The 56,838-nt window shown below is 65.9% G+C and carries 51 protein-coding genes, 1 tRNA gene and 1 pseudogene (2 of these 53 only partly in view); 18 read left to right on the top strand and 35 right to left on the bottom strand.

Annotated features, from left to right (window positions below):
• Positions 1-706 carry the 5' portion of an Obg family GTPase CgtA gene (gene cgtA, locus KBZ19_RS12480; RefSeq protein ID WP_255101135.1) on the bottom strand. The gene continues 314 nt to the left of window position 1, outside the view, so only the first 706 of its 1,020 coding nucleotides appear in the window; the start codon lies at positions 704-706; its stop codon lies beyond the left edge, outside the window.
• Between the two features lie 64 nt (positions 707-770).
• Here cgtA and KBZ19_RS12475 point away from each other — a divergent pair, with 64 nt between their 5' ends.
• Positions 771-2,030 carry an ABC transporter ATP-binding protein gene (locus KBZ19_RS12475; RefSeq protein WP_094512773.1) on the top strand — a complete coding sequence of 420 codons (1,260 nt, stop codon included), beginning with the start codon at positions 771-773 and terminating at the stop codon, positions 2,028-2,030.
• Positions 2,031-2,181: 151 nt separating this feature from the next.
• On the opposite strand, the gene KBZ19_RS12470 is transcribed toward KBZ19_RS12475, so the two are convergent.
• The 5 genes from KBZ19_RS12470 to KBZ19_RS12450 all read right to left on the bottom strand — a co-directional run bounded on the left by KBZ19_RS12470 (position 2,182) and on the right by KBZ19_RS12450 (position 7,417).
• Entirely contained in the window at positions 2,182-4,578 is a 2,397-nt protein-coding gene (locus tag KBZ19_RS12470; protein ID WP_255101134.1) for an endonuclease MutS2, read from the bottom strand.
• Positions 4,575-5,057: a VOC family protein gene (locus KBZ19_RS12465; protein WP_094512771.1), complete on the bottom strand. Its 483-nt coding sequence runs from the start codon at positions 5,055-5,057 to the stop codon at positions 4,575-4,577. The genes KBZ19_RS12470 and KBZ19_RS12465 overlap by 4 nt, the downstream gene beginning before the upstream one ends.
• A gap of 61 nt (positions 5,058-5,118) precedes the next feature.
• Entirely contained in the window at positions 5,119-5,382 is a 264-nt protein-coding gene (locus KBZ19_RS12460) for a hypothetical protein (RefSeq protein ID WP_255101133.1), read from the bottom strand.
• Positions 5,364-6,365 carry a porphobilinogen synthase gene (gene hemB, locus KBZ19_RS12455; RefSeq protein ID WP_255101132.1) on the bottom strand — a complete coding sequence of 334 codons (1,002 nt, stop codon included), beginning with the start codon at positions 6,363-6,365 and terminating at the stop codon, positions 5,364-5,366. Before hemB ends, KBZ19_RS12460 begins: the two co-directional genes overlap by 19 nt.
• Before the next feature lie 71 nt (positions 6,366-6,436).
• The gene (locus KBZ19_RS12450; protein WP_094512768.1) at positions 6,437-7,417 is read right to left on the bottom strand and encodes a DnaJ C-terminal domain-containing protein; all 981 of its coding nucleotides are present in this window, start codon (positions 7,415-7,417) and stop codon (positions 6,437-6,439) included.
• Between the two features lie 149 nt (positions 7,418-7,566).
• Here KBZ19_RS12450 and KBZ19_RS12445 point away from each other — a divergent pair, with 149 nt between their 5' ends.
• On the top strand, positions 7,567-8,013 hold the full coding sequence (locus tag KBZ19_RS12445; RefSeq protein ID WP_233132951.1) for a hypothetical protein: 447 nt from the start codon (positions 7,567-7,569) through the stop codon (positions 8,011-8,013).
• Here the strand turns inward: KBZ19_RS12445 and KBZ19_RS12440 are convergent.
• Together KBZ19_RS12440 and KBZ19_RS12435 are read right to left on the bottom strand one after the other, a co-directional pair.
• Positions 7,991-8,686, bottom strand: coding sequence for a GAP family protein (locus KBZ19_RS12440; protein ID WP_094512767.1), 696 nt, complete (start codon positions 8,684-8,686; stop codon positions 7,991-7,993). The two genes, KBZ19_RS12445 and KBZ19_RS12440, sit on opposite strands and share 23 nt — an antisense overlap.
• Before the next feature lie 5 nt (positions 8,687-8,691).
• On the bottom strand, positions 8,692-9,225 hold the full coding sequence (locus KBZ19_RS12435; protein WP_255101131.1) for a hypothetical protein: 534 nt from the start codon (positions 9,223-9,225) through the stop codon (positions 8,692-8,694).
• A 111-nt stretch (positions 9,226-9,336) separates the two neighbouring features.
• Here KBZ19_RS12435 and KBZ19_RS12430 point away from each other — a divergent pair, with 111 nt between their 5' ends.
• Positions 9,337-9,546, top strand: coding sequence for a hypothetical protein (locus KBZ19_RS12430; protein WP_094512765.1), 210 nt, complete (start codon positions 9,337-9,339; stop codon positions 9,544-9,546).
• 41 nt (positions 9,547-9,587) lie between these two features.
• Here the strand turns inward: KBZ19_RS12430 and KBZ19_RS15135 are convergent, their stop codons facing one another.
• Positions 9,588-10,355 carry a M23 family metallopeptidase gene (locus KBZ19_RS15135; RefSeq protein WP_255101130.1) on the bottom strand — a complete coding sequence of 256 codons (768 nt, stop codon included), beginning with the start codon at positions 10,353-10,355 and terminating at the stop codon, positions 9,588-9,590.
• A gap of 864 nt (positions 10,356-11,219) precedes the next feature.
• Here KBZ19_RS15135 and KBZ19_RS12420 point away from each other — a divergent pair.
• Positions 11,220-12,434 carry a site-specific integrase gene (locus KBZ19_RS12420; RefSeq protein ID WP_255101129.1) on the top strand — a complete coding sequence of 405 codons (1,215 nt, stop codon included), beginning with the start codon at positions 11,220-11,222 and terminating at the stop codon, positions 12,432-12,434.
• A 141-nt stretch (positions 12,435-12,575) separates the two neighbouring features.
• Here the strand turns inward: KBZ19_RS12420 and KBZ19_RS12415 are convergent, their stop codons facing one another.
• From KBZ19_RS12415 to KBZ19_RS12405, 3 genes are all read right to left on the bottom strand, one after another.
• Positions 12,576-13,982, bottom strand: coding sequence for a DUF4041 domain-containing protein (locus tag KBZ19_RS12415; protein WP_255101128.1), 1,407 nt, complete (start codon positions 13,980-13,982; stop codon positions 12,576-12,578).
• 1,090 nt (positions 13,983-15,072) lie between these two features.
• The gene (locus KBZ19_RS12410; RefSeq protein ID WP_255101127.1) at positions 15,073-17,853 is read right to left on the bottom strand and encodes a VapE domain-containing protein; all 2,781 of its coding nucleotides are present in this window, start codon (positions 17,851-17,853) and stop codon (positions 15,073-15,075) included.
• A 369-nt stretch (positions 17,854-18,222) separates the two neighbouring features.
• Entirely contained in the window at positions 18,223-18,735 is a 513-nt protein-coding gene (locus KBZ19_RS12405) for a hypothetical protein (RefSeq protein ID WP_255101126.1), read from the bottom strand.
• 455 nt (positions 18,736-19,190) lie between these two features.
• Here KBZ19_RS12405 and KBZ19_RS12395 point away from each other — a divergent pair, with 455 nt between their 5' ends.
• Positions 19,191-20,366, top strand: coding sequence for a class I SAM-dependent RNA methyltransferase (locus tag KBZ19_RS12395; protein ID WP_255101125.1), 1,176 nt, complete (start codon positions 19,191-19,193; stop codon positions 20,364-20,366).
• Positions 20,367-20,414: 48 nt separating this feature from the next.
• Here the strand turns inward: KBZ19_RS12395 and KBZ19_RS12390 are convergent, their stop codons facing one another.
• Together KBZ19_RS12390 and KBZ19_RS12385 are read right to left on the bottom strand one after the other, a co-directional pair.
• The gene (locus KBZ19_RS12390) at positions 20,415-20,819 is read right to left on the bottom strand and encodes a phage holin family protein (RefSeq protein WP_255101124.1); all 405 of its coding nucleotides are present in this window, start codon (positions 20,817-20,819) and stop codon (positions 20,415-20,417) included.
• Positions 20,816-21,232 carry a glycine zipper domain-containing protein gene (locus KBZ19_RS12385; protein WP_094512761.1) on the bottom strand — a complete coding sequence of 139 codons (417 nt, stop codon included), beginning with the start codon at positions 21,230-21,232 and terminating at the stop codon, positions 20,816-20,818. The genes KBZ19_RS12390 and KBZ19_RS12385 overlap by 4 nt, the downstream gene beginning before the upstream one ends.
• Positions 21,233-21,343: 111 nt before the next feature.
• On the opposite strand from KBZ19_RS12385, the gene smc reads away from it, so the two are divergent.
• Together smc and KBZ19_RS12375 are read left to right on the top strand one after the other, a co-directional pair.
• Positions 21,344-24,928 carry a chromosome segregation protein SMC gene (smc, locus tag KBZ19_RS12380; RefSeq protein WP_255101123.1) on the top strand — a complete coding sequence of 1,195 codons (3,585 nt, stop codon included), beginning with the start codon at positions 21,344-21,346 and terminating at the stop codon, positions 24,926-24,928.
• Between the two features lie 79 nt (positions 24,929-25,007).
• Positions 25,008-26,207, top strand: coding sequence for a PRC-barrel domain-containing protein (locus tag KBZ19_RS12375; protein ID WP_255101122.1), 1,200 nt, complete (start codon positions 25,008-25,010; stop codon positions 26,205-26,207).
• 136 nt (positions 26,208-26,343) lie between these two features.
• On the opposite strand, the gene msrB is transcribed toward KBZ19_RS12375, so the two are convergent.
• The 3 genes from msrB to KBZ19_RS12360 all read right to left on the bottom strand — a co-directional run bounded on the left by msrB (position 26,344) and on the right by KBZ19_RS12360 (position 28,191).
• Positions 26,344-26,784 carry a peptide-methionine (R)-S-oxide reductase MsrB gene (gene msrB, locus KBZ19_RS12370; RefSeq protein WP_094512758.1) on the bottom strand — a complete coding sequence of 147 codons (441 nt, stop codon included), beginning with the start codon at positions 26,782-26,784 and terminating at the stop codon, positions 26,344-26,346.
• Positions 26,785-26,822: 38 nt separating this feature from the next.
• Entirely contained in the window at positions 26,823-28,094 is a 1,272-nt protein-coding gene (locus tag KBZ19_RS12365; RefSeq protein WP_094512757.1) for a glycosyl transferase, read from the bottom strand.
• Positions 28,095-28,109: 15 nt separating this feature from the next.
• A tRNA-Leu gene (locus KBZ19_RS12360) sits at positions 28,110-28,191 on the bottom strand.
• A gap of 228 nt (positions 28,192-28,419) precedes the next feature.
• Between KBZ19_RS12360 and accC the strand changes: the two genes are divergently transcribed.
• Positions 28,420-29,769 carry an acetyl-CoA carboxylase biotin carboxylase subunit gene (accC, locus tag KBZ19_RS12355; RefSeq protein ID WP_094512756.1) on the top strand — a complete coding sequence of 450 codons (1,350 nt, stop codon included), beginning with the start codon at positions 28,420-28,422 and terminating at the stop codon, positions 29,767-29,769.
• A gap of 152 nt (positions 29,770-29,921) precedes the next feature.
• On the opposite strand, the gene KBZ19_RS12350 is transcribed toward accC, so the two are convergent.
• Positions 29,922-30,251: a YggT family protein gene (locus KBZ19_RS12350; protein WP_094512755.1), complete on the bottom strand. Its 330-nt coding sequence runs from the start codon at positions 30,249-30,251 to the stop codon at positions 29,922-29,924.
• A 78-nt stretch (positions 30,252-30,329) separates the two neighbouring features.
• Between KBZ19_RS12350 and psbX the strand changes: the two genes are divergently transcribed.
• From psbX to KBZ19_RS12325, 5 genes are all read left to right on the top strand, one after another.
• Complete coding sequence (gene psbX, locus KBZ19_RS12345; RefSeq protein ID WP_094512754.1) at positions 30,330-30,452, top strand: photosystem II reaction center X protein; 123 nt, start codon at positions 30,330-30,332, stop codon at positions 30,450-30,452.
• 312 nt (positions 30,453-30,764) lie between these two features.
• The gene (locus tag KBZ19_RS12340) at positions 30,765-31,778 is read left to right on the top strand and encodes a Ycf66 family protein (protein WP_255101121.1); all 1,014 of its coding nucleotides are present in this window, start codon (positions 30,765-30,767) and stop codon (positions 31,776-31,778) included.
• 55 nt (positions 31,779-31,833) lie between these two features.
• On the top strand, positions 31,834-32,352 hold the full coding sequence (locus KBZ19_RS12335) for a Tol biopolymer transporter periplasmic protein (protein ID WP_255101120.1): 519 nt from the start codon (positions 31,834-31,836) through the stop codon (positions 32,350-32,352).
• Positions 32,349-32,834: a hypothetical protein gene (locus KBZ19_RS12330; protein WP_255101119.1), complete on the top strand. Its 486-nt coding sequence runs from the start codon at positions 32,349-32,351 to the stop codon at positions 32,832-32,834. The genes KBZ19_RS12335 and KBZ19_RS12330 overlap by 4 nt, the downstream gene beginning before the upstream one ends.
• Positions 32,835-32,925: 91 nt before the next feature.
• The gene (locus tag KBZ19_RS12325; RefSeq protein WP_255101118.1) at positions 32,926-34,458 is read left to right on the top strand and encodes a DUF2079 domain-containing protein; all 1,533 of its coding nucleotides are present in this window, start codon (positions 32,926-32,928) and stop codon (positions 34,456-34,458) included.
• A 21-nt stretch (positions 34,459-34,479) separates the two neighbouring features.
• Here the strand turns inward: KBZ19_RS12325 and KBZ19_RS12320 are convergent, their stop codons facing one another.
• From KBZ19_RS12320 to KBZ19_RS12310, 3 genes are read right to left on the bottom strand one after another with little or no spacing between them, the layout of a single operon-like run.
• Positions 34,480-34,707, bottom strand: a complete 228-nt coding sequence (locus tag KBZ19_RS12320; RefSeq protein ID WP_255101159.1) for a chlorophyll a/b-binding protein — start codon at positions 34,705-34,707, stop codon at positions 34,480-34,482.
• Positions 34,708-34,714: 7 nt separating this feature from the next.
• A complete protein-coding gene (locus tag KBZ19_RS12315; RefSeq protein ID WP_255101117.1) occupies positions 34,715-36,700 on the bottom strand; it encodes an ABC transporter ATP-binding protein/permease in 1,986 nt (661 codons plus the stop codon).
• 57 nt (positions 36,701-36,757) lie between these two features.
• Positions 36,758-37,117, bottom strand: a complete 360-nt coding sequence (locus KBZ19_RS12310; RefSeq protein WP_094512749.1) for a histidine triad nucleotide-binding protein — start codon at positions 37,115-37,117, stop codon at positions 36,758-36,760.
• A 56-nt stretch (positions 37,118-37,173) separates the two neighbouring features.
• On the opposite strand from KBZ19_RS12310, the gene KBZ19_RS12305 reads away from it, so the two are divergent.
• Entirely contained in the window at positions 37,174-38,769 is a 1,596-nt protein-coding gene (locus KBZ19_RS12305) for a YifB family Mg chelatase-like AAA ATPase (RefSeq protein ID WP_255101116.1), read from the top strand.
• 385 nt (positions 38,770-39,154) lie between these two features.
• Here the strand turns inward: KBZ19_RS12305 and rpsU are convergent, their stop codons facing one another.
• The 4 genes from rpsU to def form a co-directional block, all read right to left on the bottom strand.
• Entirely contained in the window at positions 39,155-39,325 is a 171-nt protein-coding gene (rpsU, locus tag KBZ19_RS12300; RefSeq protein ID WP_006172073.1) for a 30S ribosomal protein S21, read from the bottom strand.
• 56 nt (positions 39,326-39,381) lie between these two features.
• Positions 39,382-40,356, bottom strand: a complete 975-nt coding sequence (locus tag KBZ19_RS15130; RefSeq protein ID WP_315856358.1) for a DUF3747 domain-containing protein — start codon at positions 40,354-40,356, stop codon at positions 39,382-39,384.
• Between the two features lie 63 nt (positions 40,357-40,419).
• Positions 40,420-40,617: a hypothetical protein gene (locus tag KBZ19_RS12290; RefSeq protein ID WP_255101115.1), complete on the bottom strand. Its 198-nt coding sequence runs from the start codon at positions 40,615-40,617 to the stop codon at positions 40,420-40,422.
• Positions 40,618-40,623: 6 nt separating this feature from the next.
• Complete coding sequence (gene def / locus KBZ19_RS12285; RefSeq protein ID WP_094512745.1) at positions 40,624-41,229, bottom strand: peptide deformylase; 606 nt, start codon at positions 41,227-41,229, stop codon at positions 40,624-40,626.
• A 76-nt stretch (positions 41,230-41,305) separates the two neighbouring features.
• Here def and KBZ19_RS12280 point away from each other — a divergent pair, with 76 nt between their 5' ends.
• Both KBZ19_RS12280 and KBZ19_RS12275 read left to right on the top strand, forming a co-directional pair.
• Positions 41,306-43,303, top strand: a complete 1,998-nt coding sequence (locus KBZ19_RS12280; protein ID WP_255101114.1) for a prolyl oligopeptidase family serine peptidase — start codon at positions 41,306-41,308, stop codon at positions 43,301-43,303.
• Complete coding sequence (locus tag KBZ19_RS12275) at positions 43,300-44,724, top strand: sodium/glutamate symporter (RefSeq protein ID WP_255101113.1); 1,425 nt, start codon at positions 43,300-43,302, stop codon at positions 44,722-44,724. The genes KBZ19_RS12280 and KBZ19_RS12275 overlap by 4 nt, the downstream gene beginning before the upstream one ends.
• Positions 44,725-45,590: 866 nt before the next feature.
• On the opposite strand, the gene purB is transcribed toward KBZ19_RS12275, so the two are convergent.
• Entirely contained in the window at positions 45,591-46,892 is a 1,302-nt protein-coding gene (gene purB, locus KBZ19_RS12270; RefSeq protein WP_255101112.1) for an adenylosuccinate lyase, read from the bottom strand.
• 176 nt (positions 46,893-47,068) lie between these two features.
• On the opposite strand from purB, the pseudogene KBZ19_RS12265 reads away from it, so the two are divergent.
• Positions 47,069-47,813 (top strand): annotated as a pseudogene (locus tag KBZ19_RS12265) (TlyA family RNA methyltransferase); the annotation flags it as partial.
• A gap of 590 nt (positions 47,814-48,403) precedes the next feature.
• On the opposite strand, the gene KBZ19_RS12260 reads toward KBZ19_RS12265, so the two are convergent.
• Positions 48,404-48,742 (bottom strand): P-II family nitrogen regulator, encoded by a 339-nt coding sequence (locus KBZ19_RS12260; protein WP_094512742.1) that lies wholly within the window; start codon positions 48,740-48,742, stop codon positions 48,404-48,406.
• Positions 48,743-49,096: 354 nt separating this feature from the next.
• Entirely contained in the window at positions 49,097-49,318 is a 222-nt protein-coding gene (locus KBZ19_RS12255) for a DUF4278 domain-containing protein (RefSeq protein WP_094512741.1), read from the bottom strand.
• Positions 49,319-49,668: 350 nt separating this feature from the next.
• Here KBZ19_RS12255 and queF point away from each other — a divergent pair, with 350 nt between their 5' ends.
• Positions 49,669-50,073, top strand: a complete 405-nt coding sequence (queF, locus tag KBZ19_RS12250) for a preQ(1) synthase (RefSeq protein WP_255101158.1) — start codon at positions 49,669-49,671, stop codon at positions 50,071-50,073.
• A 77-nt stretch (positions 50,074-50,150) separates the two neighbouring features.
• Here queF and KBZ19_RS12245 read toward each other — a convergent pair whose 3' ends face one another.
• The 7 genes from KBZ19_RS12245 to KBZ19_RS12215 form a co-directional block, all read right to left on the bottom strand.
• The gene (locus KBZ19_RS12245) at positions 50,151-51,515 is read right to left on the bottom strand and encodes a cytochrome c biogenesis protein ResB (protein WP_094512740.1); all 1,365 of its coding nucleotides are present in this window, start codon (positions 51,513-51,515) and stop codon (positions 50,151-50,153) included.
• Positions 51,512-52,234 (bottom strand): cytochrome c biogenesis CcdA family protein, encoded by a 723-nt coding sequence (locus tag KBZ19_RS12240; protein WP_255101157.1) that lies wholly within the window; start codon positions 52,232-52,234, stop codon positions 51,512-51,514. The genes KBZ19_RS12245 and KBZ19_RS12240 overlap by 4 nt, the downstream gene beginning before the upstream one ends.
• A 48-nt stretch (positions 52,235-52,282) precedes the next feature.
• Positions 52,283-53,521, bottom strand: a complete 1,239-nt coding sequence (locus tag KBZ19_RS12235; protein ID WP_369803022.1) for an FtsW/RodA/SpoVE family cell cycle protein — start codon at positions 53,519-53,521, stop codon at positions 52,283-52,285.
• Between the two features lie 154 nt (positions 53,522-53,675).
• Positions 53,676-53,876: a phycobilisome linker polypeptide gene (locus KBZ19_RS12230; protein ID WP_094512737.1), complete on the bottom strand. Its 201-nt coding sequence runs from the start codon at positions 53,874-53,876 to the stop codon at positions 53,676-53,678.
• 33 nt (positions 53,877-53,909) lie between these two features.
• Positions 53,910-54,398, bottom strand: a complete 489-nt coding sequence (gene apcB / locus KBZ19_RS12225; RefSeq protein WP_094512736.1) for an allophycocyanin subunit beta — start codon at positions 54,396-54,398, stop codon at positions 53,910-53,912.
• 42 nt (positions 54,399-54,440) lie between these two features.
• Positions 54,441-54,926: an allophycocyanin gene (locus tag KBZ19_RS12220; RefSeq protein ID WP_094512735.1), complete on the bottom strand. Its 486-nt coding sequence runs from the start codon at positions 54,924-54,926 to the stop codon at positions 54,441-54,443.
• Positions 54,927-55,427: 501 nt separating this feature from the next.
• Positions 55,428-56,838, bottom strand: partial view of a phycobilisome rod-core linker polypeptide gene (locus KBZ19_RS12215; RefSeq protein WP_255101111.1) — the 3' end only. It continues 1,607 nt past the right edge of the window; the window shows 1,411 of its 3,018 coding nt (coding positions 1,608-3,018); its start codon lies off the right edge, out of view; its stop codon occupies positions 55,428-55,430.

The following is a 56,838-nucleotide window of genomic DNA, read 5'->3' as shown; positions in this document are numbered from 1 at the left end:
CAATGTGGCGGAGAAAGTCGTGGCCCAGCCCCGCGCCCTGGGCGGCGCCGGCGATCAGACCGGGGATGTCGGCGAACACCGTGCCATCCCCACTGGGTTTGCGCACCACACCGAGATTCGGGATCAAGGTGGTGAAGGGGTAATCGGCGATCTTCGGCTTGGCGGCCGACAGCACACTGATGAGGGTGCTCTTACCGGCATTCGGCAGGCCGATGATGCCGACCTCCGCCAGCAGCTTGAGTTCGAGCTGCAGTTGCCGCTCTTCCCCGTCCTTGCCTTCGGTGAACTTCTCGGGGGCCCGGTTGCGATTGCTCAGGTAGTGGGCGTTGCCCAGCCCGCCGCGGCCTCCAGCCGCCACCCGCAAGCGATCCCCTGGCTCGATCAGATCGCCGAGCAGGGCTTCGGTGTCAGGGTCGCGCACCTCGGTGCCGCAGGGCACCCGCACCACGAGATCCTCCCCGCCGGCGCCGGAGCAGCGGTTCGGGCCGCCGCGGCGGCCTTCCGGGGCGGCAAACAGCCGCTTGTATTTGAAATCCAGCAGGGTCTGCAGGTTGGCATCGGCCTGCAGCCATACGGCCCCACCATGGCCGCCATCACCGCCGGAAGGACCACCGGCCGGCACATATTTTTCCCGACGAAACGCGACGATGCCGTCGCCGCCCCGGCCGCCCTGGACCGCTATGCGGGCTTGATCGATGAACTGCAAGGAATCCCTTAACGAAGGCCGAACCTGAGGCCAACCCTAGGATCGGCCGGTCAGAGGCTCCGTCTTGGCAGAGGTTCGCTTCCAGCAGGTCAGCAAAACATTTCCACCACGGCGGGGCAGCCAGCCTGTGGAGGTGCTTCGCCAGCTCGACCTCGACGTGCCCGATGGTGAATTCCTGGTGCTGGTGGGTCCCTCCGGCTGCGGCAAAAGCACTCTGTTGCGCATCCTGGCGGGCCTGGAAACCCCCACCGATGGTGAAGTGCTGGTGGGCGGGAGGCCCGTGAGTGGCCTGCGCCCGGCCCAGCGGGACGTGGCGATGGTGTTTCAGAGCTACGCGCTCTACCCGCACCTGAGCGTGGCCGACAACATCGGCTTCGGGCTGCGGCGCAGCCGTCCCCGCAGCGTGGCCCAGCAGCTGCAGGACAGCCTGCATCGCTGCAGCCGCGGGCTGCCCGCCCCCCTGCGCCTGCCCTCGAAGCGTGAGCAGCGCATCGAGGCACGCATCGCCGGGGTGGCCGAGGAGTTGGGCCTCACGCCCCTGCTCGACCGGCGTCCCAAGGAGTTGTCCGGCGGCCAGAAGCAGCGGGTGGCCCTGGGGCGGGCGATCGCCCGGGAGCCCGCCGTGTTCCTGATGGATGAGCCGCTCAGCAACCTCGACGCCAAGTTGCGCACGGGCACCCGCGCCCAGATCGTGGCGCTTCAGAAGCGGCTGGGCACCACCACGCTCTACGTGACACACGACCAGGTGGAGGCGATGACGATGGGGCATCGCATCGCCGTGCTCAACCAAGGCCGGCTGCAGCAGCTGGGCACGCCGATGGAGCTCTACACCTGGCCTTCGAATCTGTTCGTGGCCCAGTTCATCGGCAGCCCACCGATGAATCTGCTGCCGGTGCAGGCCGCAGGTGGCGATCAGATTCAGCTCGATGCCCGTCGCTTCCTGGTGGAAGGCCCGATGGCCGCCGCCCTGGCCTCCCATGCCGCCCGTGGAGTTTCCACGCCCCTTACAGGCGGGCTCCGGCCGGAGCATCTGAAGCTGGCACCGGCCACCAACCGGAATCTGCCGGGCGACGTCACCCATGTGGAGGCGCTCGGCAATGAACTGCTGATCAGCGCCCGGCTTCTGGAGGGCGGCCATCTGGTGCAGCTGCGGGCCGACCCCTCCCAGCGGGTGGTGCCGGGGCAGCGGATCCACATCGACGTGGACCCCAGCGGCTGGCGGCTGTTCGATGCCGCCGGGGAGGCACTGGCACTGCCACCGACCACCACCGCCGGCCCCGAGCGCACGGGGCCGGAACCTCAACTGCCCGTGCTCGATCTCTGAGCCCAGCAGGGCGGAGGTGCATAAGGGGAAGACCACCTCGTTAACGGGTCAGCCATTTCAAGAGTGAAATGCCCCCGGGTCGTTCCCACCCTGCACACTCTCAGCCCCGGTCTGGCACTCACCATCACCGGTGTTGTAGTGATCTGAGGCTTCATGCCACCCAGACCACACTGCAGCCTGGGCCACCGTCACCCTGCTCCGCATCGCTCACCCGCTCCACGTAGGGCACGGTGTCCAGCCACTGGCGCAGGCCACGCTTGAGCTTGCCGCTGCCGATGCCGTGGATCACCCACACCGGCCCTTCCGCCGCGCGTAGCCGTTCCTCCACGGCTGCCTCCGCTTCGTGCACCCGCAGGCCGCGCACGTCCACGGTGTTGCGTTCGGTGCGCACCTGGGCGCTGCCGCCGCTGCGGCCGGGCTGGCGGCGCACCTGCACCACAGGCGGCTCCGGTGGCGCCGGCTTCTCGCCACTGAGGGATTCCACCCCGTCGAGCGGCACGGTGAGCCGCAGCACGCCGCAGCGCACCGTGAGCTCCTGGCCGTCGGTGGCAATCTCCAGCACTTCCGCCGCCTTGCCGAGCGAGAGCACGCGAATCCGCTCCCCCAAAGAGGGCCGCCAGCCGCGGTGCTGGCGGCGTTCCGGCTGAGGCTGATGTTCCTGCTGCAGGCGCTTGAGCCGTTGGCCCGCCTGACGCGCCTCCTCCCCATCGGTGTCGCCCTGGCGAAGACGGCGGATGATGCGGCGCACTTCCCGCTGGCCATCGCGGATCGAGTGTTCCAGCTGGCGGCGCCGCTGCTCCTGCAGTTCCGCAGACTGCTCCTGTTGGTGCTGCCAACGCTGCAGCAGTTCCTCGTGCAACAGCTCGGTGCGCACCAGCAGCACAGCCGCCTCTTCGGCAGCCTCCTGCTGGCGGCGCCGCTGATCCTCCAGGCCACGGATCACCTGGTTCAGCTCCCCTTCCCCCTTCGGCGCCAGCAGGGCGGTGGCGCCCTCGATCACGGCCGGCTCCAGGCCGAGGCGGCTGGCAATGGCCAGGGCGTTGCTGCGGCCCGGAATGCCCCACTGCAATTGATAGGTGGGCGAGAGGGTTTCGACGTCAAAGCCCACCGAGGCATTCTCGAAGCGGGCATCCTCGTACTTGAGCGCCTTCAGCTCACCGAAGTGGGTGGTGGCGATGGTGAGGCGGGCGCGGGCGGCGAGATGGCGCAGCAGGGCGATCGCCAGGGAGGTGCCCTCGGTGGGGTCGGTGCCGGCACCCACCTCATCGAGCAGCACCAGGGAGGCGCCACCGTGCGTTCCCGGCGGCGGCAGCGCTTCGAGGATGCGCGCGATGCGGCGCACGTGGCCGCTGAAGGTGGAGAGGTTCTGCTGCAGCGACTGCTCATCGCCGATGTCGGCCAGGACAGAGCCGCACCAGGGCAGCCGCGGCGTGCCGCGGCAAGGCAGGAACAAGCCGGCGCGCGCCATCAGGGCCGCCAACCCCACACTTTTGAGCGTGACTGTCTTGCCGCCGGTGTTCGGGCCGGTGATCGCCACCACCCGCAGGTCGCTGCCCACGGTGACCGTGACCGGCACCACCGCCCTGCCGCCCTCGCGCCGCTCCTGCCAGAGCAGCAGCGGATGGCAGAGATCCACGAGCTGGAAGGGGGCCTCGGCAGTGGCGGACAGCTCGGGGCGCACCCCGCCAAGGTCCTGGCCGTAGCGAGCGCGGGCCACGGCGCCATCGAGCTGCACCAGCACCGTCTGCAGGGTGTGGAGGGCATCTGTGTCCGCCGCCACCAGGCTGCTGAGCTCCGCCAGCACCTGTTGCTCGAGCTCGCGCTCCTTTCCTTCCAGCTCCCGCAGCCGGTTGCCCAGGGTGATCACCGCCTGGGGCTCGATGAATACGGTGCTGCCGGAAGCCGAACTGTCGTGCACCAGGCCGCTGAGCTGGGAGGCCGCCCCCGCCTTCACCGCCAGCACTGGCCGGCCGTTGCGTTCGGCGATCACGTTGTCCTGCAGCAGGGGCGCGCAACGCCGAATCAGCTCCTGGAGCCGCTCCCGCCGCTGCTGGCGCAGAGCCGAGAGCTGCAGCCGCAGCGCGGCCAGCGCCGGGCTGGCGCGGTCGGCCACACGCCCGCCTTCCTCGATACAGAAGCGCAGACGCTGCTCCAGCTCCGGCAGGGTGCGCAGGTTCTGCACCAGGCCGCTGGTGACGGGCCGCAGGTCCTCGTCCTCGATCTGGCGGCGCAGGCGGCGGCCGGCCGCCAGGGTGGTGGCCACCTCCAGCAGGGCCTCACCGGAGGCGGTGCCCCCCTTGCTGCAGTGCTGGAGGGTGCCACCGAGATCGGCGACGCCCTGAAAGCTCAGCCCCCCCTCCAGCACGCCATCGAGGCCCAGCAACTCCGTGGTTTCACAGAGCAGGCGCTCGCTCTCGGCGCAGCTGGCGGCGGGCAGCAGGGAGCGGCAGTGGCGGGCACCGGCGCGCGTGCTGGCGAAGCTGGCCAGGTGCTCCGCCAGGCGAGGCCACTCCAGCAGGTCAAGGGCTTCAGCCTCGATCGGGTTCAAGCCAGCCCCTGCACCTGTCCGGCTAGGGCAGCGGCTCCGGTGGCTCCGGCGCCGGCCATGGCGGCTGAGGAGCCATCAGGCAGAGCCGCAGCGATCGGCTCCTCGCCCTGGTTGGAGGGGATGCCTTCGGGAGGCTCGTAGAGCATCTCCAGCCAGTTTCCTTCCGAATCCTGGAGGTAAAAGGAAGCGGTGCCGTCGCGGTGATCATGCAGCGGGCCCACCGGATGGCCAGCGGCGCGCAGCTCGCCGTGAACAACATCCACCTCGGCGCGCTCGCTGAAGTGAAAGGCGAAGTGGGGCCCGGCGGCGGTGTAGGCCGGGCTCAGCAGGGCCACCCCGTCACCGCCGTCGGGGGCCTGCAGATAGGACCAATCGTCGGCTTCCCAGGTGAGGCGCAGGCCGAGGGCCTGATAAAACGCCTTGGCGCGGGCCATGTCCTGCACCCGCAGGGCCACGTGGCCCAGTCTTCGCACCGGCATCGACAGTGTCCTGGTCTTGAGTCCATTCTGAGCCGCCGCAGGCCCCGCGGTGAGGCGGAGCTCAGCGCCGGTCGGCCAGCAGCAGCGACACCCGGCAGACGCAGCCGATCGAGAAGCAGATGGCGGCGCTGCCCAGCAGGCCCCAGCCGGAGGCCTGAAGATTGAAATCCTCAAGGGCGAGCAGGCGCAGGGCGAGCAGCACGAGCAACAGAGCCACCAGCCAGGGGGCCAGCACCCACACCATCAATGGGGAGGGGCGCCGCCGGGCCTGACCAGTGGGGCGAGGTGCCGCCGGCTCGGAGGAGGTCACCGTTCGCTCAGCCATCGGGCCGCATCGCAGGCGTGGTAGGTGAGGATCAGATCGGCACCGGCGCGCTTGAAACAGAGCAGCGTTTCGAGCACCACGGCGCGCTCGTCGATCCAGCCGCGCTGGGCAGCCGCCTTCACCATGGCGTACTCGCCACTCACGTTGTAAGCCGCAATCGGCAGTTCCGATTCCTCGCGCAGGCGATGGATGATGTCGAGATAAGCCAGGCCCGGCTTGACCATCAGGATGTCGGCCCCTTCCTGCTCGTCCAGCAAGGCTTCGGTGAGCGCCTCGCGGCCGTTGCCCGGATCCATCTGATACGTGGACTTGTCTTTGGGGATCGGCTTGTTCCCCACCGGACGCGGGGCGGAATCGAGTGCCTCCCGGAAGGGGCCGTAGTAAGCGGAGGCGTACTTGGCGGTGTAGCTGATGATGCCGATGTGCTCAAAGCCTTCTTCATCGAGCGCCTCCCGGATCGCTCCCACCCGGCCATCCATCATGTCGCTGGGGCCGAGCAGATCGGCGCCGGCGCGGGCCTGAGCCACCGCCTGACGGCACAGCTGGGCCACGGTTTCATCGTTCAGCACCACACCTTCGCTGTTGACGATGCCGTCATGGCCATCGCAGGAATAGGGATCAAGAGCGACGTCGGTCATGATCGCCATGGCCGGGTGTTCCTGTTTCAGGCGGCGAATGGCTCGAGGAATCAGCCCACCCTCGTTGAAGCATTCAGCGCCATCTTCCGTTTTGAGGCCATCGGCCACCTTGGGGAAGAGCACCACGCAGCGGATGCCCAGATCCCAGGCGCGGCCCACTTCTTCCACGAGCCCTTCCAGGCTCCAGCGCTGGCAGCCGGGCATGGCCTCAATCGGCTCATTGCTGGCCCCTTCGTGCACGAACAGGGGGTAGATGAAATCGGCGGGGTCGAGTTGAAACTCGCGCACCATCGCTCGAAGAGCCGGGGTGCGGCGCAACCGACGGGGTCGATAGGTGAGTTCCATACGGGCAAACCTGCTGGCCGGATCCTACGGATCAGCGCTCCCCGCCTCGGAGGCCCTCCTGTGGCAGGGGTTCAGAGAATGGCGGCTTTGCACCACTCCCGCCTTGGGTCGGTGCTGCGCGCATCGCGCAGCTGCTCGAGCAGCTTTCGCTCCTGCTGGCTGTAGGTGTCAGGCAGGGCAAGGGTGAGGGTGAGCAACAGATCGCCGCGGCCATCTTTCTGGGGCCAGCCCTTGCCCTTCAAGCGCAGGCTGCGCCCCAGGGGCACACCGGGGGGTACCTGAACGGTGGCATCGCCGTCAGGGGTGATCACCCGGATATCCCCGCCAAGGGCGAGCTCGTCGAGGCTGAGTGGCAGATCGGCCCGTAGCTGATCCCCCTCCAGCTTCCAGACTGGATGCTCCTGCAGGGTGAGGTTGAGGTAGAGGTCGCCGCGCCGGCCGGTGCCGGGCTGGAGGTTGCCTTTGCCCTTGAGGCGCAGGCGGCTGCCGTTCTTCACCCCAGCGGGCACGCGCACCTGAACCCGCTCTTCGTTGACGGCCAGGGTGCGCTCGCAGCCGCGAAAGGCATCGGCAAAGGTGATGGTGATCGTGGCTTCCGCATCCAGCTGGGCGCCGCTAGCGCGGCCGGTGCCTGGAGTGAAGCCGCCGCCGAACCCGGCCGGAAAGCCTCCCGAGAAGCCGAACCCGCCCGGTGCACCCGCGAAGCCACCGGGGCCGGCGGCCCCGCCGAAGCGACCGAGCAGGTCGTTGATGAAGTCGTCGAAGTTGCCGTAGCGGCTGAAATCCACATCGACACCCGGTGCGCCGCCACCGCCCATCTGGCTCCAGTACTGGCCAAACTGTTCATACTTGCGGCGCTTGTCAGGATCGGAGAGCACCTCATAGGCCTCACTGATCTCCTTGAAGCGTGCTTCTGCCGCCGCGTCGCCGGGGTTCACATCCGGATGGTGCTGACGGGCCAGCTTGCGGAAGGAACGCTTGATGGCGTCCGCGTCGGCTCCCCGTTCAAGGCCCAGCACTTTGTAGTAGTCGCGATAGCCGTTGGCGCTCATCGAGGCAGGCTCATCGGCACGTCAGCAAGAACGTTCAGCCTCTCCAGTTTCCCAGCCGGAGCGTCGTGGTGGAAGGCCGGCGGAGGGCGGAAGCCCGAACGCCGCCGTTGGGGCTCTGCCTACGCTGCAGGTCGTGATTGGCGCTGCCGATGCCTTTGCTCGCCGTGGTGCTCGCCCTCAGTGCCCTTGGTGCCCAGCCAGGCCCGGCAGCGCTGGCAGCTGCGCCCGCTGTGGCCTCCGGCTCCAGGCCAGCAACCTCCAGCACCGGCACGCTCGGTGAAGCCCTCAAGCCCTCCAACGCCGAACAACTGGCACTGGTCGACTTTCTGATCCAGCAGGGGGCGGTGTTCTACGGCGCCTGGTGGTGCCCCTACTGCTTCGAGCAGAAGAACCTGTTCGGCACCGAGGCGGGCCGCCGCCTCCCCTACGTGGAATGCGACAAGGACGACGCGGGGCGGCAGCGCTGCAGCAGCGCCGGCGTGCGGGCCTACCCCACCTGGACCCTCAAAGGGGAGCGGCGGGAAGGCCTGCAGACCCTCGAGCAGCTCAAGGCCTGGAGCGGCTTCCGCAGCCCTACAGCCGAGCCAGCCCGTTGACGGTGAGCAGAGCGGCGAACACAAAGCAGAGCGTGGCACTCACCTGGCGCTGATGGCTGTTCAGCCAGCGCCCGAGCCGCTCCAGCAGCTGCTCACCGCGGCGGCCACTGGCCAGCACCAGACACGGCGGCAACAGGGCAGGCAGGAGGGTGAAGCCCACCAGCAATGCCGACAGGCCGGCGCGTTCAGCGGCGTCGAGCGAGGCGCGGGCAAGATCCTGCACCGCCGGAAGAAACAGCGCCAGAGAACTGAGGTTGGCCGCCATCGCCCCCAGACCGAGCCGAAACGCCGACCACGGCGCGGCGGCCCTTGCAGGTGTCGGGGGTGGTGGGGCAACCGCGAGACCAGGCTGTGCACGCAGCAGATTGGCCGCGCCCAGCGACACCAGCAACGCCGCCACGGCCAGATGCAGGGTCGCCGCCACCGGATCCGGCCCCGTGGGGCGGGGCGGCAGCAGATCGCCGACGGCCAGGCCGAGCCCAAGCCAAACGAGGGTGATCACGGCAGCGCCCAACAGGAACGCCCAGGCCCGCGCAAGCCCCAGAGCAGGTGCCAGCAACTGGCGCACCTGCAGCACCAGCACCAGCGGACTCATCGCCGCACCCACTGCCAGTGGCAGCACCGCCGCCAGCACGGCTGCTGCAGAGAGGGTTGTTGACGCAGCGGCCGCCATCGCGCTCAGGTCGCCTGACCGGCCGGTGGCTGGGGCGGGGCGGCCGGTGGGGCGGCCGGCGGCAGCAGCAGGCTGTTGAGGCCAATCAGCAGAAACGACAGCGCACCGACCCCGGCCAGGATTCGCAGCGGCAGCGGCATGCCCGTCCGCTCTGGCATTGCGTCATCGCCCGCCAGCGGAGCACGGGCAGCAACGGCGGCCAGGACGGCCGCCTTGGAGGAGTCAGCGGTGAGGCTGCCGCCTACGACGAGATCCTGCACCAGCGGATGGAAACGGGGCTCGAACCAACGGCGGAACACCCCGTAGCTGCGGTCCTGGGGCCAGAGGTGCTGCACGGGGCACCACACCGCCAGTTCCGTTTCAAAGATCACAGCGTGGGCGCGGCGCAGCAAGCCTTCCGCCTCCGCATCGGTGGCATAGGGAGGGAGCAGATACAGCCCGGCTTCACGCGCGGCTGCTCCCGGCAGCTCCAGGCCGAGCCCTACGGCCCAGTCGAGCAGGGGCTGGCGCGGCACGACGCTCACAGCGCAGCGGTTCAAGGCAGGCATGGCCCTCCCCGGGGCGGCGGGTCCCAGCGTGCCACCGGTCGGCCCCGGCTGCTGCCGCCGGCGCCCTGCCGCGCCATGCTCAGTCCACACCCTTGCGCCGCCATGGGACTCCTCACGCTGTTGATCGCCGCTCTGCTGCTGGGCGGCCTGTGGTGGACACGCATGGGCGCCCCCGCTCCACCCACAGGTGCCGCTCCGACCGGCCCTGCGGCGATGGACGGCAGCCTGCGCCGCGCCCAGGAAGCGGCACGCCAGCAAACCCAGCTGGAGACGCAACGGGAAGACGCCATCATGAAACCACTGCAGCCCTAAGGACCGGGGCTGCGGCATCCGCCTTCTGCAGCCATCGCGGTTCAGCGGCCTACAGCCGCCGCGCCAGCCAGCAGCGGCTCCGCCATCACCGGCCATGGATCCATGGCCACGGTGCGGCCGTCCCGTTGGCGCCGCAGCTCGAAGTGCAGGTGGGGCGTGGTTGCTCTGCCTGTCTGGCCTACCCGGCCGATGCGTTCACCGCTGCTCACACCCTGCCCGGGCACCACGGCCACATCCAAAAGATGCGCATAAAGCGTGAGCCAGCCATCGCCGTGATCGATCACCACCGTGAGGCCGTACCCGCTCACGTCATCCACCAGCCTGGTGGTGCCGGGCAGGGCCGCCAGCACGGCCGATTCAGCGGGCACGATCAGGTCCACACCGGCATGCATCCGCCAGCGACCACGCGACTCTGAGTAACGCCAGCCGTAAGGGTCGAGCTCGGTGGCCGGCACGGCCAGGGGATAGGCCAGCACGGGGCTGTTTCCCAGCGGCACCAGCAGTGGTGGCGGTGGGGGTGGTGGCAGCGGCAGAGTGCCGGCGGCCAGGGGCAGCGGCTCCGGGTGGGGCTGAGGGCCGGGCTGCAGCACGGCCAGCAGGTGCTCTGGCAACGCCTCGTTGGCGCCCAAGTCCGCCACCGGAGTTTCGGCAGGCACGTCCAGCGGCCGCGGCGGCAGAGCGCTCTCGTAGGCAGCCACAGCACCGCAGGTCGCCCAGGTGAGGCAACACAGCGCCAGCAGCAAGGCCAGCGCCTTGCCCCCACCGGCTTCGGCGCGCCTCCGGCCAGGCCGCTGCCGGCTGCGCCGCACGCAAGTGTCAGCTGCCCGCTTCATGTCCGCCATGCCACACAAGCCGGCTCAACGTATCGGCGCTGATCGGCTTGCCAAGGGGCCGCCGGAGCGGCAGCGAAGCTATGCGCCGATGGCCGCGGCAGCGGCCCAGAGCCCATGGCAGCCGCGGCGACCGCGAGATCGCCGCGCCGACAATGGCCCGCACCCTTACCGTGCATCTGCTCGGCTGCTGCTCAAGCCAGACGAACGTCTTCAGCACAGTCATTGGTCGGGCATGCCGACCCGGTTCAACATCGATCGAGATCAGCCCACATCAGAGTGATCCCTGTGAGGTGATCGATTGGGAGTGATCGATAGCGTGCTGCTTCGAATGTGTTGAGCAGATCTTTGCCACCCCGGCGTTTCTGTAAGTGCCGCCGCCAAGGAACTGGCGCTCATGGCGCCAAGGCCGCAGAACACAGACATGCCGGACCCCAACCCATGGGGCAGCAGCGCAGCAGGGCAAATGAACGCGATCAAGAGCGCTTTTCCTGACGTGCGTCCACCTGGCACGGGTGAACGATGATCCCAGGCCAGCTGTTCATCCTGCCGGGCCTGGCCGCACAGATCGGACGGTGATGGACACCACCGCAAGGCAGGCGTTGGGTGCAGCGATCTTCCCCTCGGAAGACCAACAGAACCGCTCAGGAAGGTCCGCTGCAGGCGCCAATGAAATGGGGGCCTTCCAGCCCCCGTGAGTCATTTGGGTGATACAGACCTCAGATCTCTGAGCAAGACTTGAGACTTCCATTGCAACAAAAGACTTCTGGGAACAACAAGGAACTCGGAGTAAGCTGAAAGGGCAATTTTGCACACACCCTGTGTGCAAATCTCTTGGTCGCCATGCCCGCCACCGCCCGCAGCAAGCCCTGGGAGATCGGCTTCCGGGGAGCCGCCAAAGTCGCCAAGGGCTGGACTGTCAGCGAGCATCGGGGTCGCATCCGCCTGCAGGTGCGCCACCCCGGCCAGCCAGCACAGGGGGTTGTGTTGCCCCTTGAGTGGTCTCCGGTATCGGTGAGTCCGGCCCTCCAGCTGATCGGGCGGATCTACAAGCTTGTGGCCAGCAACCAGCACACACTCAGAGGGGCGCTAGCCATCACCCTGGGACTGAGCGACACCATGGCTCCGACCAGCGACTGGGAAGCCATCGCCAACAGCCTGCGGGATGCCCTCCAGAACGGCAGGAACGAGATCTTGGAGCAGACCTGGCGGAGCAACTACGCGCCCTACATCGAGGAGGCGGTCCGTCTGCTCACAGGGTCCAAGCCACCTACCGATGGCCACGACCTTCTCAGGCGCACTCTGATCCGGTGGAGCGGCAAGTCACCAAGCCGTGCGGCCTGCTGCATCGCCCTGCGCAACCTCACGGATCACGCTGTCGCCCGCCATCACCAACCCAGCTGCTGGCGGATCAGCAACGCCAGCGTCAAGGAGCTGCGGGGTCGTCCAGCCGCGAAACGCACCAAAGCCACCCTGGCGGATCAGGAGCTGCTGGACCTGATCGACGCCATCGACGCCCGCAATCCCGGCTGGGCCAACGTGCTTCGGCTGCTCTCCCAGTACGGTCTGAGGCCCACGGAACTCCAGCACCTCACGGTGAAGACGGATGAGGCCGGCAGCAAACGGCTGTGGTGCAGCTATCGCAAAGCCTGCGGGGCGCAAAGAACTGAGCCCCGCTGGCTGATGGCCTGTCCGCTTAAGGATCGGCTCGACAGCCTGGTGGAGTGGAACCTGCCGGGAGCACTCGCCGCGGGCCTGCTGAAGCTTCCCACGAGCTCAGATGGCAGCGTGGCCACGCTGAATGGACATTATTTAGAGCAGTTCCTGGCCAGGCAGCCCGAATGGCGCGCCCTCAAGGAGCAGTGCGAGGCCAGGGGTGAGTGGCTGCGGCCCTATGCCTTTCGGGACAGCTACAGCCTGCGGTGCCATCGCTTTGGTGTGGAAGTAGGGGCTGTGGCGATGGCCATGGGTCACAGCCTGGCGGTGCACTCAAGTAGTTACCGCTGGGCATCAAACGCGACAACAGCCGCCGCATTTCAGGCGGCATTGAGTAAGTAGACAAGGCAATCAGCCATGGGCGCAATCCTGCCATCGGCCACGGCAACTCATCACCGTTACCATGAGAAGTGGACAGATGAGGCGGGGCTGGAGGAGGCGGTGGCAAAGTCAAACGAAACAGCAACGCCATAACGCTCAACCTCAGGAACGATCATTTCCAAATTGAAGGTATTTGCGCTTAGCCTCGCTCAACCTGAAGTCTTTTGCTTCAGCAAGCATTGTCCAACGAATTTCGGCTGCAATACCCAGTTGGCTTTTAAGCTTTTCTACCTCGGCTTGTATTTCGTCGATCGTGATACGGAAAAACTCTTTGCGCTCGTTTTCTAGGTTCAGCCGTCTGGGCTCAAAGTGTTTGTGCAGCTCGCGTTCAAGTGTTGGTGCGTCTTCTGTCCAGATGTACGCATGGCAGTCAAACGGAAATGGAACCGATGCATCGCCTAACTCCCGACGACGCACCTCAGGGTCTTCGCGGCGAGTCATCCCGATCTTAAAGACATGCTCGCCAAAGCTTCCGATGTTACTAAAGATATAGACATAGCCAGTTCGGGTTTGCTCGGCTAGGCTCTTTGCCCTCTTCTTGTCTTCTAGGGCATTAGCTAGTTCACGCTCTAGCGCCTCGATCTGCTTCCTAAATGCTGCCTTGTCGCTTTCAGCGGCGGCCTCCATCGCCTGCCGCGCTTCCCTCACCGCTTGCTCTACAGAGTCAGCCTTCTTGGCTGCATCGCGTTCTCGCTTCTCGGCTTCTTTTCGAGCCTTCTCCTCTTCTCGCTCCTGCTCGCGAATCCAAGCCTGCTCCTCCTTTACCTTTTCCTGAAACTTTGCATATTCGTAAACCAAGCCGAGCTCTTCCAGCCTGTTTGCCAAATACTTTCTGCTGATCTGGCAATCCCATGCATCCGCTATCTTATTGATCTGATCGAATGAAGATTGTATTCGCTTCTGCATAGTTATGATATTTCGGTAATTTACACGAGCGATGAACGCATCGCATTCACCATTAAACGCTCGAAGCATTAGCTGCAACACTTTTTTTAGCAGCTTTCTGCCCTGAGCCTCTGAGCCGTTGTAGTTGATGGGTCTAGTGGCGTATGCGGCAGCAGCTTTGTCTCTGGCTTCACCTGCAACTCGAAGCATTGATTTCTGAGCTTCCTTAATCTTCTCAATAGCTTCTTGATACTTCGGAAGATCTTCGAATCCATAAACAGGTCGATAATAGCCAACTTCCAACAAATGAGCATCATCTGCGATTAAGCGCAAGCCTTCGTTGACTCGCACTAGCTCCTGCTTGGCTGACTTCGCATCAGCTCGTAATGAAGCAATTCTTTGCTCTAGCTCGCTGCTCTCTTGCTTGGCAGCGCTAAGAATTTGGGTGGCCTCATCTCTTGCTTTTTCTAGGTCAGAGTCGGCGATGCGGCGGGCTGTTTTGGCATAAAGCTCGATAGAAGAGATGGGACGTAGCCTGTCCTTTAGTTTACTTACTTGGCGCTGGAGGCTTGATCCCCATACCAAGAGGGCTGCCACCAAAAGAACCAGGAAAAGCAACTCCATCGCCCAGCAGTTGAACTGCGGCAATCATCGGCGCTATTTGGCCAGGCCGGTGCCTCCCACGCCACCCACCAGGTCCGTCGATCACGTCTTCCCCCTGGTCCTGCAGAAGGGCCTCGAATGGGTGCTGGTGGCCGCGGCCTGCAGCCGGACAGTGATCTCTAGGCAGGTGCGGGCTGTCAGCGGCAGGGTTTCAACGATCGGCATTTCAGTGGTGTGGATGCGGTCCATTTCAAGCGGGATACCTGCCTGTGATCGTTCCCAACGCCGGACAGCCTTAGCCCTGCTACTTATCAGCCCTAGCCTCTGGTCCCGGCCTTGGGTAGCCGGCGCGATGCCAGCCGGTCTGGCGCATCGCCCATCGATGACGCCGGATCGTTTCCCATGCTTGCTCGACCAAGGCAGGAGGAAGTCCGCCCGAACGGCTGGGGATGGCTTGGCCAAGGGCATCATTCGCGAGCCTGTGATGGGCCGTCGCCAGGGACTCCAGCGCCATACGCCTGTCCCACGTCAACCTTTGTGGCGTCTCCAGCGCTTCACAAGCCTTATCGGCTGCAGCGGAGTGCGCGGCATAGTGCCAGCCTGCGGGTTTGCCCTGCCCGCGGTGATCGCCTGGTCTGCGCTGACTGGGATAGCGATAGCGAGCACACTTCAGGCATCGCCAGGTGTGCGGCCAGTGCGGCTGCAGGATGTGGTCTACCTCGGGAAGCCAGTTCATCAGCCTGTTCACCAGCAGGCGGGCACGACGACCACAACAAGGGCACAGCCACAACGGCATCCATCCGCCAGTGGCGCCACGGTCAAGCATCGGCATGGACTCCCGCATGGAGCGTGGCAATCGTTGCCGTTGATTGGCTGCGGCGCTGCTCTTGCTGCCGAACGTGCCGCCAGACCGCCAGAGCCACACGATCGACAGGTTCGCCGCGGGGGGCTCCTGCAGCGTGATGGAGTTCTGGCCGTGGATCAACAGGTGCCGGACCTCTCCAATGGATAACCGCCGGGGGCCGGCGTCGCGGTCGATTTCATACCAGCAGCTCATGGGTGACGCCTTAAACGGTCGGGGCTTGGGACAAAAGGGGCCTTGCGGGACGGGTCAGCAGGAAGGCGACAGGTCAGTGACCTGATCCGCTCCTGCGGCAAGTTGGCGGCCATCGGCATGGCTGACGCAAACCGTGAGACGCGGCATGGGGCCAGCCTTGCGGGACCAACCGGGTTCGCCGTTGACCAGGCAGGGGATGCGATCGGGGGTAATGCCATGGGCCAGCAGAGGCGTCACAACGTCCACCCTTGTCACAACCGCCGGATCAGAGTTTGTGACGGGGGGTTGTGACAATCCCCCCCCATTCATTGCAGCGGGTTTGGCGGAATCGTGGCTAACTGTCACAATCGTCACAACCTTTTTCTCCTCTGTCCCCGCCGCATCGTCCTCTGGCTGTCCCAAGGTTCTTTCTATTTCTGCTTTTGAAGAAGTGGGTTGTGACGGTTGTGACAGGTTCTGAGAGTCGATGCGCTGCAGAGGGTTGTGCGTGTCACAACCCCCCTGCGCATGGGTTGAGGCAGGTTGTGACGGTTGTGACGGGACTGACGAGCTCGTTTTGCTCCACAGACGTACCCGTTCACCATTGCGGCGCTGTTGTGGCCCCTTCTCAAAGCCAAGTTGGCGCAGAAGAGGGGCGATGCGTGTTTCCTCGGATCTACCGCACTGATCGAGTCGCCTCAAGCCTGCGGCATGGAGAGCCTCAGCGGTTGAGAATGGTTGTGATGGATCTACTGGGGCAATCGCATTCTTTGGATCTAAATGAGCCCCCAACGGGTTGCCATCAATCCAGGCCCGCAGCATTGCAAGCCAAGGATCCTCTGTGACGTACTGATGGTTTTGCGCCTCTGACTCGGCTGCCAGTCTTCTGTCGAGCATGGGTAGCTCTCCAGAGCGCCACGCCATGACTGCGGCTTTCCAGATAGCATCGCGGGATTGCCTAATTCCCTCGCGGTCTAGCTCTTGTTTGCCCTCGATCGGGACGACCCAATAACGCCGGTTGCCGGTGGAATCACGCAGGAACTCACGCGCATTGACAGTTCCTGCAAACACTGATCCGCGGGGCATTCTTTGAGTGGTACGCCCGTAGGGAGGCCGCACAGAGTCGATGCTAGTGGTGATCAGATTCTTGAGTCGCCCTTCTGCGCGGCCTCCGGTGATGTGCTCAATCTCTGCCAACTCGAAGATCCAGCAAGAATGAACGGCAAGCAGAAAGTCCTTGTCTGCATCAGGCACCGTGCTGTTGAACCATTCGGGACTTGCGAGAGCTTTGAAAGTCGTTGACTTGCACAGGCCTTGTTCGTCGCTTTGAAGCACTAGCGCATAATCCATCTGACAGCCAGGATTTAGGGCACGCGCGACAGCGCCGATTAGCCACTTGCGCACCATGGCGATATGCAAACGATCATTGGCGCGAAAGAATCGCGGCGCAACCTGATCTAGGTCGAACGGCGTGATGGAGTCGTTCTGTTCCAGAGAGAGCAGGTAGTGCCGCACCGGATGGAAGGACTGCAGCCGCGCGACATGACAGATCGCTTTGGTAATTGGTTCAGTGCTGATGATCCATCCTTTCTGCGACAGGAGTACATAGGCCGAATCAATATCGGCGTCGCGGATTGGGTACCAGCCCTTACTGGTGTGCACCTCCGGCAGGAGCGACATCTCATTGAACCGCAGCCGATCAGCTGGGAGCATCCCAGCCATCTCGCCCGGACTCAACTTGCTAGGAGATGGTGGGCCGCACTTCCTTTCTGCCCATCCGTCAGAGAGCGAACGGATCAGATCTAGGAAGGTGGCCGGCAGTTTCTGATCCTTGGCCTTGTTGAATTTGTTCCCGGTTCCTTTCGGCACAATGCCGGTTGTCTCAGGTCTCTTGCCCTTGTTGGTGTTGTAGGCCAGCCGCTCCTGTAGCTTCTCTGGCGGGGTACTGGGGTGGAGATCCCGTTTCAGGCCACCCTCAAACCTTCGCCAGGCTTTATGTTCATCAAATGAACTGTCCTTACGTTTGGCAGCTGTAATGTGATACGCATAGGCATCACGAGCTGACGGCTCTGGGATATGTCCATGCTGTTGAATCCATCGGTCAGTGCCGATGAGATCCTGAGCATGCTTGAGTTGGTCGTCATTCCAGGAGCCAGGCGTTCCGCCTGATTCGACGAACTGCCTTGTCTCCAGCGAGACGAACTCCAGGAGTGGCAATCGCAGGCTCAAGGGCGATGGAGTGGGCAGCTCTACCAGCACTGGGGCTTGCGTCTGCGGGGGTTCGAGCAGTGCCTCAATCAGCGGTAGTGGCGCCACCGCTGGCTCTGGAAGATCCGCGGGGCTGCGATTCTCTAACCATCTGTAGCCTCCCGTTAAGGGATGGTGTCCGATCAGGACGGATTGATGGCCTGTCCATCTGAGCTCCAATCCTTCGATCTTCCCGTCGTCGGGTGACTTGACGCCCGTACGCCGGTCCCACTTCCCTTTCAGTGCGGGCCAGTATTTCTCAGGCACGCGAAACGCCGCGGCCCTCCTCCCCTGTCTTGTCGAGGTCCAACCCCATGTTGGGGGCAGCTGCACTCCGTCCAGCAGTTCGCGCAGGAGCGGCTCTGCACTTGCCCCGTCGTGATCGAGCACCAAGAGACCTGAGACAGCACCGCAGATCATTCCGACGGCATGGCAACGGCCTGCGGCGATCTCTGCTCGGATCTGGTCCTTTGTCTGCGGGCACTCATCCCACTTCGACAAGTAGGCGTTCTTCTGCTTGCCGATTGGCGTCAATGCCAGCCAGTCGGGAAGCGCCTCCAGTTCGGTCAGGAGCACATCAGCGGGGAAGGACGAGGTTGCAGGGCTCATACCTTCACCTTCTCTCCCACCCGTGGTGGGGGATGGGCGGTGAGCCACCATTAGAAGGTCTCCCTGCTGAATGCCTCGATGGTGGAGGGGTCAACCCGACCGAAATCGGTGAAGGCCCTCTCGCACAGATCTCCGTGCCATTGGAAGGGCGCCCTTGTAGTCAGCCCTCCCCGCCGGTAGTGCATGCCCTCACGGAAAGGGTTGAAGACCGCAGCACGAAGGCGAAGCAAAGTCTTGCGGTGAACGCCTAGGCGCAAGGCCATCTCGGCAGTAGTGAGCCACTGCTGGGGACTCGGATTCATCACGGGGGACTCCGGGGATGAATCAGGTTTCCCGCGGCAGGTGTTGTGACTGAGAAGCCTTGCTAGTTCAGTGTTCTTCCAGTGCTGTGCTGACCCAGTTCGCGTGCTCGGAGTTGAGCAAGGTCTGCCTCAAACGCTCGGTGAAGGGATCGCCATACTCTTTGCGCGCCATCTTCAAGAGCCAGCGCAACGCAACCCCATTGCGTGCCTGGACGGCCTCACTTATGGCCTCTGCAGGAAACCAGCCACAAGATTCATCATCCAGGGTCTCGTCGGCGAAGGCCAGCTTTGCCTCCTCCAGGCGTACCCTCATACGCCGTACCATCTCTGGTGTTAAGGGTTTGCCAGCTTTCGTTCGACAGCCGGCGTCAAAGAGTTCTTGGCTCACCGCGCCAAGGCTCTTTCCATGCCCATCCTCCAGGATTTTTCGGTTGGCAAGAGCCCTAAGAAGCGCATGGGAATGAGACCGCTGATTTTCCTGATCGCGCGCTGGTCTTAGGCCACCGAGAACCGCTCCTCGCTGCAGGGCTTGCCGCAATCCCCTGCGGATCCGATCCCCATGCTCTTCAGGAGACCGCATGGAAGAGCCTGACCATCAGGCTCGCAGCTGAGCCGAAGCCAAGCTTGCACACGCTTTGCACACAGCTACTGAATGAGCAGGGGATGAGACGAGCAAGACCCCAGTTCCAGCAATGGGAAGGGGGCCTTCCAGCCCCCCGTGAGTCATTTGGGTGATAAGGCTGACTTACCCCATCTCCCTATAGGAGTCAGGCAGCCACAGGGGCGGTCTGACGGGAGAAACGAACGATGTTGTTCGCTGTTACGGGTTTGCTCTTACCGAGCAGGCTTCAGTCACCCTCCTCATACCCCGTCGAAACCATTGCAGCCCCTGGAGGCCCGCAGATGCGGGGATGGAGCTGAGCGGAATCGAACCGCTGTCCGAAGCACCGGTGTGAGCCACCTAGTCCGCCCGAGGACGGACCTTGTCATTGTGGCAGCAGTGAGGGCACAGGGCATGGGGGAAAGCCGGTGGGCATGACCGAACCTGTCGCTGCCGTGGCGGTGCTGCCCCAGGGCCTGGAGCAGCAGGGCGCTGAGGAGCTGGCCCAGCTCGGTGCCAGCGATGTGCGGCCCTTGCGGCGGGCGGCCAGCTTTCGGATCGAGCCGGCGGGCTTCTATCGCGTGCTGCTGGAGGCGCGCCTGCCCTTTCGCCTGCTGCGGCGCCTGGCTGTCTTTCCCTGTGCGGGCGCCGATGCGCTCTACGACGGCATCCAACGGGCAGCCGACTGGGACCGCTGGCTGCCGCCGGACGCCAGCTTCCGCGTCGATGTGACCGGCTCGGCCCCGGGCCTCAACCACAGCCACTTCACGGCCCTGCAGGTGAAGAACGCTCTTGTGGATCTGCAGCGCCAGCGCCACGGCCGCCGCTCCGGCATCGACCTGGACCATCCCGATCTCAGCCTGCAACTGCACCTGGGCGGCGGCCAGGCGCAACTGAGCGTGGAAGCCGCCGGCAGCAGCCTGCACCGCCGCGGCTGGCGGGCGGCCATGGGCCTGGCGCCGCTCAAGGAGAACCTGGCCGCCGGCCTGATCGCCTGCACGGGCTGGGATGGCCGGGTGCCGCTGGCGGATCCGCTGTGCGGTTCCGGCACCCTGCTGATCGAGGCGGCCTGTCTGGCGCTGGCGCGGGCTCCGGGGCTGCTGGATGACGCCAACGGTCAGCCCCAGCCGCGCCATTTCGCGATCGAGGGCTGGCCCGACTTCGACCCGGAGCTGTGGCGGCAGGCAGTGGCTGCTGCCGCCTGCCGCCGCCGCACCGGTCTGGCCGACGGCAGCCCGTTGGCGCCGATCGTGGGACGCGAGCAGAACGCGGACGTGCTGGGGCAGGCACGCCACAATGCCGCCGCGGCCGGTGTGGCCCCCTGGATCGACCTGCAGGCCGGTGATGTGCGGGACTTCCAGCCCCCGGAAACCCCCGGCGTGCTGGTCTGCAACCCTCCCTATGGCGAGCGCCTCGGCGCCGACGACGATCTGGAGGCGCTCTACAGCGATCTCGGCCGCCTGCTCAAGGAGCGCTGCTCCGGCTGGTCGTTGTGGCTGCTGAGCGGCAACGCCGCCCACACCGGCGCCCTGCGCATGAAGGCCAACCGGCGCGTTCCGGTGAGCAACGGCGGAATCGATTGCCGCTGGCTGAATTACACGATCCGCTGAACTCTTCCGCTGAACACCTCCGCTGATCGCGACCGCCTGGCGCGTGCCTCAGCGGCCCAGAATCGCTCGCGTGGTCTTGGTCAGGCCAGCGGTGGTCTGGGGCAGGTAGGGCCCCTTGGTGAGCTGCCCGCCGATGCGCAGGAACAGCCCGGCCAGCACCAGATCGAGGGCCATCACGGCCAGCACCGACCGGATCCAGCCCCAGGCCAGCCCCAGCTGCAGCCAGAGCACCAGGGCCAGCTGGCTGGCCACCGTGGCCAGCATCACCATGCTGATGCCCGCACCGAGCAGCAGGCCGCCGCTGATCAGGCGGCGCTTCTCCTTGTCGGCCTCCTGCAGGGCGATGCGCACGTGCAGGTCCATCACAGAAGCCACCAGGGCGGTGATGCGGCCCGCTGCCATGCGGCCCACGCCGGCGCCGTCGTCGTTGCGGCGGTGGTTGTCGCCACTCATTCGGAGCGCCGCCCGGTGGAGAGCAGCAGGCCGACCACGACCCCGACGGCCGCCGCCACGCTCACGGCCAGCAGGGGGCGCTCACGCACTGGCTTCTCAAGGCGGGGCCGCAGGCTGGTGTTCAGGTCGTCGAGCAGGTTCTCCAGCTGCTCCTCCAGGGGACCGATGCGATCGGCCAGCTGGCGGGTCTGATCGGAGGCGCCATGAAGCAGATCCAGCAGCTGGCCACGCACTCCGCTGACGGTGCGGCCGGTGTGCTCGGCGATCAGGGAGGCCACCTCGTCGAAGCTGCCGCGGGTGGCTTCTAGGGTTTCCTTAGCCACCTGGGGCCATTCCTGCTGGATGGTGGGCAGCAGGGCCTCGAACCGCTCGCGGAACCGTTCGGCGCTGAGCGTCGGGGTGTGCTGATCCATGGGGCTGCCCGGGGGTGACGCTTGCGGTTCCAGGCTAAGCAGCGCCTCGCGGGTGGGGGTTGAGATTGTGTCGGAGTCCGATAGATTCGGCCTGCTCGAAGCGCGGGCCTGTTGGTTCACATCAATCAGGTCGAGTTCAAACATTTCAAGTCGTTCGGCGGATCGCTGGCGATCAGCCTCGAACCCAATTTCACCGTGGTCACCGGGCCGAACGGTTCGGGCAAGAGCAACATCCTGGATGCAGTGCTCTTCTGCCTGGGCCTGGCTTCCAGCCGCGGCATGCGGGCCGAGCGCCTGCCGGATCTGATCAACAGCGCCGTGTTGCGCCAGGGCAAGGCCGCCGAAACGGTGGTGAGTGTGCGCTTTGATCTCGGCGACTGGCAGCCGGATGGCGCCGAAGAGGGCCTTGAAGCCCCGGCAGAGGGTCCCTGGATCCAGGCCGGCCAGCGCGAATGGACCGTGAGCCGGCGCCTGAGGGTGGCGCCAGGCGGCACCTACAGCAGCAGCTACAGCGCCGATGGCGTGCCCTGCAACCTGCAGCAACTGCAGACCCAGCTGCGGCGCCTGCGGGTGGATCCGGAGGGCAGCAACGTGGTCATGCAGGGCGATGTCACCCGCATCGTGTCGATGAGCGCACGTGAGCGGCGGGGCCTGATCGACGAACTGGCGGGCGTGGCCCTGTTCGACAGCCGCATCGAGCAGACCCGCGCCAAGCTCGACGAGGTGCAGGAGCGACAGGAACGCTGCCGCATCGTTGAGCAGGAGCTGCTGGCTAGCCGCCAGAAACTCGAGCGCGATTGCGCCAAGGCCCGCTTGTACCAGGACCTGCGCCAGCAGCACCACGACGGCCGCCTGCAGGAACAGCTGCTGCGCTTCGAGCAGGCCCAGGCGCAACGCGCCGACGTGACGCGCCGCCAAACGGCGCTCACGGCGCAGCAGGACGCCGACCGGCTGGCTATCGCTGCCGCCCAGGAGGCTCTGGAGCAGAACGCGCAGCAGCTTGAAGCCCTGCAAGCGGAAGTGAAGGCCCTCGGCGAAGACCAGCTGCTCGGCGTTCAGGCCGAACTGGCCGGCCTCGACTCCAGCAACCGGGAACTGGCCCGTCAGGGCGAGCGGAATCAGCAGGAAGCCGAGCAATTGCAGCAGCAGCGCCAGGCGCTCAGCCGCCAGCAAGGGGAACTGCGGCAGCAGCAGCACGCCCTCACGGGCGACGACGATCGCCAGGAGCTGGAGGCGGCCGAGCAGGCCTGCCACAACGCTGAAGCGGCCGTCAACCTCTCGCGGCGTCGGCTGGGCGAGGTGGCCGGGCGTTCCGGCAGCTGGCTGGACGCGCAGAAGCGACGCAGCCAGCAGCGCAGCCAGCTGCAGAGCGTGATCGCCCCGTTGCTGGAGGAGCGGCAGCAGTTGGCCGAACGGTTGCGCCAGCAGCAGGAGCGCCTGCTGGAACTGGGCGCCGAGCTGGAGGGTGGCAGCGGCGACGACCAGGAGCTGCAGCAACGGCGGGCCGGTCTGGAGACGGAAACCCTCGCGCTGCAGCGCACCCTGGCCGGGCAGCAGCAACAGGCCCAGCAGTTGGCCGAAGCCCTGGCGCTGCAGCAACGCACCCGCGCCCGGCTGGAGCAGGAACAGATCGGCCTGGAGCGTGACATCGCACGCCTGGAAAGCCGCCGCGAAACCCTGCAGGAAAGCCGGGGCACCGGCGCGCTGCGCTTGCTGCTCGAATCCGGCCTGGAGGGCATCCACGGCCCTGTCGCCCAGCTGGGCGATGTGGAGGAACGGGTACGGCTGGCGCTGGAGGTGGCGGCCGGGGCGCGCCTGGGCCAGGTGGTGGTCGACGACGATCGCATCGCCGCCCGGGCGATCGAGCTGCTCAAGAGCCGCCGGGCCGGCCGGCTCACCTTCCTGCCCCTGAACCGCATCCGCGGCGGCAGCAGCCAGGCGGCGTCCAGCAGCTGGAGCAACCCCGGTGGGCTGGTGGGGCGGGCGGTGGATCTGATCCGCTACGAGCCCGTCTACGGCGAGGTGTTCCGCTACGTGTTCGGCGACACGCTGGTGTTCGAAGACCTCTCCAGCGCCCGCAAGGAGCTGGGGCGTTGCCGTGCCGTCACCCTGGAGGGCGAGTTGCTGGAGCGCAGTGGCGCCATGACCGGCGGCAGCCTGCAGCAACGCAGCGACAGGCTCAGCTTCGGCAGCAGCGGCGAGCACGACGAGGCCGAACCGTTGCGGCGGCGCCTGCTGGAACTGGGCGAAAGCCTGGTGGCCTGCCGCCGCCAGGAGGCTGAGCTGGGGCGCCAGCTGGAGCAGTTGCGGCCGCTGCTGCAGGGACATCAGCAACGGCTGGCCGGCCTTGAAGCCGAGCGCGCTGCCACTGAGCGGGCTGCCGGCCCCCAGCTGGAGCGTCTGCGGCAGCTCAACGAGCGCCTCGCGCACACCCGCGCCGCCGAAGCTGCCGATCAGCAACGCCACAGTGAGGTGGTGGCGCTGCTGGAAGCTCCGCAGCAGCAGCTGGCGGCCCTGGAGCAGGAGGAGGCCGCCGCCCAGGGCAGCGGTGACAGCGACCGCTGGCAGGGGCTGCAGCAGGAGCTCGAAAGCGCCGATGCCGCCTTGCACGAGGCCCGCCAGCACCGCGACGCCCTGCTGACGGCGCGCCGGGAACGCACCCTGGCGGCGGAGCGGCTCGGCCATCAGCTCGACGCCCTGGCCAGCGAGGAGCAGCGGCTGCGTCAGGCCGTGCTCGCCTTGTCTGAAGCCCATGGCCAGTGGCGGGAGCGGCAGAGCGAGGCCCTACAGCGCCGTGCCGCCCTGGAAGCCCAGCAAAGTGCGCTGCAGGAACGCTTCGGGGAGCGGCGGCGCGCGCGCGATGAGGCCGAAGCCCGCCTGGCGGCCGCACGCCTCGCCCTGCAGCAGCAGCAGTGGGATCTGCAGCGGCTGCAGGAGGAGCTCGCTGCCCTGGCTGAGCAGGAGCGGGGGCTGGGGCTGCGGCTGGAGGCGATGCAGCGCGAGCTGCCCGATCCCCTGCCGGAGCTGCCGGCGGGCGTGCGCGAGGCGGGGCTGGCGGCACTGGAGCAGTCGCAGCTGCGGCTGCAGCAGCGGATGGAAGCGCTGGAGCCGGTGAACATGCTTGCCCTTGAGGAGCTGGAGGTGCTGGAGCGGCGGATTGCCGAACTGGAGGAGCGCCTCGAGGTGCTCAGCAAGGAACGGGAGGAGCTGCTGCTGCGAATTGAAACCGTGGCCACGCTGCGTCAGGAGGCCTTCCTGGAGGCCTTCCAGGCTGTGGACGGGCACTTCCGCACGATCTTCGCCGGGCTCTCCGATGGCGAAGGACACCTGCAGCTGGAAAACCCGGAGCAACCGCTGGAAGGGGGACTCACCCTGGTGGCCCACCCCAAGGGCAAGGCGGTGCGGCGGCTGGCCTCGATGTCAGGGGGGGAGAAATCGCTCACGGCACTGAGTTTCCTGTTTGCCCTGCAGCGCTTTCGCCCTTCTCCCTTCTATGCCCTCGACGAGGTGGACAGCTTCCTCGATGGGGTGAACGTGGAGCGGCTGGCCGCCCTGATCGCCAGCCAGGCGGACCAGGCCCAGTTCCTGGTGGTCAGCCACCGGCGCCCGATGATCGCGGCCGCCACCCGCACGATCGGCGTCACCCAGGCCCGTGGCGCCCACACTCAGGTGGTGGGTCTGCCCACTGCCGCCTAGACCGAACCCCCAGCACCGGGGTCGTGGGTCACAATGACCCCCAGCCCCAATGTCGCCGACACCCCGCGGGATCTGGCCGTTGACCTCTTCCATTCCTCCTTCCGCCGATCCCGCCGCCGCCGCACCCAGCGACCGTCTCTGGCTGCGGTCGGAGCTGATGGGCACCCAGGTGATCACCCGTGACACGGGGCGCCGCCTCGGGGTGGTGGGCGAGGTGGTGGTGGACATTGACCGGCGTGAGGTGGTGGCCCTCGGCCTGCGCGACAACCCCCTCACCCGCTTCCTGCCGGGCCTGCCCCGCTGGATGCCGCTCGACCGCATCCGTCAGGTGGGCGATGTGATCCTGGTGGATTCCGCCGATTCGCTGGCGCAGGGGTTCAATCCCGAGCGCTACAGCAAGGTGATCAACTGCCAGGTGATCAGCGAGTCGGGCGAGCAGCTCGGCCGGGTGCTCGGCTTCAGCTTCGACATCGAGACCGGTGAGCTCACCACCCTGGTGCTGGGGGCCCTCGGCGTGCCCCTGCTGGGCGAGGGGGTGCTGAGCACCTGGGAACTGGCGGTGGAGGAAGTCGTCAGCAGCGGCCCCGACCGCATCATCGTGTATGAGGGGGCGGAAGAAAAACTCAAGCAACTGGGCACGGGCCTGCTCGAGAAGCTCGGCATCGGCGGCCCCAGCTGGGAGCAGGAAGAGCGCGATCGCTTCCGCCAGACGATGGTGCCGGTGGAGAACCAACTGGCCTCCGGGCAGCCCAGCGTCCAGGAGCAGCGCCGGATCCAGCCCGCCAGCAACCGGGCTGTGGAGCCCAGCGTCGATCAGGAGCTCGAATACGTGGAGCTGGAGCGGCGGCGGCAGGAGCCGCTGCGTCAGCGCCGCTACCTCGACGACGAGGAGGAGGAGTCTTATGGCCGTGGCGAGTCGCGCCGCTTCGACCACGACGACGACCGGGGCTTCAACCGGGAAGAGGGCCGTGGCTATGGCAACGACGAGGTCCGCGGCCTCGGTCGTCCTCAAGACCGGGACTTCATCCGCGGCGAGGAGAGCGGCTACGGCAATGACCAGCCCGGCCGTGAACCACTGGAACCCCTTGACCCTCTCCCGCCACGCTCAGAGCGCACGCTGCCTCTGCGCGAGCGCCCTCTTCAGGCGCGCCCGGACAGCCGTCGGCGCCCACCCATGGCCGAGGATCCCGTCGATGTGGACGTGGAGCCGTACAGAGATGAGGATGTGACCGATCAGGCCGCTCGGCGCCGCCGTAACGATTTTGAAGATCCCTGGTGATCACGGCCTTCTGTGATGAAGGTCCGCTGTCACAGCGCGGCTTGAAGTGATGCGGACTGTAGGTTTGGCGGCCAAGACTGATTGCGCCCGTCGCTGATCATTGCCTGGGCTGATCACAGCGCTCGTGGAGCGATTTTCATCCTGCCCCTTCCTTCGGTTCAAAGTCGAGCGAAGCCGAGTTCACGCAGTACCGCAGACCGGTGGGCGCTGGACCGTCGGTGAACAGGTGTCCAAGGTGAGCCTCACAGTTGGCACAGCGGATTTCCGTGCGCACCATGCCGTGGCTGCGGTCTTCGACGGTGGTGATCGCCTTGGGATCGAGGCCGCTCCAGAAGCTGGGCCAACCGGAGCCGGAGTCGTACTTGGCGTCGGAGGTGAACAGCCGGGTGCCACAGCAGACGCAGTTGTAGTGCCCGGCCTGCTTGTTGTTCCAATAGGCACCGGTGAAGGCCCGCTCCGTGCCCCCGAGGCGCGCCACCTGGTATTGCTCAGGCGTGAGCTTCTGCTGCCAGATCTGATCCGCTTCCGCCGGGGTGGGAGCGGGGGAGGAAGCGGCAGCTGAATCGGAAGGGGCCATGGCCGGAGGCGACGAGCGGCGAGAAGGCAGCCCTCAACCTACGCAGTGGGAAGCAGATCAGTCACCATCGCGGCCAGAGCGGCCACAGCTCCGGGCTGCCCCCGCAAGCTGCGCAGGTCCTCCCGCTGCCCCGCCAGACGGTCCGGATGGGACAGCCAGTCAGCGGCTTCAGCGGCGATCTCCTGGGGAAGGATCGGCCCCACCCGCTCGGGCACCACAGCCCGCCCGGCGGAGATGTTCGGCCAGGCAAGGAAGCCGCGCTGGCGCATCCGCCAGGCGGTAAGCGCCACCCCCAGCAACCAGCGCAGCAGCGGCAGGCGTGCCACCAGCCCCAGCCATCCGTCCCAGGCCTGCATCACCTGAAGATGCTGGGTGGGCACCAGCACGATCATCGGCACCCCGAGGGCGCCGAGCTCGGCAGTGTTGGCGCCCACGGTGGTGAGGGCAAGGGCGCACTGGCTCAGCGCCCCGTGGGCGGGATGCTGCTCCACCAGCAGGATGCGCGTGCCGGCGGCGGTTTCCAGCCAGCGGGATGGCGCCTCGGCGGAGGGCTCTAGCAAGCGGGGCTCGCTGCTGCCGTAGTGCCGTTGCAACGGATTGGCGGGTCCGGCCAGTGCGAGCAGTTCGGCCACGGTGGTGGTGGGCGCCACGGGTAACAGAAAGCGGCAGTCGGGCCGCAGAGCGGCGAGCCGGTCGGCGGTGTCGAGCAGAAAGGGCACCCCCACCAGCAACTTGGCGCGCTTCGAACCAGGCAGCAGGGCCACCCACTGGCCGGCCGGCAAGGGCGCCTCAGCACGGGCCGTCTCGGAGAGGTCAGCCATCAGATCGCCCACGATGGTGCAGCGGTGGCGCCAGCGGGCGGGCAGGCGGCGCTCAGCCTCCGTGCCCATCGCAGCAATCCGGTCGTTCCAGCGAGGCCAGCGCGCCACCCACTCCGCGTAGGTGAGGTGGCGATAGCCGAGGCGGGCCTTGAGCAGCACCGTCCAGAACTGGTCGCCGCCCAGGAACACCACCACACCCCTGGCCGGCCAAGGGCCATAGCGGCGGGGACGCAGCAGCAGCTTCCAGAACCTGTCGGCTGGCACTATCGAGTTGAACAGGCCAAGCCTTTCGGCGGCCTGGCGCTCATGGCCGGTGGCATTCGGGCAGGGAACCAGCACCAGCCGCAGCTCTGTGGCCGCCTGAGGCTGGCGGGGACGCAAGGCCAGGGACGCATGCAGCCGTTCGGCCAGAGGCCGCACCCAGGTGGTGAGTTCACCGGGGCCGTTGCAGACCAGCACGATCGCTGTGGCGGACGGCGGGCCGGTCAAGCTGGGGAAGAAAAATGCGGATGGCGAGACTTGAACTCGCAAGGCCGAAGCCACACGCCCCTCAAACGTGCGTGTCTACCAATTCCACCACATCCGCGTGGCCGTCAGGGGCGAACCCCCTTCGACTCGTCAATATACCGATCGCCCGGCCCACCCTTCCGCTGCGCCCCACACCTCGCGCGATGGCACAGCGCAGATGGGTCAGCACCAACCATCAGCGCTTAACTGGTGGGCCGCTTCCACCGGGCCGGCTGCCGGGATGGCACCGGGCGGCAGGCGCTTGATTGAGCGCTGATACAGTCCGCTGCGCCTAGATGCATATGGGATGCCCATCGGCAAGCTGCTGATCGCCAACCGGGGCGAAATCGCGCTGCGAATCCTGCGTTCCTGCCGAGAACTGGGCATTGCCACAGTGGCCATCTACAGCACTGTGGATCGCAACGCCCTGCACGTGCAGCTCGCCGATGAAGCGGTGTGCGTGGGCGAGGCGCCCAGCCGAAAGAGCTATCTCAACATTCCCAACATCATCGCGGCGGCCATCTCCCGCGGCGCTGACGCCATCCATCCCGGCTATGGCTTCCTGGCCGAAAACGACCGGTTTGCTGAGATCTGCGCCGCACACGGCCTCACCTTCGTGGGTCCTTCGGCGGAGGCGATCCGGGCGATGGGCGACAAATCCACCGCCAAGGCCACCATGCAGCGGGTGGGTGTTCCCACCGTGCCGGGCAGCGAGGGCCTGCTGGCCGATGCCGAGACGGCAGCGGCAGTTGCCGCGGCCATGGGCTATCCGGTCATGATCAAAGCCACCGCCGGTGGCGGCGGGCGGGGCATGCGGCTGGTGCCCGATGCCGACCAGCTCGAGAGCCTGTTCAAAGCGGCCCAGGGCGAGGCCGAGGCTGCTTTCGGCAATCCTGGCCTCTACATGGAAAAGTTCATCGACCGGCCCCGGCACGTGGAAGTGCAGGTGCTGGCCGACCGCCACGGCAACGTGGTGCATCTTGGGGAGCGCGACTGCTCGATCCAACGCCGTCACCAGAAGCTGCTGGAGGAAGCGCCCAGCCCGGCGCTTGATGCTGACCTGCGTCAGCGCATGGGGGAAGCGGCGGTGGCAGCGGCCCGCAGCATCACCTACGAGGGCGCCGGCACCGTGGAGTTCCTGCTCGACAAGAGCGGTGCCTTCTACTTCATGGAGATGAACACCCGCATCCAGGTGGAGCACCCGGTCACGGAGATGGTGACCGGCATCGACCTGATCGCCGAGCAGCTGCATATCGCCGGTGGTGAGCCCCTGCGCATGCGGCAGGCCGATGTGCAGCTGCGCGGGCACGCCATTGAATGCCGCATCAACGCCGAGGATCCACAGAAGAATTTCCGGCCAGCGCCGGGGCGCATCTCCGGCTGGCTGCCTCCGGGCGGGCCTGGAGTGCGGGTCGACAGCCACGTCTACACGGGCTACGAGATTCCGGTTTTCTACGACTCCCTGATCGGCAAGCTGATCGTGTGGGCACCCGATCGTGAGGGCGCCATCCGGCGCATGCGGCGGGCGTTGATGGAATGCGCCATCACAGGCATCTCCACCACGATCGACTTCCACCTCAGCCTGCTGGACCGGCCCGAGTTTCAGCGCGGCGACATCCACACCAAGTTCGTGGAGCAGGAGATGCTGCCGGGCTGATGCCGGCAGATCAGCCAGTGGTTTGCCGGCTGGCAGTTCTGGCTGCTTGTTCGGGGCCGTCGCCATTCAGCCACCATTCTGTGGCGGGCGGCTTGTGGGTGGTGGTCCGGCCAGCACTCTGAGGCTGTCCTGTTCGCCCTGGGCGAACCAGTTCAGCCGGCCCCCAGGGTGGATCCATGCCGCGCCACAAGGGTGAGCAGGCCCTGCTGGCCCAGCAGCAACTCGCGCACCAGGCTGATCAACCCCACCCAGATCACCGGTGTCACGTCGACGCCACCGATCGGCGGCACCACGCGGCGGGTGGTGGCCAGCAGCGACTCCGTGGGCCAGCCGATCAACCGCATGGCGCCCCGCTGCAGATCGATCTGGGGGTACCAGGTGAGCACGATGCGGAACAGAAACAGCAGGGTCCAGGCGCCCAGCACCAGACCCAGCAGCAGGTTCAGCGCCGGCAGCGAACGCAGCAAGGTTGCAGCCGTCACAAAGCTCTAAGCAGAAAGGCCATTGATCGTAGGAAGCGGTGGCCCTTGACTAGGATCCCAGCCTCCACCAGCGCCACCATGACCCCTTCCCTCGCCAACTTCCTGAGCAGCCTCGTGTGGGGAGCGGTGATTGTGGTGATCCCCATCAGCATCGCGCTCGTGCTGATCAGCCAAACCGACCAGGTCGACCGCAAGCTCTGATCCGCTTGACCAACACGGCCAGCGCTCGCACAGGCAGACCCAAGCGTCGAGATGCAGCCCGGCCTTGAGCTACTGGAGGCCACGCCGGTCTCCAGTAGCAGTGCGTTGCAAAGATCCGCCGCAGAGCTCCGCAACATCGCCCTGCAGAACGCAACCGGCAGGCTCCCGTCACTGGCTTGATTGCTGCTCACCGTTGGTGCGGCAACGGTGAATGGGTCTTCCCGGCCGCGCTCTGGAGATGTCCCTAAAGTGCTTGAACGGGTTCTCCAGTCGGAGGATGCGGACGTCCGTTCTGCCTGAGGTCTTCCAGACGTGGTTAATGCCAGCCTGAACTGGGCGAGCATCGTCGGCATCGTGTTGGCCGTCGGCGGAGCCTTTCTCTATTTCATGAGGAGCTTCAAGCCCGCCCTCGCTCGCGACTACGACGTTTTCTTCGCGGCGATCGGCCTCCTCTGCGGTGGGATCCTCTTCTTCCAGGGCTGGCGCCTCGATCCGATCCTCCAGTTCGGTCAGTTTCTGCTGGCCGGCACCACCGTCTTTTTCGCCTACGAGAGCGTGCGCCTGAGGGGCGTCACCACTGAGCAGGCCCGGCGCTCCTCCTTCTTCGACGACGACGAACCCCTGCCACCTCCCGCCCGTGGCCGCATGGGTGGCGGCGACTGGAACCCCGATGTCGACCGCCTGGAAGAACCCCAGCCCCTGCGCCGCAGGATCCGTTCACGCGAAGCGGAACCCGAAGACGACGACTTCTACCGTCCGCGCCGCACCGCGCGCCCTGCCATCCCCGAGCGGGCCGCCAGCCGCCGCCCCGCCGACACCGACGACTGGGATCCTGCCCCCCGCTCCCCCCGCGTCGACGACCGCCCGGCCGCTGTGGATCCCAGCTTCCGCGCAGGCTCATCCCCCCGCAGCACTGCAGCCCCCAGCTCAGGCCCCGCCTTCGGCGCTCGCCGTCGTGATCGGGATGTGGCTGCGGAGCCGCGGCGAGGCACCCGCCCTACCGCCAGCAGCGAGTCTGTTCCCCGCTCCAGCCGGCGCACCGGCAACGCCCCTGTTCCGGGTGCCGGTCCACTGCCCGGCGGCGCTGAGCCCTCGTCACGGCCCGCAGCCGGGGTACCCATGGGTTCACCGCTGCGCGGCGGTCTTGGCGGTGCACCAGCCTCCGGCAGCACCCCTGATCCGGCCAGCGACGCGGATTACACACCGTTGCGCTCCAGCAGCAGCGCCAGTGCTCGAAATGCGTCCGGTCCTGCCGGTGCCCGCAATGCCTCCAGCAGCGCTCGCCCTGGCTCCAGCCGCGACAACAGCTCCCGTTTCGACGACTGACCTCCAGCCACCGGTGAGAGCTCTGGGCTGGGGCCAGCCATGCCCCCTGCGCTGGGTGCCCTGGCTGTTGGCCCTGCAGCTGGTGGTCTGGCTCTCAGGCTGCGGGCTGGGCCCGAGAAGCCGGCCGGCCCCCTCCACCGGCCTCGGACCCGAGGCGCGCCAGGAGCCGGCATTGAGCGGGGATGGCCGGCTGCTGGCCAGCCTGGTGGAGCGCGGCGGGCGCACCACCGTGCTGCTCCAGGAGCGGCTCAGCGGCAGAGTGATTCCCCTGCGCCACCTGCAGCGGCAGCAGCCCCACAGCTCCCCGTCGTTGAGCTGGAACGGTCGCTACCTGGCCGTGATCGTGCAGCGGGGTGAGCGGCGCCTGGCGGTGATCGAGGACCGTGCCAACGGCCGTGGCATTCCGCTGCCCCTGCCGGGAGGCCAGGAGCCCGAGCGACTCAGCCTGGCCCCGGACGGCCGGCGCCTCGCCATGCAGTTGGTGCGAGGCGGCCAGCGGCAGGTGGAACTGTTCGATCTCAGTGGTCTGCTCGAACCCGATCTGCCGCCCGGGCTGGCAGTGCCGGGGCGATGAGGGAGCCGCCGACCCTGGTTGTTGGATTGCTGCTGGTCGGTCTGGCCGGCTGCAGTGCCTCCCCCCTGCGGCCGCTGGCACCGATCAACCAGGCCCTGGAGCAAGCCGGCGCCACTGGGCGTGAGCCGTCCCTGGCCAGCGGGTGGCTGGCCCTGATCAGCGGCCGCCAGGGCCGGGAGCAGGTGGTTCTGGTCGATCTGCGGACCAACCGGCCGGTTCCCGTGCCGGGACTGAACCGCCCCGATGCCCAACCGGTGAGCGCCAGCGTGGATGGGAGCGGCGAGCGGCTGGCGGTGGTGCGGCAGCGGGACGGCCGCACCGAGCTGGGGCTGTACCGGCGCTCGATCCAGGGGTTTCAGCCTCTGCCGCTGGATCCAGCGGGGGTGCCGCGCCAGGTGAGCCTCAGCGGCGATGGGCGCCAGCTGGCGGTGGAGGTGAGCCGCGGCGGGATCTGGCAGGTGGACCTGCTGGAGCTGCCATGAACCGAAAACCCGGCGCGATGGCCGGCCCCGGCATGGGTCATCAGGCAGGTGCGACGGCGGAGTAGGGGCCCTCACAACCTGCTGTGGAAGCATGGCTGAGGCAGGAGATGGGCACGGCATGACCGAATCAAGAAGAATGGAATCAACGCCCTCGCCGGGCAACAGGGCCGGAACCGCCACTGGTGACAACGGTGCCGATCGGAAGGTTCCGCGTGGCCTGTGGCTGGCCTCTCTGGCCCTCTTCGTGGTGTTCTTCCTGAGCGCCTCCTACCGCCATTACACCCTTTCTTCCAGCGCCTTCGACCTCGGCATCTTTGATCAGGCTGTGTACCTGATCAGCCAGGGATTGCCACCGATCTCCTCCTACCTGGGCTTTCACATTCTTGGCGATCATGCCTCGTGGATCTTCTACCCCCTGAGTTTGCTGTACAGGATTCATCCATCGGTTCAGTGGCTGTTCGCCGTTCAGGCATTCAGCCTGGCAATCAGTGGGCCCATCGTCTATCTGATCGCGAAAGACTATCGGCTAAGCGATCAGGACGCAAGGCTGATGGCCTTCATCTACTTCCTCTATCCGGTGGTGATCAATGCAAGTGTTTCCGACTTCCATCCCGAAATCATTGCCATTCCATTTCTCTTCCTGGCCATCTACAGCCAGCGGAGAGGCCATCTCTGGATGACCCTTCTGGCGATCGGAGTGGTGTTGGCCTGCAAGCAGGCCTTGGCACTCACATGCATCGGGCTTGGTGCCTACTTCCTGATCAGGCGGGACCGCAGGACAGGCCTGTTGGTGATGGGCCTGTCCACCTTCTACCTCGCCCTGATCATTTCGGTCGTTACCCCATCATTCGGGGGTGGGGTGATAAAGCACGACTGGATTGGCCGGTTTTTCAGCTATCTCGGTAATTCCCACCAGGAGGTGGTCACAACCATCCTGTTCAACCCGATGGTTCTGATTCGCCATCTGTTCTCCGTTGAGAATGCCTTCTACCTGTTCCTGCTGATTCTCCCTGTCATCTTCACCAGCAACATCAAGGCATTTCCTGAACTGACGGGTGCCACTCCTGCGCTGTTGCTGAATCTGCTGAGCGATCACCCGAATCACAAGGGGCTCATGCTCCATTACAGTTTGCCGATCGTTCCGTTCATCATTCTTTTTGCGATTTCCTCGCGAACCTACGGCTTTCCGAAGATCCGATCCAGCCTTTTGCTTGTGTGGGCTGTCCTGTGCATGTTCGGGTTAACGAAGTTCATCAGGATCATGACGAACCATTCGTCTTTTGAGCGGATTGAAGAGGCCCATCGCGTTGTGTCGTTGATTCAGCCAGACTCGGCAGTCCTGGCTCCCATCGACATCGCTCCCCACCTCTCCCATCGAAGGGTGATCAGCAAGCGCCTGCACAGTGATGGCGAGCGGTACATGACATCAAAGTTCCTGCAGCACTACGACTACATTCTGCTGAATGGCTCCGATTCGAAGAAGGATCGCGTGCTGCAACGGCGACTCAAGGCCGATCAATCCTTCCGCATGATCTACCAATCCCCTGATTTCATGCTCTTTCGCACCAATCACCCCCTGCCCTGGTCCCCATCGCTGCTCAAATCAGTGGATGTGTTCTCATGAGAACCCCGCGCCAAGAAAGGCTCAGGGCACCAGGCCAGCCCAGTGCAGGAAGGTGTCACCGCTGAGGGCTTCGATCAGCAGCACGGAGGCAAAGCCGATCATCGCGAAGCGGCCATTGACCCGTTCGGCATAACCGCTCCAGCCGAAGGCAGGGGCATCGGCCGTGGTGGCGCTTGTGGGAGCTGGCACGGCGGGATCTGCCGCTGAAGCAGTGGCTTGGTCGGTGGCGGGTTCCGGATCGGTGGGCATGGGGCGTTCAGGTTCGAGTGAAGTCATAGCCGGTGGCCGGCAGCAGGCGCCAGCCGCCCTGGCCATCCAGTTCGAGCACGGTGTCGTGGAAGGCGGCCAGGGTGGGGCGGTGGCCCACGCTCACAAAGGCCATGTCCCGCTCGGTGAGCAACTTGTAGAGATGCTTCTCGGTGTTCACATCGAGGGCACTGGTGGCCTCATCGAGCACCACGAACCGCGGCGAGTTGAGCAGCAACCGGGCGAAGGCCAGGCGCTGCTGCTCGCCGAGGGAGAGGAGGCGGGGCCAGTCCTGCTTGATGTCGAGGTCGGGGTAGCGGCGCACCAGCTCCGGCAGCCGCACCTCTTCCAGGACGCTGCGCAGGTGGTCGTCGCTGAAGCGCTCGGGCTGCTGGGGGTAGCAGAGCTGTTCCCGCAGGCTGCCCAGGATCATGTAGGGCTTCTGGGGAATGAACAACAACTCCGCCAGCGGTGGCCGCTCCACCGTGCCGGCCGCAGCCGGCCACAGGCCACTCACCATGCGCAGAAACGAGGTTTTGCCGCAGCCGCTGGGGCCCACCACCAGCAACCGCTGAGCAGGGCCCACCTCCAGGCTGATGTCGTGAATCAGGCGGCGGTCGGTGTGGGGTGGCACCAGATCCGCATGCTTCACGAGGATGGTCTGGTGTGAGGCATCTGCCAGCAGTGAATCCTGGTAGCTGCGTTCGCGGGCCTGGCTGCCGATCTCATCCACCTTGAGCTGGAAGCCCTCTAGGCGGCTGATGCTCGCGGAAAAGGCCGCCAGGCGATCGATGTTGTTGACGATGTAACTGACCGAGAACAACACCTGACTGAAGGCGATGCTGGCCTGCCCGAACACGCCGAAATCAACTTCCTTTGCGAAATAGACCGGAGCGATCACCAGCCAGGGCAGAAACCGCGAGAAGTAGTCGTAGGAGCGCTGGATCACCTGGATCAGCGCCTCCCACACGATCAGCTTGTTGTAGTTCACGATCGCGCCACTCAGCCGGCGCTCCGCCTCTTTGCCTTCCTGCTGCTCACCGCGATAGAAGGCAATCGACTCGGCGTTGTCGCGGATGTGAACGAGGCCATAGCGGAAATCGGCCTCCAGCTTCAGCTGCTGATAGTTCAACGCCACCAGCTTGCGGCTGGCGAACACGATCAGTGCGGTGCCCCCCAATGAATAGGCCAGCAGGAGCAGCGCGAGGTTCACGCTGATGCTCCACAGCACAATGATGAAGCTCACGAAGGTGAGCAGCGCGGAGAGGATCTCCACCGTGACGCTCAAGCTGGTGCCAGTGAAGCTGGCAGTGTCCTGAGAAATCCGCTGGTCAGGGTTATCGATCTCCTGCAGGGATTCGTCGTTGGGATTGAGGATGTAATAGGCGCGGTTCGAGAGGTAGCGGGTGAGCAGGCGACCGCTCAACCACTCGCGCCACAGCAGGCCAAGCCTGGGGATCAGGTAGCTCTGCGTGGCGCGGATCGGCAGAGCCAGCACCAGGCAGAAGGCATAAATCGCCACGATCTTCCAGAAGCCGTCCTGGTCGTAGGCCACCAGGGCGTTATCAACGTTGCGGGCCACAAAGCTGATGCCCACGTTGATGCCGTTGATCACCAGGATCAACAACGTGATCACGCCGATCAACAGCCAGGGAAGCCAGCGGCCCTGGCGCAGCTTCGCCCGGAAGCTGCTGAACACAGCCAGGCCGCCGGCGAACAGGGCCATCACTACCGGACCGATCGGGCCGCTCCAGAGCGCGGCCACCTGCTCGGGCACCCCTGGCAGGAAGCGGCTGCGCAGATCGGGGATGAGCACACCCGCGGCGGCCACCGAGCCGGTGAGCAGCAGCAGGGTGACGCCCACCACCACCGCAAGCAGGGACAGCACCAGCAGCAGGAATTGCCAGGAACTGCTCTCCTCCAGCGGGAGGAAGTAAGGCTGGGCCAGGCGCTGCAGCTTGCCGAGCTGCTCGCGGAACGCCTTGAAGAAGCTCATGGACCGTGACAGGTCCGCCCATTGTCGCCGCTGGCAGGGAGCGGTGGGAGGGGGCGGTCAGCCCGGTGGCCAGTGCAATGGACGCCCACCGATCACATGCACATGCAGGTGAAAGACGGTCTGGCCGGCTTCGGCGCCGTTGTTGATGACGGTGCGCCACCCCGTGAGTCCCTCCTGGCGGGCCACCCTGGCGGCCACCAGCAGCAGATGCCCCAGCAGGGCCTCGTGCTCCTCCCCTGCGGCATTGAGATTCACCAGGGGTTCACGTGGGATCACCAGCACGTGCACCGGCGCCTGGGGGTTCACATCGCGGAAGGCCAGGCAGAGGTCGTCGGCGTGGACCTGATCGCAGGGGATCTCACCGCGCAGGATCCGCCCGAAGATCGTGTCGGCCGCGGGTGGGGTGCTGGAGGCCATGACGCCACAGGGCAGAACAGGGCGGGAACCGGTGAGGTGACCCTGGTTTCCGATCGATGTTGGCACGCTGCAACAGCGCCGCCCTGCTGGGACTGGAGGCGGCGCCGGTGGTGGTGGAGGTGGACATCGCCCCGGGCCTGCCGGCCCTGCAGCTGGTGGGCCTCTCCGACACCGCCGGCCGCGAATCCCGCGAGCGGGTGCGGGCGGCGCTGCGCAACAGCGGCTTCCGGCCCCCGCTCACCCGGGTGATCGTGAGCCTGGCTCCAGCCGACCTGCGCAAGGAGGGGCCCGCCTTCGATCTGCCGATCGCCCTGGGCGTGCTGCTGGCCAGCGGCCAGCTTGATCCCCAGCGGCTGATCGGCGTCTGGAGCACCGGCGAGCTGGGCCTCGATGGCACCCTGCGGCCTGGGCGCGGGACGCTGGCCCTGGCCCTGGCCGCCAGGCAGGCCGGCGCGCGGGCCCTGGTGGTGCCGGCCGCCAACGGCGCTGAGGCGTCCCTGGTGGAGGGGCTCACGGTGTGGCCGGCCGAAACGCTGCAGCAGGTGGCCCAGCTGCTCTTGGATCCAGCCCTCGCCTGCCCCTGCCGGCCCGCCGCAGGTAAGCCGGTAGGGGCAGGCAAGGGGGCAGCGGCGGATCTGGCCGATGTGCGGGGGCAGCACCACGGCCGGCGGGCGCTGGAGATCGCCGCAGCCGGACACCATCACCTGCTGCTGGTGGGCCCTCCGGGCAGCGGCAAGACGATGCTGGCCCGCCGCCTGCCGGGACTGCTGCCACCGCTGCCGCCGGAGGAAGCACTCGAGCTCACCCAGGTGGTCTCCGTGGCAGGTCTGCTGAGCGGCGAGGCGGGCCTGATCCGCCAGCGGCCCTTCCGCGCCCCCCACCACAGCTGCACCGCCACGGCCCTGGTGGGAGGCGGGGCGTTGCCGCGGCCGGGTGAACTGTCGCTGGCCCATCACGGCGTGCTGTTTCTCGACGAGCTGGCTGAATTCCAGCGGGCCGTGCTCGATCAGCTGCGCGAGCCGCTGGAGGAGGGGGAGGTCTGGATCAGCCGCCAGCGCCAGCGAACCCGCTTCCCCTGCCGGATAGCGCTGGTGGCGGCCACCAATCCCTGCCCGTGCGGCTGGTTCGGCGATCCGCTGCGCAGCTGCCAATGCCCGGAAGGGGTGCGCCAGCGTTACTGGGCGCGCCTGTCGGGGCCACTGCTGGATCGGATCGATCTTCAGGTGGTGATGCGGCGCCTGGAGGCTGATGAGCTGGTGGGGCTCCCCGCCGCCAGCGGCGAGGGCGGCGGCCATAGCCCACCGCCCAGCAGCGGGGCGGTGGCGGAGCGGGTGCGGCAGGCGCGCGAACGGATGACGCGGCGAAACCCGGCAGGGCAAGCGAACAGCGCCTTGACGGGCGAGGCTCTTCGGCAGCATCTGGCGTTGTCGGCGGCGGCGCTGGAGCGCTGGCGCGGCGCGATCCGGCAGCGGCGGCTCTCGGCCCGTTCAGCCGAACGGCTGGTGCGGGTGGCGCGCACGATCGCTGATCTCGAAGCCAGCAACGAGGTGCAGGCCTCCCACCTGGCGGAAGCCCTCACCTATCGCTCCTTCGATCAGCTACAAACCGGCACCGACCAGCTGCTGAGTGGAGGCAAGCAGCAGGTCCGGTGAGACACGGGTTGAACCATGGGCAGTCGGGAAGCGCCGCGGACTACACGCTCAAGCGCAGGCAGCCAGGCGATCGGCTGGATGAGGCGGCGAGTCAGAGAGGAGCGGGCCAGCCGGTTCAGCGGGCCAACGGGCTGAACCCCTCCCCCCGCCGCGGGGCGGATGGGACGGAGACCGGATAGGACCTGCCGCCGAACGGACAACACACGGCTGACAAAGCCGGGCTGACGACACAGGGCTGAGGACGCGGGACCGATGAAGCCGGACCTACCGAGCCGATGGCCAGGTTTCCTGGAAACACGAAAACCCCACGGAACAGAGGTTCCGCAGGGTTGAGCCGGCGTGGTGCTGGGAATGCGGCAGTGAGCGTTCCGAGCGGTCGGCTGGATCAGCGGCGGCGGCGGCGCTGCTGGGCCTTGCGCTTGTACTTCTCGGTGGGGGTTTCGTGGTGACGCAGGCGCTTGAGGTCGGCAAAGATCCCTGCCTTGGACACCTGACGCTTGAACCGGCGCAGCGCCGATTCGATGCCTTCATTTTCGCCGACGGTGACCTGGGTCATGAACCACGCAGTGGGGCTGGAGATTGCTCAATGTAGCAACTGCCTCCGCCCTGGCTTCACCGAGTGCGCGGTGCTGAGGTTGGCGCCGGCGGAACCACCGGGGGCGGCGACAGGGGAACAGCGGTGCGCGTGGCACCGGTAGCGGGCGCTGAGCCGGTCGGTGCTGCAGCACCCGCTGGCGATGAGGGCCGCGGGACGGTGGTGCTGGGCCCTGTGGTGGCAGGGGCCGTGGTACCGGGTGCCGTTGCACCGGGAACCGCCGTGCGTGGAGTGGTGGTGCTGGGGGTAGTGCTTCGAGGAGTGCTGCTGCCGGGGACCGCAGGCGCGGAAGTGGGGCGGGCGGCTGGGGTCGTGGGCTGTGGTGTTGTGGCCCCTGGTGTTCCACGGCCCGCAGGGGCGGGAGCGGTGCTGCCAGGAGCTGTGCCCCCTGGTGCACCCGATCCGGCCGGGGCGGCCGTTGTTTCGCCCGGCCAGTTATCGCGATAGATGTAGACGTGGCCGAGGGCACGGGTGCCGAAGTGACGGCGCTTCAGGCGCCACCCCGGCTCCGGTGTGAACTGAAGGAAGCCGGCGGCCTGGCCGTTGGTGCGAGCCAGGATCATCTCGGGGCCGGTTTTGCCACGGTGCGGCGTGGCCAGCAGGATGTTGTCGTTGCCGCTGCGCACCACACTGATCCGATACACGGTGGCCAGATCGTTGTCACCCACCCGCAGCGAATAGCCGTTGGCGTCGATGTAGCGGGTGCAGATGCCGGTGAAGTCGAAGGTGCCCAGCAACGGATCGACGCGGGCTGGATTGGCGCCGGACACAGCGAAGCAGGGACGGCGGTTGGTGACCTGTTCATAGATGTTGAGCTGGGCGCGACTGCCGTCCCCGATCGGCGCGGCCACCAGCACGAAGCGCTCCTGCGCCACATCTCGGGCACCGAACAGCGCCCCTTGGGCATGGAGAGGTGCAAGGGAGCCGCCCACCGCAACGACGCCGAGCGCGGACAGGAATGGCAGGGCGCGGATCGGCCGGAGATGTCGCATCGGAGGTGCCCAGCGGCAGGAGGTGCCGATGGTAGAAGTGAGGCCCGAGGGTGCCAGCCCCCCTTAGGCCGGCTTGTTGAGACGAATTGCGACCAGCAGGCTGAGGACCGTGCCGGGCAGGCAGGCCGCCAGGATCAGACGGGTGGTGGCGACCCCGAGATCTGGGTCGCCATAGGAGAGCTCAAACACCGAGCCTGTGGCGGCGATGCCCAGCAGGCAGGCGAGCGCCAGGAACACCCCGGCAAACGGTTTCATCGGCATTGGGCGTCAGCGCAGGGAGTGGACGGCGGCGCGCTCGAACCCGTGCTCCTTGAGCCCATCGTTGAGGCTCAGTTCATCGGTGACGCGGTCGACGAACAGCACACCATGGAGATGGTCCATCTCATGGAGCAGGCAGCGTGCCAGCAGGCCATCGGCCTTGATCCGCCGGGGCCTGCCGTGCTCGTCACGGAAGCTCACCTCGGCAGTGGTGGGACGAACCACCTGCAGATACACGCCGGGAATGCTCAGGCAACCTTCTTCATAGGTGGTGAGCGAGCCGCTGGTGGCGCCAATCTCGGGGTTGATGAACACCTGGGGCGGGGTGGCCGGGTTCTCGGGATCGAGATCGATCACCACGAGCTGCTTGTGGACACCCACCTGGGGCGCGGCCAGGCCGATGCCATGGGCGGCATACATGCTGCGGAGCATGTCGCGGGCGAGATCCCGCACCGCTTCATCCACCTTGCTGATGCGTTTGGCCGGTTGGCGCAGCGCGGCATCGCCGAGGGTGTGAATGGTCAGCGGGGGGTGATCCAGCACCTCCTTGGAGACGTGAACCCCACGGCTGGTGAGCTCCGCCTGGCGGGCCATTTTGGCGAAGCTGCTGGCCAAGGCATCACCTGAAACGATGGGTGAATTCTAGAAGGTGCGTGTGGGGGGGAACTGGAGCCCGGCCGAGCCCGCAGCGTTGCCGGCCCGGGTGGCGGTGGAGGCGGCACCCACGGTGAAGGAGCCGCTGCTGCACGGACAGGAGCTGTTCTGGCTGGAGCAACGGCCCCTGGAGCAGGGCCGCGTCACCCTGCTGTGGCGCCAGCGGCCCGGTGGCCCCAGCCAGGAGCTCACCCCCGCCCCCTGGAACCTGCGCAGCCGGGTGCACACCTATGGCGGCGGCGTGGTGGCGGTGGGAAGCGTGGCCGGCGGCACCACCGTGGTGTTCGTCAATGACGGCGACCGCTGCCTGTGGGCGCTGGAGTTGCCGGCGGAGGCCCCCGTGATGCCGGAGCCGTCCCTGCCGCAGCCGCCCTTGCCGGAGCCGAGGCGGCTCACCGCACCAGCGGCCCGGGCTTTCGCCGACGGCCTGATCGACGGCCCGCGCCGGCGCTGGATCGGCGTCATGGAGTGCGATGGCGTCGATCAGCTGGTGGCCGTGCCGCTCGCGGGCGGAGAGCCCGTGCTCCTGCACCAGCCCACCGACTTCTGCGGCAGCGCCGTGCTCAGCCCCCATGGCAGCCACCTGGCCTGGGTGGAATGGCAGCAGCCGTTCATGCCCTGGGACCGCAGTCAGCTGTGGCTGGGCCGCTTTGACGCCCGCGGGGTGTTGCACGACTGCAGGCCGCTGGCCGGGGGCGCCGCCACCGGGCCCACCGCCGCCGATGTGTCGGTGGTGCAACCGCTCTGGCTGCCGACTGGCGACCTGGTGGTGGCCACGGACCGCAGCGGCTGGTGGAACCTGGAGCGCCTGACGGCGGTGGAGCCCTCGGTGGCGGCCGGGCCGCTGCCCCTAACAGTGGCCTCCCCACCCCCCACCACTGCCTTGCACTGGCAGCCGCTGTTGCCGATGGAGGCGGAATTCGGTCTCCCGGCCTGGGTGTACGGGCGGCGCACCACGGGCTGGGATGGCCAGCAACTGGTGGCGGCGGTCTGCCGGGCCGGCCGCTGGGAACTCGGCACCATCGCTCTGCCGGAGCCAGGCGCCGCCGAGGGGCGCTGGCAGCCGCTCGCCCAGCCCTTTGACGCACTCGATGGCCTCAGTGCCGGCGGCGGCCGGGTGGTGGCCGTGGCCGCCGATGCCGTCACCCCACAGGGCCTGCTGGAGATCGATCTTCACCACGGCAGCTGGAGCCACACCCCGGCGGGTGGGGCCGGATCAGCAGGAGCGCCGGCGAGGACAACACCCCTGACGGCGGAAGCGATCAGCACCCCGCAGGCGCTCTGGTTCAAGGGGCACGGCGGCCTGCCCACCCACGCCTGGTACTACCCGCCGATCGGCGGCGCCCACCCGCTGGCCCCCTTGCTTGTGAAGAGTCACAGCGGGCCCACCGCCATGGCCGGCACGGGGCTGAATCTGGCGGTTCAGTTCTGGACCAGCCGCGGCTGGGGCGTGGTGGACGTGAACTACGGCGGGTCCACGGGCTTCGGCAGGGCCTACCGCGATCGTCTCGCCGGCCAATGGGGTGTGGTGGACGTGAGCGACTGCGCCGCGGCGGCCACCGCGCTGGTGGCGGCGGGTGCGGCGAGCCCGGAGCGTCTCGCGATCGAGGGCGGCAGCGCCGGCGGATTCACCACCCTGGCGGCGCTCTGCTTCACCGACGTGTTCCGCGCCGGGGCCTGCCGCTACGGCGTGGCCGATCTGGCGGCGCTGGTGCGCAGCACCCATCGCTTCGAAGCCGGCTATCTCGAGGGCCTGGTGGGCCCGTGGCCGGCGGCGCAGGCGCTCTATGCGCAGCGCTCGCCGTTGCACCATGCCGGCCGGATGCGCTGCCCGGTGATCTTTTTCCAGGGCCTCGACGACGAGGTGGTGCCACCCGAGCAGACCGACGCCATGGCTGCGGCCCTCGCGGCCAACGGCCTGGCGGTGGAGGTGCGTCGGTTCGCCGGTGAAGGCCATGGCTTTCGCCGCCCGGAGGTGCGCATCGAGGTGCTGGAGGCCACCGAGGCCTTCTTTCGCCGGCAGTTCGGCCTGTGAGGCTTCCGAACGCTGTGGAATCGCTGCTGCGGGGCTGGCACTGGCCGTTGCTGGCGTTGGTGGTGCTGGTGGTGCTGCTGCTGCTGGGGCGCCTGATCGGCAACCGGCTCGGGATGAAGCGCTGGGGTCTGCCGGAGGCGCTGCTGGCCGGCGGCCTCGGGCTGCTGGTGGCCCCGGCAGGGCTGCTGCCGCTGGTGCCACAGCCGGTGATCGACCTCTGGAACGCGTTGCCGCTGCCACTGCTCACGCTGGTGTTCGCCAGCCTGCTGCTGGGCAAGCCGCTGCCAAAGCTGGGTGGGCTGTGGCGGCCGCTTTCCGGGCAGGTGCTGATGGCCCTCACGCTCGCCTTCGGCCAGTTCCTGGTGGGCGGGCTGGCGGTGCTGCTGGTGCTGCAGCCCCTGCTGGGCACGAGTCCGGTGATGGCGCTGCTGATCGAGGTGGCCTACGAGGGTGGGCATGGCTCGGCGGCGGCGATGGGCCCCACCTACGAGCGCCTGGGGCTGGAGGGCGGCCAGGCCCTGGGGCTGGCAATGGCCACCGTGGGGCTGCTGGCCTCCACCGTGGTGGGCGGGCTGGTGGTGGTGCTGGCGCGGGCACGGGGCTGGCTCAGCTTCGGCGCCGCGATCCCGTTGCAGGAGGCGATGGAGATCGTGGTGGAGCAGACCCCACCGCTGGAGGCGATCCCTGCCGACCAGCCCCTTGAGGAAGGCACACTGGAACTCCCGGCCTGGTGGCGGCAAGGGGCCGACTGGGCGGTGAACATGGCCCTGGCGGGCATCGCCGTGGCGATCGGCTGCGGTCTGCTGGCAGCACTGCGCTGGGGCGCCGATCGCAGCGGTGGGGTGTTCGCCATGGTGATCGACGCCCTGCCGGTGTTCCCGCTGGCGCTGGTGGGGTCGCTGCTGGTGCGGCTGGCTTTGGAGAAAAGCGGCCAGGAGCGCTGGGTGTCCACACCGATCCAGAGCCAGACCGGCACGCTGGCGGCGGATCTGCTGATCACAGCGGCCACGGCCTGCCTCGACCTGCGGCTGCTGGCCGCCGACTGGCTGCCGCTGACGGTGCTGGCGCTGGCGGGCCTGCTCTGGAACCTGGCGGTGGTGCTGCTGCTGGCCCCGCGGATCCTGCCGGCCGACTGGTTCGAGCGAGCGATTCTGGAATTCGGCCAGGCCACCGGCGTGGCCGCCAGCGGCCTGTTGCTGCTGCGCATGGCCGACCCGGACGATCGCAGCGAAGCGGTGACGGCCTTTTCGATCAAGCAGTTGCTGCTGCAGCCCCTGCTGGCCGGCGGCGTGATCACCGTGGTGGCCCCGCTGGTGGTGGTGGGCTGGGGACTGCCGGCCTGGACCTCCCTCTGCCTGGTGCTTGTGCTGCTCTGGATCGCTCTGGGGCTCGTTCTGGCACAGCAGGCAAATACTGACTGACACGCGCGGCTTTGAGAGTGGCAATCAAGGCACCGGCCAAGAAAAATCCAGGCAATCAAGTCTGCAAGCAATGCTTGTAACCCAAAAATGCTCGCGTCGGCCCTTCACGTTGCAGGCCAAGAGTTGACTGTAGTGATGCCAGCCTCTTCGAACAAATGCTCCTTTTTTCTTGCCATTATCAGCACTGTTGGACACACTATTTGACCGAGAATGACCTGCCCAGAAACCTGGGACGCACCAAACGCAGATTGATCAAGGCGGCCAACGCGCTCAACTGGCAGCTGGTTTTGAGCAACCGCACGTAGATCCTCCCAAAGCCGAAAGACCACTTGATTGCACGAAAAGGATGTTCACCCTTTAGCAGGAAGTGAGACGGTTACAGGCAGGCGCCTACGACTTGGCGCAGCCAACCTGGATCATCCAATGGTCCATCCACAGCAATGGCAGGCCTCGCCACCTGCTTAGTCTCAGGAGAGCTCGGAAGGGGATGAACTTGCCCTCAAATCAGGACGATTTTCAATACCTTGCTTACCATCGCCGGTATCGGCAGCATCTTGCTTAGCTTGGCGCAACTCAGGCGCTGGCATGAGGTCATGAACATGAGCGACTGTGGTCTCCACCTCAATCCCGGGCGACTGGTCGCCCGATCAGTTGCTGAATTCATCCCCGCGGTCAACAAAATTCCTGGCGGAAACCAGCAATAGCGAAGTCATTAAGATAAAGCGTTGACACATAGTGGTTGACTGGTCGTCAGGGGAGCAATACTACGACGCCAATCCAACGAAAACGACGTCCGGGCGTCTCCTTTTGGGTTTCCGTGAGAAATTCAGCGTGTCTGCCCCCGCTTGCAAGAACGGGCGCACGCCTCAGTCGTCCAGGCCTAGTCGGGCCCAGATCACCCCGAGCTGGGCGCGGTGCAGATCGGTGGAGAAGCACATGTCCAGTTCGGCAGTGCTCAACACGCCTGTCACCTCGGGGTCGGCCAGCAGGTTGGCGCGAAAATTCCCGCCCTCGGTGTTCCAGGCGCTGTGGGCGTGGCGCTGCACCAGCTGATAGGCCTGCTCACGGCTGAGCCCATGTTCCACCAGTGCCAGCAGCACCCGTTGGCTGAACACAACGCCTCCATAGATGTGAAGATTGCGGGTCATGTTGTCGGGATAGACACCCAGCCCTTTGACTACCTCCGTCATTTCACGCAACATGAAATGCAGGGTGCAGGAACAATCCGGCAGCATCATTCGCTCCACAGAGCTATGACTGATGTCACGTTCATGCCAAAGCGCCACGTTTTCCAACGCCGCCACCGTGTAGCTCCTCAGCACGCGGGCCAGCCCGCTGATGCGTTCGCTGCGAATCGGGTTGCGCTTATGGGGCATCGCTGAACTGCCTTTCTGCCCCTTGGCGAAGTTCTCTTCCACCTCAAGCACATCAGTGCGCTGCAGATTCCTGATCTCGGTGCTGAAACGCTCCAGGGAAGCCCCCACCAGTGCCAGGGTCTGCACATACTCCGCATGGCGATCCCGGCTGATCACCTGCGTGCTGGCCGTATCCGGCTCCAGCCCCAGGCTGGCGCAGGCCAGAGCCTCCACCTGGGGATCAGTGTTGGCATAGGTGCCCATCGCCCCGCTCACCTGGCCCACGGACACCGTGGTCTCCAGCTGCTGCAGGCGCTGGCGGTTGCGCAGGCTTTCGGCCAGCCAACCCGCCACCTTGAAGCCGAAGGTGATCGGTTCGCCGTGGATGGCATGGGAGCGCCCGATCATCACGGTGTCCTTATGGGCGCACGCAAGCTGCCGCAGCGCTTCCACCAAGGCCTCCATCTCTTGCAGCAGCACGCGTACCGAGCGCTTCATCTGCAGGGCGAGCCCGGTATCAAGCACGTCCGAGCTGGTCATGCCCACGTGGATGTAGCGCCCCGCAGGCCCCACGTGCTCATTCACGTTGGTGAGAAAGGCGATCACGTCGTGACGCACCTCTGCCTCGATCTCCAGGATGCGCGGCACCTCAAAGCGGGCCTTGGCACGGATTTCGGCCATGGCCTCAGCGGGCACCCGGCCGAGGGTGCAGTTGGCTTCGCAGGCGGCCAGCTCCACATCCAGCCATCCCTGGAACTTGGCCTCTTCGCTCCACAGAGCGCCCATTTCGGGCAGGGTGTAACGCTCGATCAAGGCTCCACGGCGCAGGCACACCCGGCCAATCTATGGGGCAGTCCTCTGGCCTCCGTGCCGCAGCGTCCGGTGGCGCTTCACCACTCTTGCGGGCGCTGGCCAGCTGGTCCCGGCATGGTTGGATGGCCTCAGATCCGCCGGGGATCGCAGTCGGATGTACCCAGAGCCAAGGCGTCATGGGCAGAAAACAACGCCTTGATCTGCTGCTGGTCGAGCTGGGTCTGGTGACCAGCCGCCATCAGGCCCAGCAGCTGATCCGCGCCGGCCGGGTGCGGCTGCAGGGCCACGTGCTCGACAAGCCGGGGCAGGAAGTCGACAAGGAGCTGGTGCCTGAGCTCGAAGCCCCGCCCCGCTTTGTGTCCCGCGGCGGCGAGAAGCTGGCCGCGGCGCTCCAGGCTTTCCCGCTGGCATTGCGTGGCCGCATCTGCCTCGATGCAGGCATCTCCACAGGTGGCTTCACCGATTGCTTGCTGCAGAACGGTGCCGCCAGGGTCTACGGCATCGATGTGGGCTACGGACAGACCGCCTGGTCGCTGCGCAGCGATGAACGCGTGGTGCTGCGGGAGCGCACAAACCTGAGGCACCTCGATCCCGCCGACCTCTATCGACCGGAGGACCCCTGGCCCGACCTGGGTGTGGCGGATCTTTCCTTTATTGCGTTGGCGCGGGTGTTGCCCGCACTGCGCGGCTTGCTGCGCAGCGATGCGGCTGAAGCGGTGGTGCTGGTGAAACCCCAGTTCGAAGTGGGGCGCGAGCGGGTCGGCAAAGGTGGGGTGGTGCGCGATCCCCGCGCCCACGTGGATGCAATTTCAGCGGTGATTGCGGCGGCGCTCCCCTGTGGGTGGAGGGCAGCGGGGCTGGTGGCCTCGCCGCTCACGGGGCCCGCCGGCAATCACGAATACCTGCTCTGGCTTCGCCCTCAATCCCTCGGGAGCAGCGCTGCAGGGGACGAACCCCTCAGGAACACTGGGCTGATGGGAACTGCCGAGTGCTCACAAACGGGCGTGCCCTCAGAAGAGTGTGGTCACCCACAGCACCTAGAGCGCTCAGAACACGGAGAGCCAAGGATCAAGGCTGGGAATGCAGTGCCCGCTGAGCGTGCAAGGGCCGCCGAGATTGCAGAGCTCGCTGAGAGTGCAAAGCTGGCTGCGGGTGTAAATTCGGCTGCGAGTGGAAGGGAGGCTCAGCTTGTTTCAACGGCAGAGTCGCCAAACGCTGCTGAAGCGCCGCATGGCGGTGAACAGTCATCCGTTGATGAGCAATCACCCGACGCTGAGCGGACATCAGACGACTGGCTTACGCGCGATGGTGAGAGTTCTCAGATGAATGCTCCCTCAGATGATGCGATTGGCCAGCAGAGGGAAGTCGCACCGGCAGGTGGAACACTTGAGGCTGCGGCTATTGAGAGGATCGTGAAATCGACATTGCACTGAACTCAGTGCTTGCCCTTCATCGGTGCTGACCTGAAGGTGAGCTTCAGGTCAGCTGAATCCAACAGCTGAAGCGATGCTTCAGATTGCCGTGCTGTCGCGATCGCCGGTGCGAATCCGGATCACGGTGCCAATGGTGCTAATGAAGATCTTGCCATCGCCAATCTCTCCGGTGCGTGCGGCGTCCTGAATGGCGGTCACCACTGTGTCCACATTTTCGTCTTCAACCACCACTTCCAGCTTCAGCTTCTGGAGGAACTCCACTGTGAACTCGGAGCCGCGGTAGCGCTCCACCTGGCCCTTCTGACGGCCAAAACCCCTGACCTCACTCACGGTCATGCCAACGATGCCCGCATTCACCAACGCAACTTTGACATCCTCGAGTTTGAAGGGACGGATGATGGCCTCAACTTTTTTCATGAATTCTCCTGAGATTTCAGAACGAAAAGGTTAGTTTGAAGATTGGATCGAGACAGGCAGGATAGGGGTGCGACAGACAAGCAACCCAGCGGCCCTGGCATCCTCGCAGAGAAGATCCGCAGAGGATCCGTCCACTTGGATTTGACCAGCGGCCAACAGCGACCAGTGCTCGATTTCGAAGTGGGTTTGCAACCACAACATACCGATGGCCGATTGAGGGCCCAGCCTGAAGCCCCCATCGCTGGTGGACGTAAGAGCGAGATCCATGAAAAGACCCTGCAACTCAGGCCATTAGGCCCGAGCCTGCAGGGCTCCGGTGTAGCAGTTGCTACGGGGAGATCCCCGTGTCAGCGTTCAGCCGGCGTTCACCTGGCGGGCGGCTTCGGCGCGCCTGTGGTGATAGGCATGGCCGCGGTAGTGAAGCTCAAGTGCTTCGTCGGGCTGGGTGGGCTCGTGACGCAGGGCCTCGCGGTAGTGAACGCCTCTATAGACGTGCTCAACGGGCTGGGCCGGGAGTTCAGCGTGTTGGGTGCCGTCGTAGGCGACGCCGCGGTAGACGAGTTGGGTCTTGGTCATGATGGATGGCCTCGAAGAGGGTGGGGATCACCAGCCCGCTGGCTGGTGCCGCTTCGTGGGAAGGAGCGTTGCTTCGCCTCGCGGTGGGGCTACTTCCGACAGGGGTGGAGAGCGGATCGCCCCTCACCTGGTCAACGGTTTGTCCTTCGATACCTTTCTAGCAAGTTCGCGCTGTTCGTGACGAACATTTTCCTTTCATCTTCGCAAATCGTTGCGAACGGTCTGTCTTTGTAGCATTCCCCCACAACCCGCTCCCCCATGCCTGCAGGCCCTGTGCTCCCCTACCGGTGGGCCCGCGCTGCCTAAAGCAAAGCCGGGACAGGCCTTTCCCCAGCCCTGCTGCCGTGACCCTGCCCACCCCACCGGCCACCACCACTCCGCATTACGGCGAGCGGGTGATCGCCGAGTCCCAGTTGATCGGTTTTGACAATCCCCGGCCCGGTCGCGCCTATGAAGTGGCGATCGAGCTGCCCGAGTTCACCTGCAAGTGCCCCTTTTCCGGGTACCCCGACTTCGCTGTGCTGCGCCTGCTGTACCAGCCGGGCGCCAAGGTGCTGGAGCTCAAGGCGCTCAAGCTCTACGTCAACAGCTGGCGTGACCGCAGCATTTCCCATGAGGAAGTGGCCAACCGCATCCTTGACGACTTCGTGGCTGCCAGCGATCCGCTCTGGATGCAGCTGGAAGCCGATTTCAATCCCCGAGGCAATGTCCACACTGTGATCCGGGTCAGCCACGGCGTTCGGCTGCCCTGCTGACCCGGCGGCTGGAAGCGCTGCTCTCATCCGGAGCCGGCCCTGAGGGCCAGCTCCTGGGCGTCCCCCGGCCCTGAGTTTCAGACCGTTTGCGGTTGCCCCTGCTCCTTGGCTTCGCCGGTGGAAGGGCGCAGCTGACGAATCTCCAGGAGCAAGGCAGGCAGCTCCCCGGCCAGCGCCGTGAGATTGCGGTTGCAGAGGCCACCCACGTGCAGCTGATCGTGTGCCGGGTCGGAGATGCCCCAAAGCTGGCGTGTGGCGATCAGGCTCAGCGCGCCGCCGGCGAGGGCAATCGCAAAACCGCCGTAGACCAGTGGAACACCTGGATCTTTCTTGAGCAACAGGCCGCTTGCAGGCATCACCTCGGCCACGCGCAGGGATAACCCGTTGATGTCGATCGGAGCGCCGCCGGGGCTCAGCCGGCCGATGGGTTGAGCGTTAGCTGCGTAAACCTCCACGGGGCCCTGCTCGCTGCTGAGGGTGAGCAGGACCGGTTCGCTGCCATCCGGGCGGGTCGGGACGGCCAGGCCCCAGACCTGCTCGCCCAGTTCGGGCAGTGCGCGCAGCGGAAATTGCAGCAGGGGGCTGCGACCCAGCTGAATCGTGATCGCCGCCAGTGACCAGTCGGCCTGATAGACGGTCATGCCCCGAAAGCGCAGCGGGTGGTTGACGCTGATCTCGGTTTCTTCCACAGGCGCCCCGGTGGAATCCAGCAGCTTGAGCTGGGAGCGGAACTGCTCCGGGCGGCCGACCGAATCACGATCAATCTCGAAATGCTCGAGTGCCACGGTCAGCTGGTTATCCCCTCTGGAGTTGAGCAGCTCGAGCTCGCGGCCAGGCGCCAGATAGCGCTCCAGCCGCTGGCCCGCCAGTGCGCCCCAGGCCGAACCCACCATCAGCACCACCAAGCCGGCGTGCACCAGAAGGGGCCCCACACGGCCCAGCACCCCTTTGCGGGCGGCCAGGCGACCGTTGGCCGCCTGCAACTGCCAGCCCTTGGTGTGCAACAGGTGTTGCAGGTTCTGCAGGTCGGTGTCCGGGTCTGCGCTGGGGATGGTTTCCGCCAGGCTGAGCTTGCTGAGCTGCCGCGGGGAGTGATAGTCAACCCAGCGCAGCGCTGCCTGCAGGGCGGGCCATTGTCTCCGCCAACTGCACAGCACAAGCGAGAGGCCCAGCAAGGCCAGGAGAGCGAGGAACCAGCTGCTGGCGTAGACGTGGTCGAGCTGCAGCTTCAGGATCCAGTCGCCGGTGACCACGCCCAACCAGGGCTTGCGGTCGTAGAGCTGGTGATAGGCCTCACTGGCCTCACGCTGGGGAATCAGCGTGCCGATGGCGCTGGTGGCGGCGATCACCAGCAGCAGCCCGATGGCGAGGCGAAGGTCGGAGAGCCACGCGAGCAGTCGCCGCCAGGTCGGTGTGCGGGTTTGAACGGGAGAAGGAGTCACGAGAGCTGCGCCAACAATGCCAGTCCACCGCTGGTGATCAACACCACGCCGCTGATCGGAGGCACCCAACGGCTGAGCGCGCGCAGCGCCAGCAGGCGCTGCATTGAGGCGGCGGCACTGCCGGCCAGCACCAACGGGAGCACCTGGCCGGCACCAAAACAGGTGAGCAGCACCATCCCCACCAACGGACGGCCCTGCTGGGCCATCCAGCCCAGCAACACCGCCAACACAGGGGTGGTGCAGGGGCTGGCCGCCAGACCAAAGGCCGCACCGGCCGCCACCGGGCCAAGCGGCGCCGGGACGCGCCCGCGCCAACGTTCCGGGTCAGGACCAGCCGGCAGGGGAAGGCGCAGCAGGCCCAGCAGGTTGAGCCCCATCACCACCGCGAGCACAGCCACCACGGTGGGGATGAAGCCTGGCACCTGCCCATAGAGACGCCCCAGAACGGCACTAGCGAGACCCAGCATCACGAGGGAGAGCACGATCCCCCCGGCAAAGCAGGCACTCAGCAGCCATGGCTTGGAGGTTTTGCTTGAAAACCCCGCCATGTAGGCGACCGTGACCGGCAGCAACGAAAGGGAGCAGGGCCCCAGGCTTGTGAGCAAACCAGCGGCGAAGATCAGAACCAGGGTGGAAGGGCCTGGTGTGTTGAGCGAACCGATGATCAGATCCTCCGCCCAGCGGGCCAGATCTGCGACTTGGAACCCCACCGCATCCATCCGCTTGCTGGCAAGGCCATGGGGTTGGCCTGGCACTGATAAGGATGGTCAGCCTATCGGGGCATGGTGGGCCAGGTCGCCAGCAGACCGGTCCGTCCCCTGGCGTCGCCGCCGGCCAGTGGGTTGGTCCAAGCCGGCTGATTCCAGGGAACAGCGGATCAACAATCCGGCTGTCAACAAGCTGGCCAGCAGTGAGTTGCCGCCGTAGCTGATCATTGGCAACGGCAGGCCGGTGGTGGGCATCGAGCCACTGGCCACGGCGATGTTGAGGATGGATTGACCGACCAGCAAGGTGGTGGCACCAATCGCCACGAGGCGCTGCTGGTTGCTGCGGCAGCCCAGGGCCACCCTCAGCCCCACGAAGCCGAACAGCAACAGGAACAGCAGCATCACCACCGACCCCACATAGCCGAATTCCTCAGCAAAGACGGCGAAGATGAAATCGGTGGACTGGATCGGAAGGTATTGGAGCTTCTGGGTGGAGAGACCGAATCCTTCGCCGAGAACACCGCCAGAGCCGATGGCCAGCAGGCTCTGCACCAATTGATAGCCATCGCCTTGAGCATCCCGCCAGGGGTCCAGGAACGACACCACGCGGACTCGCTGGTACTCGTTGATCAGGATGCTCGCTACACCCGTGATGCCGCCGGCTGCTGCGGTGGCCAGCAATCCCAGCAACGGGAGCCCCGCCGCCAAGGCCATCAGCCAGAGCAACAACCCAGTGAGCGCCGCGGTGCTGAGGTTGGGCTGCCGAAGGATCAGGAACAGAATCACGCTGAAAATGCCCAGCCAGAACATCTTCTGGTCGTTGCCGATGCGGCTCCAGTGAGCGAAGAGTGAGGCCCCCTGCAGCACGATGAACGGTTTGATCAGTTCAGATGGCTGGATCTGAACGGGACCCAACACCAACCATCGACTAGCCCCATTGACGGTGCTGCCCGCCACCAGCGTGGCGAAAATCAACACACCACCGATCAGTACGGCCGGGGCAGCCAGCCTCAACCAGCGTCTCAGCTGGGTGCGAATCGACAACCAGAGCAGAACCCAGCTCGCCAGCATCCACAGTGCCTGGCGTTTGAGGTAGAAGGCCGGGTCGCCCATCTCACGCTCCGCCACCCACCAACTGGCAGACGACAGGATCACCAGGCCCGCCAGGCTCCAGATCGCCACCATGCCGAGCAGCAGACGGGCTTCGGCAGGCCACTGTTCCCAGGTGAAACCAGCGGTTCGCTGGGTCCCCTCCTTGGATCCCGCCGCATGGGCGCCAGACCTAGCGCGAGGTGTCAGAGAACCTGGCACGGGTGGAAAGGGAAAACCATTCCCTATTCAGCCGTGTCGCTGCGACTTTTTCAGTGCAGCAGGGACAAAAAAAAGCCCGGCTGGGCCGGGACGTGACGGTAATGATCAGTGAAGACCACTACAGATGAAGCAAAACTCAGGCTTAGTTGCCGACGTTGACCTGACGACGGCCGGTAGCCAGTTCGACTTTGAGGATCTTGCCTCCCTGCTTCATGATTCGCTGTTGTTCAGCAAACCAGCTTTCATACGGCACCCACTTGGTGAAGAAAGTGTTTTGCAACTCCCTCTGACTCCGCACCTTTTCTGGGCATGGAATGCAGGCCGTGATTTTGAACAGACGCATGAAGAAGCCCTCGCTGAGTTCCTTGGGAGGTGATCAGTTGCCCAGGCCGGAACTGATGTAGTCGAGGTAGGTGCCGAGCTCGCGACCGGCATCAGCGCCGACCAGAGAAGCTGCCGTTTCCTTCATCGCCTGGATCGACTGCACCGTGGCACCGATGGGCACACCCAGAGAGTTGTAAGTCTCCTTCAGGCCGTTGAGGACACGCTCATCAAGGATGGAGGTGTCACCAGCCAGCATGGCGTAGGTGGCGTAACGGAGGTAGTAGTCGAGATCGCGGATGCAAGCGGCGTACCTCCGAGTGGTGTACATGTTGCCGCCCGGACGGGTGATGTCCGAATACAGCAGCGTCTTGGCCACAGCTTCTTTGATGATCGCTGAGGCGTTGGCGCTGATGGTGGCAGCAGCCCTCACACGCAGTTCGCCACTGGCGAAATACTGCTCAAGGCGTCCGATGGAGGAATCGTCCAGGTAAAGGCCCTGAACGTCGGACTGATTGATGACGTTGGTGATCGCGTCTTGCATGTGTCCGGGGAAGAGGCGGTGGGCAGGGGGTGTGGCGAACGCTCAGGAAAGGGCGCCGATGACGTAGTCGAAGTAGAAGCCAGCTTCTTCGGCATCGGCTCCCGTGAGAATTCCGAGAGAGGCGTTCTTGAGCTCCCGCACGGCTTCGGCCATGGCCTCAAGCGGTGTGCCCAGTGCCTTGTACATCTCGCGGGCACCGATGATGCCGATCTCTTCGATGGGCGTCACGTCTCCCGCGACCATTCCGTAGGTCACGAGACGGAGGTAGTAGTCGATGTCCCGAAGACAGGTGGCTGTCATCTCTTCTCCGTAGGCGTTGCCGCCCGGGGAGATGATGTCGGGACGCTTTTGAAAGAGGGCGCCGCCGGCCTGCTTCACAATGCGCTCGCGGCTCTCGCTCAAGACCTGAGCCACCCGCAGACGGCGCTGCCCGCCGGCTACGAAAGACTTGATCTGGTCGAGTTCGCCAGGGCTGAGATAGCGGGCTTCGGCGTCCGCGTTGATGATCGAGTTGGAGACGATGCTCATGCAGTTCTGCCTCGAAACAAGCGGTCGCCGTTATGGAGACCGATATCCGGTGGGTAAGGGATGCCCCCCTGACCTGCGACGTCCGATGGCTTTGAGGGCCAGAGCGAATGGTGTTGCAAGCGTGGGCTGACGATCGTGCTTGCCGATCGCCGAATCATTCTGCGGCAAGACCCACCGCAGGCCTGGGCCCGGTAACAGTTCTTCACGGCGAGCGAACCGCGAAATCCCAGGTGGGGCAACGATTTTCGCCGATCCATCACGCCGTGTTCCTGGGGGTCATTGTCAGGAAACTCCATGGAAAACATTGGCTGCCGTTGGACGTTGATCGCCCAACTTGTCAGGATCATGCGAGGTCTCCCCTGAAGTTTGACCAAGGTTTCACTTCGATCTGCGCACTTGGTTGGGCCAGATTGATACCCAAGCACAAAAAACCTCCTGGATTGAGATCCAGGAGGTGCAGGGTGGCGCAGATGCGATTGAATAAGTGTCTGGGCTTGATGCTCAGATGGCGCCCCGGGTGGGTGGGGTGAGTCCGGCGTTGCCGGCGTAGAGCGCAGCGGTTCGGTTCACAGTGGGCAATGGGATGCCGTCCTCGGTGTTGAGGCCCCAGAGATAAGGAACGGTGTCGCGACCGAAGCGGGCGGCATACTCCTCGCTGGTGAGCAGAGCGCTCAGGGCGGTCGTCTGGCCCTGCTTGCCGCGCACGGCCAGGAAATCACTCACCTCTTTGGGTTGACCGGCCCGCCCCATCAGGGCGAGATAGGCCGCAGAGGCGGCGCGAAGCGGGGCCATGCGGTTGAGGCGCTGCTGGAACAGGTCACTGGACGCGACGATCCCGACAAACTCGGACAGGGAGATCTGCCCATCACGCAGTTGGGATTCGGCGTCGCCGAGCCGTTCAGCTGCTAATGGCATGCGATTCAGCAGTTGCCGGTAGGTGGCTGCAATCACAGCCTGAAGTGAAGACTCGCTGGCTCCGGGCCGCCAGGTGATCGGCGCGCCGATGCCACGTCGGCGGCTGAAGCCCTGGGGACGGGCACCCTGGAGGGCGTTCGCCATCGCGGCCTGGGGTTCGCGAACCTGGGTGAAGCTGGCGCCATTGCCGCTCAGGCGGGCAGACCAGCCCCCCACCGGCGGAGAAGAAAGCTGGCGCGTGGTCTGGGCGGGAGCGGGTGACCAGGCAGGAGCCGCGTAGCCAAAGCGCTGACGTGCAGCACTCCAGCGCCGGGTGGGCTCCGGCGGCTGCTTGATGCTCTGGGGTCCCTCCACCGAAGGACGGGCAGCAGGCTGCTCGCCATCGGCGATCTTGGGGCTCCAGCCGCCCACAACGCGCTGCAGGCGACGGTCTGGCAGGTTGCGTTGGGTGAGGTCGCCGCTACCGCGGAACGACTCGTTACGGGCAGTTTCGGGGCGGCGCACAGGGGTGAGCTCCACAACCGCTGCCGCGTTGTAAGGCACCTTCAGCTTCGGCACCCGACGGGCGTTGAGATCGGCCGGTGTGACAAACCGCTCGTAGGGAACGGTGTCCTCACCGAAGGACTGGCTGTATTCGGCGCTTTCAAGGATCGCGTCGATGACGCCGTAGAAGCCCTTGCGGGCAGCTGTGTCGAAGTAGCTGTTGATCTCCCAGCGGCCGAAGGTAGGCCGGCCGAGCAGACGTCGATGGATCACCTCAATCGCTTTGGTGATGTACAGACCCGACCAGTAGCGGCGGCGGAAGGGATTCGAACGCGCCACCAGACGGATGAACTCCCTCAGGGAGATGTCACCGTTCTCCAGCTTGATCTCTTCGACAGTGAGTCGTTCGCCCTGGTAGCCAGCGGTGCCGAGCACCTGGACGTAGACGGCACGAATCACCGCCTGGGTGCTGGATTCGGTGCCACGAATGCTGGGTTCTCCACCTCGGCGGGGC

It is taken from the genome of Synechococcus sp. L2F, assembly GCF_024345695.1.
GTDB lineage: Bacteria > Cyanobacteriota > Cyanobacteriia > PCC-6307 > Cyanobiaceae > MW101C3.
This window is presented reverse-complemented; position numbering and strand designations above follow the sequence as displayed.

Coding starts and splice junctions, on each gene's coding strand:
- psbX (WP_094512754.1), top strand. CDS start 30,330: ATGACCCCTTCCCTCGCCAACTTCCTGAGCAGCCTCGTGTGGGGAGCG.
- KBZ19_RS12240 (WP_255101157.1), bottom strand. CDS start 52,234: ATGGATGCGGTGGGGTTCCAAGTCGCAGATCTGGCCCGCTGGGCGGAG.
- KBZ19_RS12445 (WP_233132951.1), top strand. CDS start 7,567: ATGCCTTTGCTCGCCGTGGTGCTCGCCCTCAGTGCCCTTGGTGCCCAG.
- KBZ19_RS12315 (WP_255101117.1), bottom strand. CDS start 36,700: ATGAGCTTCTTCAAGGCGTTCCGCGAGCAGCTCGGCAAGCTGCAGCGC.
- KBZ19_RS12320 (WP_255101159.1), bottom strand. CDS start 34,707: ATGCCCACCGATCCGGAACCCGCCACCGACCAAGCCACTGCTTCAGCG.
- KBZ19_RS12415 (WP_255101128.1), bottom strand. CDS start 13,982: ATGGAGTTGCTTTTCCTGGTTCTTTTGGTGGCAGCCCTCTTGGTATGG.
- KBZ19_RS15130 (WP_315856358.1), bottom strand. CDS start 40,356: ATGCGACATCTCCGGCCGATCCGCGCCCTGCCATTCCTGTCCGCGCTC.
- KBZ19_RS12260 (WP_094512742.1), bottom strand. CDS start 48,742: ATGAAAAAAGTTGAGGCCATCATCCGTCCCTTCAAACTCGAGGATGTC.
- KBZ19_RS12440 (WP_094512767.1), bottom strand. CDS start 8,686: ATGGCGGCCGCTGCGTCAACAACCCTCTCTGCAGCAGCCGTGCTGGCG.
- KBZ19_RS12220 (WP_094512735.1), bottom strand. CDS start 54,926: ATGAGCATCGTCTCCAACTCGATCATCAACGCGGACGCCGAAGCCCGC.
- msrB (WP_094512758.1), bottom strand. CDS start 26,784: ATGGCCCCTTCCGATTCAGCTGCCGCTTCCTCCCCCGCTCCCACCCCG.
- KBZ19_RS12460 (WP_255101133.1), bottom strand. CDS start 5,382: ATGGCTGAGCGAACGGTGACCTCCTCCGAGCCGGCGGCACCTCGCCCC.
- KBZ19_RS12330 (WP_255101119.1), top strand. CDS start 32,349: ATGAGGGAGCCGCCGACCCTGGTTGTTGGATTGCTGCTGGTCGGTCTG.
- KBZ19_RS12450 (WP_094512768.1), bottom strand. CDS start 7,417: ATGAGCGCCAACGGCTATCGCGACTACTACAAAGTGCTGGGCCTTGAA.
- KBZ19_RS12405 (WP_255101126.1), bottom strand. CDS start 18,735: ATGCGGTCTCCTGAAGAGCATGGGGATCGGATCCGCAGGGGATTGCGG.
- rpsU (WP_006172073.1), bottom strand. CDS start 39,325: ATGACCCAGGTCACCGTCGGCGAAAATGAAGGCATCGAATCGGCGCTG.
- KBZ19_RS12395 (WP_255101125.1), top strand. CDS start 19,191: ATGACCGAACCTGTCGCTGCCGTGGCGGTGCTGCCCCAGGGCCTGGAG.
- KBZ19_RS12430 (WP_094512765.1), top strand. CDS start 9,337: ATGGGACTCCTCACGCTGTTGATCGCCGCTCTGCTGCTGGGCGGCCTG.
- KBZ19_RS12410 (WP_255101127.1), bottom strand. CDS start 17,853: ATGAGCCCTGCAACCTCGTCCTTCCCCGCTGATGTGCTCCTGACCGAA.
- apcB (WP_094512736.1), bottom strand. CDS start 54,398: ATGCAAGACGCGATCACCAACGTCATCAATCAGTCCGACGTTCAGGGC.
- KBZ19_RS12385 (WP_094512761.1), bottom strand. CDS start 21,232: ATGGATCAGCACACCCCGACGCTCAGCGCCGAACGGTTCCGCGAGCGG.
- hemB (WP_255101132.1), bottom strand. CDS start 6,365: ATGGAACTCACCTATCGACCCCGTCGGTTGCGCCGCACCCCGGCTCTT.
- KBZ19_RS12290 (WP_255101115.1), bottom strand. CDS start 40,617: ATGCCGATGAAACCGTTTGCCGGGGTGTTCCTGGCGCTCGCCTGCCTG.
- KBZ19_RS12465 (WP_094512771.1), bottom strand. CDS start 5,057: ATGCCGGTGCGAAGACTGGGCCACGTGGCCCTGCGGGTGCAGGACATG.
- KBZ19_RS12230 (WP_094512737.1), bottom strand. CDS start 53,876: ATGCGTCTGTTCAAAATCACGGCCTGCATTCCATGCCCAGAAAAGGTG.
- accC (WP_094512756.1), top strand. CDS start 28,420: ATGCCCATCGGCAAGCTGCTGATCGCCAACCGGGGCGAAATCGCGCTG.
- KBZ19_RS12310 (WP_094512749.1), bottom strand. CDS start 37,117: ATGGCCTCCAGCACCCCACCCGCGGCCGACACGATCTTCGGGCGGATC.
- KBZ19_RS12390 (WP_255101124.1), bottom strand. CDS start 20,819: ATGAGTGGCGACAACCACCGCCGCAACGACGACGGCGCCGGCGTGGGC.
- KBZ19_RS12305 (WP_255101116.1), top strand. CDS start 37,174: ATGTTGGCACGCTGCAACAGCGCCGCCCTGCTGGGACTGGAGGCGGCG.
- KBZ19_RS12255 (WP_094512741.1), bottom strand. CDS start 49,318: ATGACCAAGACCCAACTCGTCTACCGCGGCGTCGCCTACGACGGCACC.
- KBZ19_RS12420 (WP_255101129.1), top strand. CDS start 11,220: ATGCCCGCCACCGCCCGCAGCAAGCCCTGGGAGATCGGCTTCCGGGGA.
- KBZ19_RS12325 (WP_255101118.1), top strand. CDS start 32,926: ATGGCTGAGGCAGGAGATGGGCACGGCATGACCGAATCAAGAAGAATG.